At 61.2% G+C, this 57236-nt stretch carries 54 protein-coding genes and 5 pseudogenes (1 of these 59 running past the window's edge); 13 read left to right on the forward strand and 46 right to left on the reverse strand.

From position 1 onward, the window contains the following. Positions 1-161: 161 nt before the first annotated feature. On the reverse strand, positions 162-656 hold the full coding sequence (locus tag GSQ92_RS02955; RefSeq protein ID WP_254066544.1) for a flavin reductase family protein: 495 nt from the start codon (positions 654-656) through the stop codon (positions 162-164). 357 nt (positions 657-1013) lie between these two features. On the opposite strand from GSQ92_RS02955, the pseudogene GSQ92_RS02965 reads away from it, so the two are divergent. After that, positions 1014-1898, forward strand: a pseudogene (locus tag GSQ92_RS02965) (threonine/serine dehydratase). Positions 1899-1904: 6 nt separating this feature from the next. Here GSQ92_RS02965 and GSQ92_RS29955 read toward each other — a convergent pair. Both GSQ92_RS29955 and GSQ92_RS02975 read right to left on the reverse strand, forming a co-directional pair. Further along, positions 1905-2390: pseudogene (locus GSQ92_RS29955) on the reverse strand (DUF2938 domain-containing protein). An 80-nt stretch (positions 2391-2470) separates the two neighbouring features. Then, the gene (locus tag GSQ92_RS02975) at positions 2471-3667 is read right to left on the reverse strand and encodes an MFS transporter (protein WP_158803456.1); all 1197 of its coding nucleotides are present in this window, start codon (positions 3665-3667) and stop codon (positions 2471-2473) included. Between the two features lie 163 nt (positions 3668-3830). Here GSQ92_RS02975 and GSQ92_RS02980 point away from each other — a divergent pair, with 163 nt between their 5' ends. Both GSQ92_RS02980 and GSQ92_RS31375 read left to right on the forward strand, forming a co-directional pair. After that, a complete protein-coding gene (locus GSQ92_RS02980) occupies positions 3831-4748 on the forward strand; it encodes a cupin domain-containing protein (RefSeq protein WP_254066555.1) in 918 nt (305 codons plus the stop codon). 12 nt (positions 4749-4760) lie between these two features. Continuing rightward, positions 4761-4889: a hypothetical protein gene (locus GSQ92_RS31375; RefSeq protein WP_256367069.1), complete on the forward strand. Its 129-nt coding sequence runs from the start codon at positions 4761-4763 to the stop codon at positions 4887-4889. A 38-nt stretch (positions 4890-4927) separates the two neighbouring features. On the opposite strand, the pseudogene GSQ92_RS31530 reads toward GSQ92_RS31375, so the two are convergent. The 5 genes and pseudogenes from GSQ92_RS31530 to GSQ92_RS29995 all read right to left on the reverse strand — a co-directional run bounded on the left by GSQ92_RS31530 (position 4928) and on the right by GSQ92_RS29995 (position 8621). Beyond that, positions 4928-5727, reverse strand: a pseudogene (locus GSQ92_RS31530) (aldo/keto reductase). A 246-nt stretch (positions 5728-5973) separates the two neighbouring features. Next, positions 5974-6846, reverse strand: coding sequence for a hypothetical protein (locus GSQ92_RS29980; protein WP_216856734.1), 873 nt, complete (start codon positions 6844-6846; stop codon positions 5974-5976). Further along, positions 6843-7484: an MFS transporter gene (locus GSQ92_RS29985; protein ID WP_216856735.1), complete on the reverse strand. Its 642-nt coding sequence runs from the start codon at positions 7482-7484 to the stop codon at positions 6843-6845. Before GSQ92_RS29985 ends, GSQ92_RS29980 begins: the two co-directional genes overlap by 4 nt. Continuing rightward, positions 7481-8029, reverse strand: coding sequence for an HlyD family secretion protein (locus GSQ92_RS29990; RefSeq protein ID WP_216856736.1), 549 nt, complete (start codon positions 8027-8029; stop codon positions 7481-7483). The genes GSQ92_RS29985 and GSQ92_RS29990 overlap by 4 nt, the downstream gene beginning before the upstream one ends. Further along, positions 8001-8621: an HlyD family secretion protein gene (locus GSQ92_RS29995; protein WP_216856737.1), complete on the reverse strand. Its 621-nt coding sequence runs from the start codon at positions 8619-8621 to the stop codon at positions 8001-8003. The genes GSQ92_RS29990 and GSQ92_RS29995 overlap by 29 nt, the downstream gene beginning before the upstream one ends. A gap of 173 nt (positions 8622-8794) precedes the next feature. Between GSQ92_RS29995 and GSQ92_RS03000 the strand changes: the two genes are divergently transcribed. Continuing rightward, positions 8795-9418 carry a TetR/AcrR family transcriptional regulator gene (locus GSQ92_RS03000; RefSeq protein WP_159012991.1) on the forward strand — a complete coding sequence of 208 codons (624 nt, stop codon included), beginning with the start codon at positions 8795-8797 and terminating at the stop codon, positions 9416-9418. Positions 9419-9466: 48 nt separating this feature from the next. Here the strand turns inward: GSQ92_RS03000 and GSQ92_RS03005 are convergent, their stop codons facing one another. The 5 genes and pseudogenes from GSQ92_RS03005 to GSQ92_RS03025 all read right to left on the reverse strand — a co-directional run bounded on the left by GSQ92_RS03005 (position 9467) and on the right by GSQ92_RS03025 (position 12305). Continuing rightward, positions 9467-10051, reverse strand: coding sequence for a DNA-3-methyladenine glycosylase (locus GSQ92_RS03005; protein ID WP_216856738.1), 585 nt, complete (start codon positions 10049-10051; stop codon positions 9467-9469). Positions 10052-10079: 28 nt separating this feature from the next. Then, on the reverse strand, positions 10080-10460 hold the full coding sequence (locus tag GSQ92_RS03010; RefSeq protein WP_158803452.1) for a nuclear transport factor 2 family protein: 381 nt from the start codon (positions 10458-10460) through the stop codon (positions 10080-10082). Between the two features lie 310 nt (positions 10461-10770). Continuing rightward, on the reverse strand, positions 10771-11475 hold the full coding sequence (locus GSQ92_RS30735; protein WP_254066545.1) for an ABC transporter ATP-binding protein: 705 nt from the start codon (positions 11473-11475) through the stop codon (positions 10771-10773). A 16-nt stretch (positions 11476-11491) separates the two neighbouring features. Next, a pseudogene (locus GSQ92_RS31535) lies at positions 11492-11659 on the reverse strand (ATP-binding cassette domain-containing protein); the annotation flags it as partial. Positions 11660-11663: 4 nt separating this feature from the next. Next, on the reverse strand, positions 11664-12305 hold the full coding sequence (locus GSQ92_RS03025; RefSeq protein WP_159012995.1) for a carbohydrate ABC transporter permease: 642 nt from the start codon (positions 12303-12305) through the stop codon (positions 11664-11666). A gap of 13 nt (positions 12306-12318) precedes the next feature. Here GSQ92_RS03025 and GSQ92_RS03030 point away from each other — a divergent pair, with 13 nt between their 5' ends. Then, the gene (locus tag GSQ92_RS03030; protein WP_216856739.1) at positions 12319-13212 is read left to right on the forward strand and encodes an alpha/beta hydrolase; all 894 of its coding nucleotides are present in this window, start codon (positions 12319-12321) and stop codon (positions 13210-13212) included. A 124-nt stretch (positions 13213-13336) separates the two neighbouring features. Here GSQ92_RS03030 and GSQ92_RS03035 read toward each other — a convergent pair whose 3' ends face one another. Then, positions 13337-14092 carry a DeoR/GlpR family DNA-binding transcription regulator gene (locus GSQ92_RS03035; RefSeq protein ID WP_159012996.1) on the reverse strand — a complete coding sequence of 252 codons (756 nt, stop codon included), beginning with the start codon at positions 14090-14092 and terminating at the stop codon, positions 13337-13339. Between the two features lie 125 nt (positions 14093-14217). Between GSQ92_RS03035 and GSQ92_RS03040 the strand changes: the two genes are divergently transcribed. Beyond that, positions 14218-14796, forward strand: a complete 579-nt coding sequence (locus GSQ92_RS03040; RefSeq protein ID WP_371418016.1) for an NUDIX domain-containing protein — start codon at positions 14218-14220, stop codon at positions 14794-14796. 4 nt (positions 14797-14800) lie between these two features. Here the strand turns inward: GSQ92_RS03040 and GSQ92_RS03045 are convergent, their stop codons facing one another. The 3 genes from GSQ92_RS03045 to GSQ92_RS03055 form a co-directional block, all read right to left on the reverse strand. Further along, positions 14801-15154, reverse strand: coding sequence for an MGMT family protein (locus tag GSQ92_RS03045; protein ID WP_371418533.1), 354 nt, complete (start codon positions 15152-15154; stop codon positions 14801-14803). Between the two features lie 480 nt (positions 15155-15634). Beyond that, positions 15635-17977: an FdhF/YdeP family oxidoreductase gene (locus GSQ92_RS03050; protein WP_159012997.1), complete on the reverse strand. Its 2343-nt coding sequence runs from the start codon at positions 17975-17977 to the stop codon at positions 15635-15637. 352 nt (positions 17978-18329) lie between these two features. After that, positions 18330-18647, reverse strand: coding sequence for an NIPSNAP family protein (locus GSQ92_RS03055; protein WP_158803442.1), 318 nt, complete (start codon positions 18645-18647; stop codon positions 18330-18332). A gap of 130 nt (positions 18648-18777) precedes the next feature. On the opposite strand from GSQ92_RS03055, the gene GSQ92_RS03060 reads away from it, so the two are divergent. Further along, complete coding sequence (locus GSQ92_RS03060; protein WP_158803441.1) at positions 18778-19476, forward strand: helix-turn-helix transcriptional regulator; 699 nt, start codon at positions 18778-18780, stop codon at positions 19474-19476. Positions 19477-19529: 53 nt separating this feature from the next. On the opposite strand, the gene GSQ92_RS03065 is transcribed toward GSQ92_RS03060, so the two are convergent. The 6 genes from GSQ92_RS03065 to GSQ92_RS03090 form a co-directional block, all read right to left on the reverse strand. Beyond that, the gene (locus GSQ92_RS03065) at positions 19530-21227 is read right to left on the reverse strand and encodes a thiamine pyrophosphate-binding protein (RefSeq protein WP_159012999.1); all 1698 of its coding nucleotides are present in this window, start codon (positions 21225-21227) and stop codon (positions 19530-19532) included. A gap of 38 nt (positions 21228-21265) precedes the next feature. Then, positions 21266-21589: an NIPSNAP family protein gene (locus GSQ92_RS03070; protein WP_158803439.1), complete on the reverse strand. Its 324-nt coding sequence runs from the start codon at positions 21587-21589 to the stop codon at positions 21266-21268. A 16-nt stretch (positions 21590-21605) separates the two neighbouring features. Continuing rightward, positions 21606-22853, reverse strand: a complete 1248-nt coding sequence (locus GSQ92_RS03075) for an LVIVD repeat-containing protein (protein WP_158803519.1) — start codon at positions 22851-22853, stop codon at positions 21606-21608. Positions 22854-22924: 71 nt separating this feature from the next. Next, complete coding sequence (locus GSQ92_RS03080) at positions 22925-24043, reverse strand: substrate-binding domain-containing protein (RefSeq protein ID WP_174246663.1); 1119 nt, start codon at positions 24041-24043, stop codon at positions 22925-22927. A gap of 60 nt (positions 24044-24103) precedes the next feature. Continuing rightward, positions 24104-25147 (reverse strand): ABC transporter permease, encoded by a 1044-nt coding sequence (locus GSQ92_RS03085; protein ID WP_158803438.1) that lies wholly within the window; start codon positions 25145-25147, stop codon positions 24104-24106. 4 nt (positions 25148-25151) lie between these two features. After that, positions 25152-26696 (reverse strand): sugar ABC transporter ATP-binding protein, encoded by a 1545-nt coding sequence (locus GSQ92_RS03090; RefSeq protein ID WP_159013000.1) that lies wholly within the window; start codon positions 26694-26696, stop codon positions 25152-25154. A gap of 157 nt (positions 26697-26853) precedes the next feature. Between GSQ92_RS03090 and GSQ92_RS03095 the strand changes: the two genes are divergently transcribed. Beyond that, a complete protein-coding gene (locus GSQ92_RS03095) occupies positions 26854-27564 on the forward strand; it encodes a FadR/GntR family transcriptional regulator (RefSeq protein WP_158803436.1) in 711 nt (236 codons plus the stop codon). Positions 27565-27641: 77 nt separating this feature from the next. Next, positions 27642-29057, forward strand: a complete 1416-nt coding sequence (locus GSQ92_RS03100; protein ID WP_254065679.1) for an FAD-binding oxidoreductase — start codon at positions 27642-27644, stop codon at positions 29055-29057. 938 nt (positions 29058-29995) lie between these two features. Here the strand turns inward: GSQ92_RS03100 and GSQ92_RS31540 are convergent. From GSQ92_RS31540 to GSQ92_RS03125, 3 genes are all read right to left on the reverse strand, one after another. Then, positions 29996-30316 carry a DUF1127 domain-containing protein gene (locus tag GSQ92_RS31540; protein WP_158803435.1) on the reverse strand — a complete coding sequence of 107 codons (321 nt, stop codon included), beginning with the start codon at positions 30314-30316 and terminating at the stop codon, positions 29996-29998. 67 nt (positions 30317-30383) lie between these two features. After that, on the reverse strand, positions 30384-31214 hold the full coding sequence (locus GSQ92_RS31545) for a sigma-70 family RNA polymerase sigma factor (protein ID WP_371418535.1): 831 nt from the start codon (positions 31212-31214) through the stop codon (positions 30384-30386). A 257-nt stretch (positions 31215-31471) separates the two neighbouring features. Then, positions 31472-32458, reverse strand: a complete 987-nt coding sequence (locus GSQ92_RS03125) for an AraC family transcriptional regulator (RefSeq protein ID WP_216856740.1) — start codon at positions 32456-32458, stop codon at positions 31472-31474. A 456-nt stretch (positions 32459-32914) separates the two neighbouring features. Here GSQ92_RS03125 and yghU point away from each other — a divergent pair, with 456 nt between their 5' ends. Next, a complete protein-coding gene (yghU, locus tag GSQ92_RS03130) occupies positions 32915-33787 on the forward strand; it encodes a glutathione-dependent disulfide-bond oxidoreductase (RefSeq protein WP_159013003.1) in 873 nt (290 codons plus the stop codon). Positions 33788-33890: 103 nt separating this feature from the next. Here the strand turns inward: yghU and GSQ92_RS03135 are convergent, their stop codons facing one another. Continuing rightward, positions 33891-34448 carry a hypothetical protein gene (locus tag GSQ92_RS03135; protein WP_254066546.1) on the reverse strand — a complete coding sequence of 186 codons (558 nt, stop codon included), beginning with the start codon at positions 34446-34448 and terminating at the stop codon, positions 33891-33893. A gap of 38 nt (positions 34449-34486) precedes the next feature. Beyond that, positions 34487-34699, reverse strand: a pseudogene (locus tag GSQ92_RS31550) (MFS transporter); the annotation flags it as partial. 242 nt (positions 34700-34941) lie between these two features. Between GSQ92_RS31550 and GSQ92_RS03145 the strand changes: the two are divergent. From GSQ92_RS03145 to GSQ92_RS31555, 3 genes are all read left to right on the forward strand, one after another. Further along, positions 34942-35247: an amidase family protein gene (locus tag GSQ92_RS03145; RefSeq protein ID WP_158803430.1), complete on the forward strand. Its 306-nt coding sequence runs from the start codon at positions 34942-34944 to the stop codon at positions 35245-35247. A gap of 145 nt (positions 35248-35392) precedes the next feature. Continuing rightward, on the forward strand, positions 35393-35638 hold the full coding sequence (locus GSQ92_RS03150; RefSeq protein ID WP_158803429.1) for an alpha/beta hydrolase: 246 nt from the start codon (positions 35393-35395) through the stop codon (positions 35636-35638). A gap of 95 nt (positions 35639-35733) precedes the next feature. Next, the gene (locus tag GSQ92_RS31555) at positions 35734-35967 is read left to right on the forward strand and encodes an alpha/beta hydrolase fold domain-containing protein (RefSeq protein ID WP_158803428.1); all 234 of its coding nucleotides are present in this window, start codon (positions 35734-35736) and stop codon (positions 35965-35967) included. A gap of 86 nt (positions 35968-36053) precedes the next feature. Here GSQ92_RS31555 and GSQ92_RS03160 read toward each other — a convergent pair whose 3' ends face one another. From GSQ92_RS03160 to GSQ92_RS03240, 18 genes are all read right to left on the reverse strand, one after another. Beyond that, positions 36054-36470 (reverse strand): isochorismatase family protein, encoded by a 417-nt coding sequence (locus tag GSQ92_RS03160; RefSeq protein ID WP_254066547.1) that lies wholly within the window; start codon positions 36468-36470, stop codon positions 36054-36056. Then, positions 36412-37260 (reverse strand): ScpA family protein, encoded by an 849-nt coding sequence (locus tag GSQ92_RS30740; protein WP_254066548.1) that lies wholly within the window; start codon positions 37258-37260, stop codon positions 36412-36414. The genes GSQ92_RS03160 and GSQ92_RS30740 overlap by 59 nt, the downstream gene beginning before the upstream one ends. Continuing rightward, positions 37253-37891, reverse strand: coding sequence for a hypothetical protein (locus tag GSQ92_RS03165; RefSeq protein WP_159013005.1), 639 nt, complete (start codon positions 37889-37891; stop codon positions 37253-37255). Before GSQ92_RS03165 ends, GSQ92_RS30740 begins: the two co-directional genes overlap by 8 nt. Positions 37892-37893: 2 nt before the next feature. Further along, complete coding sequence (locus GSQ92_RS03170) at positions 37894-39036, reverse strand: site-specific integrase (protein WP_158803997.1); 1143 nt, start codon at positions 39034-39036, stop codon at positions 37894-37896. Between the two features lie 936 nt (positions 39037-39972). Then, positions 39973-40575, reverse strand: coding sequence for a YceI family protein (locus GSQ92_RS03175; protein ID WP_158803996.1), 603 nt, complete (start codon positions 40573-40575; stop codon positions 39973-39975). A 447-nt stretch (positions 40576-41022) separates the two neighbouring features. Then, positions 41023-42021 carry an ABC transporter permease gene (locus tag GSQ92_RS03180; RefSeq protein WP_158803995.1) on the reverse strand — a complete coding sequence of 333 codons (999 nt, stop codon included), beginning with the start codon at positions 42019-42021 and terminating at the stop codon, positions 41023-41025. Positions 42022-42030: 9 nt separating this feature from the next. Continuing rightward, a complete protein-coding gene (locus GSQ92_RS03185) occupies positions 42031-43518 on the reverse strand; it encodes a sugar ABC transporter ATP-binding protein (protein ID WP_159013006.1) in 1488 nt (495 codons plus the stop codon). Positions 43519-43602: 84 nt separating this feature from the next. Further along, complete coding sequence (locus tag GSQ92_RS03190) at positions 43603-44667, reverse strand: ABC transporter substrate-binding protein (protein WP_158803993.1); 1065 nt, start codon at positions 44665-44667, stop codon at positions 43603-43605. A gap of 95 nt (positions 44668-44762) precedes the next feature. After that, on the reverse strand, positions 44763-46307 hold the full coding sequence (gene aldA / locus GSQ92_RS03195) for an aldehyde dehydrogenase (RefSeq protein ID WP_216850251.1): 1545 nt from the start codon (positions 46305-46307) through the stop codon (positions 44763-44765). Positions 46308-46441: 134 nt separating this feature from the next. Beyond that, on the reverse strand, positions 46442-47206 hold the full coding sequence (locus GSQ92_RS03200) for a GAF domain-containing protein (RefSeq protein ID WP_254066549.1): 765 nt from the start codon (positions 47204-47206) through the stop codon (positions 46442-46444). A gap of 377 nt (positions 47207-47583) precedes the next feature. Beyond that, positions 47584-49842, reverse strand: a complete 2259-nt coding sequence (locus tag GSQ92_RS03205; RefSeq protein WP_159013008.1) for a penicillin acylase family protein — start codon at positions 49840-49842, stop codon at positions 47584-47586. Positions 49843-49844: 2 nt separating this feature from the next. Continuing rightward, positions 49845-51524, reverse strand: a complete 1680-nt coding sequence (locus tag GSQ92_RS03210) for a N,N-dimethylformamidase beta subunit family domain-containing protein (RefSeq protein ID WP_159013009.1) — start codon at positions 51522-51524, stop codon at positions 49845-49847. A 32-nt stretch (positions 51525-51556) separates the two neighbouring features. Continuing rightward, the gene (locus tag GSQ92_RS03215; RefSeq protein WP_159013010.1) at positions 51557-52405 is read right to left on the reverse strand and encodes an SMP-30/gluconolactonase/LRE family protein; all 849 of its coding nucleotides are present in this window, start codon (positions 52403-52405) and stop codon (positions 51557-51559) included. Beyond that, positions 52402-53478: an ABC transporter ATP-binding protein gene (locus tag GSQ92_RS03220; protein WP_159013011.1), complete on the reverse strand. Its 1077-nt coding sequence runs from the start codon at positions 53476-53478 to the stop codon at positions 52402-52404. Before GSQ92_RS03220 ends, GSQ92_RS03215 begins: the two co-directional genes overlap by 4 nt. Continuing rightward, positions 53475-54443: an ABC transporter ATP-binding protein gene (locus GSQ92_RS03225; RefSeq protein ID WP_159013038.1), complete on the reverse strand. Its 969-nt coding sequence runs from the start codon at positions 54441-54443 to the stop codon at positions 53475-53477. Before GSQ92_RS03225 ends, GSQ92_RS03220 begins: the two co-directional genes overlap by 4 nt. Further along, the gene (locus GSQ92_RS03230; RefSeq protein ID WP_159013012.1) at positions 54443-55237 is read right to left on the reverse strand and encodes an ABC transporter permease; all 795 of its coding nucleotides are present in this window, start codon (positions 55235-55237) and stop codon (positions 54443-54445) included. Before GSQ92_RS03230 ends, GSQ92_RS03225 begins: the two co-directional genes overlap by 1 nt. A 68-nt stretch (positions 55238-55305) precedes the next feature. Beyond that, positions 55306-56319 carry an ABC transporter permease gene (locus GSQ92_RS03235; RefSeq protein ID WP_158803986.1) on the reverse strand — a complete coding sequence of 338 codons (1014 nt, stop codon included), beginning with the start codon at positions 56317-56319 and terminating at the stop codon, positions 55306-55308. Between the two features lie 13 nt (positions 56320-56332). Beyond that, positions 56333-57236 carry the 3' portion of an ABC transporter substrate-binding protein gene (locus tag GSQ92_RS03240; RefSeq protein WP_216850249.1) on the reverse strand. The gene runs 638 nt beyond the window's last position, so 904 of the gene's 1542 nt are visible here — the last part of the coding sequence; its start codon lies beyond the right edge, outside the window; the stop codon is at positions 56333-56335.

Consider the following 57236-nt stretch of genomic DNA (forward strand, 5'->3'; position numbering starts at 1 on the left):
CCTGATGGTGCACTCCTTTCGCGTCAATGGAAGGGTGCGCTATGGCTCAAGTCTTCCATGGGAGCTGGACAACGATCATCCTTGCATAGGTGCTTGCAGCGGCACGGGGTCAGTCGCTGCCCTGAAGTCGAAGGCGACAAGCCGGTCAAGAAGAGACAAGCTCAATCCGCTCCATCACACCCCCGGGACCAGTTACCTAGGATTGCTCCAAGTAAGCGACCTCTGTTCGGCCCCCGCGCTATAGCATCTCCGGCCAAAACGGCGATCGGCGGGTGATGATTTTGCCGGAGACCATGAAATAAACCATTACCAGTATAGTGCAGGGTTTCTGGGTGTCCCGGTGACTTCGCAACGTCAGGAACTTGGCGATCTCGGAACCGCGTGTTGCCGTTGCCGACAACTGTGTCAGTGAGCGCCGTCGTCGGCAAATTTATCACACATTCGCCGCTCGCGCGGATAAGACCGAAACTGTGATTGCCGCCGGCGATCACGCACCCGATCAGCGACGGGGTGAACTCCATCACAGTATGCCACCCCATCGTCAAGATGTTGCGCTGATCGTTGTGTGCTGACGATACCAGTACGATCGGGCCTGGCTCCAGATAGCGCCGGATTTGCGACACGGGCAGATCAACCTTGACTGGTGATTTCGCCATCGCTTCTTTCTTCCCTTAGGCGATTCCATGGCTGCGCTATCGCGTTTCGCCATGGATACTCAGTGGGGGCGGCTAGCCATTGTGGCCCTAACTTCCATTTTGACATCAAGGTAGTCGGGCAGCAGCCAAGTCAGCCCACCGGACCTTGAATAAGGACGATTGTCATCGCTATCGGGAAGGCCACCAATATGGGAGCGACGCGATGAGATCTCGTGATTCGGTTCATGCCCTGCCGAGCGCGCAGGGAGTCCATGAGGCAGCGGAAAGACTGCGGCCTCACCTTGCTTCGACGCCCCTCATGCTGTCTGAAACCCTGTCGAAGGCCTACCAATGTGAAGTCTTTCTCAAGATGGAGATGTGATCAGCCCGATCGGCTCGTTCAAGCTGAGGGGAGCGCTGAACTGTATTCTGGCGCAGGATCACGCATCTGACCTGATTGTAGCATCTTCAACCGGCAATCATGGACAGGGCGTGGCATACGCGGCCAGGCTACTCGGACGCAGATGCAGAATATTCCTTCCATCTAATCCAAATCCCATGAAGCTTAGCAAAATAAGGTTGCTTGGCGCGGAGGTCTCTGTAGGTGGCTCCGATGGTGATGATGCAAAGGCACTTGCGAAGTAGTTCTGCACGGGTATCGATGCTCTGTTCGTTGACGATGGCGAAGACAAGTTCGTAATCGAAGGCGCCGCGACGGTTGGCCTGCAGATCGGGTCTGCGCTCGATAGAATTGACATGGTCTTCGTCCCTATGGGCGGTGGGGTGTTGGCAGCAGGAACTGCCCTGGGAGTGAAAATTGAGCACCCTGGGGCAAGGGTGATCGGTGTCCAGCCGTCGCAGGCGCCATCGATGTTTGAAAGCTTCATTGCGAAGAGTGCCGTAACGCGTCCGGTGCGAACCGAGATCGAGTCGCTCGCTCAGGGTGTGCCCGCTCGTCTTACGCTTGAGACCGTGCTGCGTCACATCGACGACATCGTCTTGGCGTCTGATGACGAACTTTTCAGCGGTGCGAAGACGCTCGCCCTGGCCGCCCACCTGCTTGTTGAGCCTGGGGCGGCGGCGGGCTTGATCGGGCTTTCCCGTCTCGGTTCCCGTCTGCCCAGGAATGCCCGCGTCGTTCTCGTCTTGAGCGGCGCAAACCTGGACAGCCGGAATTTCGACCGGCTTGCGGCGAGCACCGTGCTTGAGACCGCCGCTGACGTGGGCCGAGAAATCGACGGGATGGCTGGTGGGCTTGGCTGAGCGTGCTTACCCCTGTCGCAGCAGCAAGGCGGTGCCGTAGAGGCCGAGCCCGAAGAAGGTATGGGCGACGAGGCCGAGGAACCGCGCCATGTTCGGCCTCGGGGTTTTCGAAGCGGCCCAGCCAATGCCAAGGCCGGGTTGGAGCAGGAACCATCCGGCGGCGATGGTGATGATGCCGAAGATCCAGGCCGGCAGGAAAGTGGGCGCTGCAAGCCAGCCGCGACCGACGACGATCACGAAGATGATGCCGTAGAGAATGCCCACCGCGTAGTGGCCGATCCAGCCCAGCGCCAACTAGTTCTCGTAGGCCGCGACGGTGGCGAAATCGGGCTTGAACACCCGCCCGCGGCGCAGATGCCAGAACCAGCGGCCGACCGGCGCCCAGTTGGGCCGCGATTGGCCGGGGGCCTGGGACAGCAGGATCGCCCAGAGATCCATGACAATCGTGGCGCCGATACCGATGGCCGCGCCGCGCCATAAAATGTCCAACACGAGAGATCCGCCTAATCCGATGAGGGTCCGTTGCTGTCAGCAGGTGCCTCAAGCTCGAACGATCGGCAAGCCTTTCTCGGTTAGGCGTTGACCGGCGCCGCAGGCCGTACCACCGCCAGAACAATCGCCACCGCCGCCAGCGAAACCACACCGCCGAGGATGAAGACGCTCGTCACGCCGGTCCTGTCGAAGACCGCCCCACCGAGGGCAGCCCCGGCGGCGATGGCGAATTGAATGGTCGCGACCAGCAGCCCGCCGCCGCTTTCCGCCTCGTCGGGCACCGTGCGTGTCATCCATGTGGACCAGGCGACTGGCATGGCGCCGAAAGCCAGGCCCCAAAGCGCCACCAGCGCCGTGGCGGCAACGGGCGCGTGGCCGAAGATGGCGAGGCCCAGGCCCACCACGGCCATGAGCAAGGGCAGTACCACCATCGTTAACCGCATCTTGTGTTCCAGCATCACGCCGCCCAGCATTGTGCCGAAGAAATTCGCGATGCCGAAGGCGAGGAAGATGCCGGCCATTCCGGCCGCGGCCACGCCCGTGATGGTTTCGAGAAACGGCCGCATATAGGTGAAGAAGGCGAAATGCGCTGAGAAGACAAGCAGGATCGCGAGGATGCCAAGCCCCATGCGGGGCCGTCGAACCAGGGCGAGCAAGGTTCGCAATGGAGTGGCGCCTTCGGGCACCATGCGCGGCAAGGTCAGAAACTGGACCATGAGTGCCAATCCACCAAGGACCGCCGCCATCAGGAACACATCCCGCCAACCGGCCATGCTGCCGACGTAGCTGCCGAAGGGTGCCGCGAAGATCGTGGCCGCCGAGACGCCGCTGAAGAGGATGGAGAGCGCTCGCGGGATCAGCGCCATCGGCACAAGCCGCATCGTGACCGCCACCGACATCGTCCAGAAACCGCCAAGGGCCACGCCCAGCAACATGCGCGCCAGCAGCAGCATCCCGAGGCTCGGGGCACTCGCGACAAGAAGGTTCGAGGCGATCAGCAGCACGGAAAACGACATCAGCACGAGGCGCCGATCCAGGCTGCGGATCACCGAGGTCACCAGCAGGCTCGTCACCAGCGCCAGCACCGCAGTGGTCGTCACGGCCTGACCGGCCAAGCCCTCCGTCACGCCGAGGTCGTGTGCCATGGGGCTGAGCAGGCTCGCGGGCAGGAACTCGGCTGTCACCAGACCGAAGACGCCCAGCATCATCGAGACGACCGCGCCCCAGGCTGGGGTGGTCTCCTGAGGCAGGGTCATGGTGGAGGAGTAGTCGCTCATGCGGACGTCCCATTCGTAAGCTCGGTTGCAGTGCAGCATGATAGGCTCGACAGAGCGGACGATCCATGCCAGTTTCTCCAGAATGTTTGACCATTCGTCCAGACACGGCAGGCACCAAGGCGATAGCTCCGTCTTTGACCCGGTGAGCGAACTGCTGTTGGGGATGCGTCTCCATGGCATCGAGTATCGCCGGCTACAGCTGGCACCACCCTTTGGCATTGAGTTCGGCACCTCGCCTGGGCGGGCGCTGTTCCATTTTGTCGCAGCCGGCAGCCTTTACCTGCGGGATCAGGCGGGGGTAACGCATGTACTGCGGGAGGGCGATGCGGTGCTGCTGCCGAATGGCGGCCGGCATGATCTGCTATCCGCGCCGGATATGCCGAGCCGTGACGTGAAGAGTTTCGAATCGACGCAGCTTTGCGAAAGCGTCTGCTTTGTCGCCGTCTGCGCGAACGGCACGGAGACGTCCCGAACGGCGGACTGTCTCGTTTTCAGCGGCTGCATGGAATTCGATCTTGGCGCCATGCATGCACTGATCGCGCTCATGCCTGAGATGATGCAGGTGAGTACGCTGCTGGACCGTCAGCCCGAGATCGCGCCAATGCTGGCGGCGATGGAGCGTGAAGTGTGCACGCCGCGCGCCGGTTCGGCGGGTATCCTCTCGCAACTCGCGAATGTGGTCTCGGCCTCGATTGTGCGCGGCTGGGTGGAGTCTGGCTGCGGCGACGCCACCGGCTGGGTCGAGGCTTTGCGCGACCCGCGTTTGAGTCGTGCGATCGGCGCCGTGCATCGCGATCCCGGACGCAACTGGACCGTGGCGGCGCTGGCGGCGGAAACCGGCAGCTCGCGCTCCCTCTTTGCCGAGCGCTTCCAGGCCATCACCGGCCAGACGCCGCTGCGCTATGTCGCCGAGTTGCGTATGCGCCTCGCGATGGAGTGGATCGGTCGCGGCCGGATGCCGATCGATGCGGTGGCGGAGCGCCTGGGCTACGGCTCCCAGGCCGCCTTCAGCCGGGCCTTCAAGCGCGTGACGGGCCAGCCGCCCGGCGCGATGCGTGCTAGCTCCAACATGATTGTCTAACGGCGGCATTTGATGGAGCGGATTGAGGATGAGTCTGCTGGCCTCGGATGTCCTGCTCTTGCGCACGCGAAAGACCAGCTCGGCGTCGCTTTGCTCGATGCGTATCTGACGAACGATGCGGCGATTGCTTCCGGTGTTTGACGGCATCGAGCTAGCGCGATTGGGACACCCCTTTCGTATCAAACTGGAAGGACAAAATTCTTAGAAACTTTGACGAGGTGGCGGCATGCGACACCGCTAGGTGGGTCGAGGAAAAATCCGGATAGACCAGCCCCTACGACCTGGTTGAAGCGGACTTTCGTGGTGAGGTTGTCCTGAATCTCCCGCATGGCGTCTTCCGGCAGCGTTGCAATATCGAAGTTCTCCCGAATGCGCTGAGATTTGCTCGAGGTCGTCAGGAAAGCGGCGCCACGCTGTGCGGCCCATGCCAAGGCAACCTGTACAGGGGTCTTGTGGACGCGCCTGGCAATTGCCGTGATAGCCGAATCTTCCGTCACTTTCGGTTCAAGCCCATGTCCGGCGGGGCGAATGGGAGCAGCACAATGCCGTGCTGCTGACAGAAGTCGAGCAGTTCCCATTCGGGCAGGTAAGGATGGGATTCGACCTGCACGACCGCAGGCTTGATCCGCGCGGACGCAACGATCTCACGAAGCTTCTCCAAAGTAATATCGGATAGGCCGATCGCCCTGCACTTGCCGTCATCCACGAGGCGTTCGAGCGCCCGTCAGGTCTCGACGAGTGTGACCCCGGAATCATAGATGACCTGACCGTGCTCGTCTCTTGGTCCTGCTCGTCGCCGGGGTTGAAAGGCAAAAGGGGTGGGGATCAGGTAAGAGTCGATATCGTCGACACGCAACCGTCGGCGACCCGCGTCGAAGGCAGGTTTGACCCGGACAGGACGATGGTTGTTATTCCATAGCTTCGTCGTAACGAAGAGTTCGTCCCGCCGAAGCGTGCCGGCACTGATGGAATCCTTCATCGCCTCGCCGACCGCTTATTCATTTCGGTATCGTTCCGCACAATCAAGATGGCGAAATCTCACTTCGAGCGCGGTCTTGGTCGCCTCTTTGGTTGCGAGAAGATCGGGAATTAGCGTGCCGAAACCGACAGCTGAATCGAAAATCCATCGGCGAGATGGATTCTCGAATAGCGAAGTGTGTCGGGGGTTGTCATGCTCACGCTCCTTTGTACTCAGGGCCAGCCGCGCACAAACAACGGACAGCCTTCACCCGTTCGGGCCGCTGGCCGCACGGGGCTTTCGAAGGAACAGGACAAAGGGGCTCACGACCAGCATGGCGATCATGAGGACCTTGAACTGGTCGATGACGGCGATGACAGCCGCCTGACCGGTGATCACCTCGTTGAGCATGGCGAGCCCCCGCAAGGAGGCCGATGCCGCCGTGGCATGGGTGGCGGCATGGTAGGGCACGAGATTCTTGGCGAGTGCCAGGTGCATCGCCTGCGTGTTGTCGTAAAAGAAGACTTGGACCACTGCGACACCGATCGTGCTGCCATAGAGGCGTGACAGGTTGAAGAGTGCGGTGCCCTCCGGACGGAACTTCGGATCGAGCGTGCTGAACGCCGCCTTGGTGAGCGCCGGCATCAGGATGCCTAGGCCAAGGCCCTGTAGCGCCCCCGCGATGGCGACCGGCCGCCAATCCATGACGGGTGAATAGTCGAGCATTCGCCAGTTGGCATACACCACGAGCGCCATCCCGCCGACCACGAACAGCCGATTGTCGATCCGGGCCGGAACGAAACTCATCAGGATCAGCCCACCCAGGAGCGTGACGCCGCGCGGGATAGTCATATAGCCGGTGGTATCGACAGGGTAGTTGAGCAGTTGCTCCAGCATCGGCGACGTCAAGGCCAGTGTCGGGAGCAGGATGAAGCCAAACGCGAAAAACATGATGGTCGAGAGGATGAAGTTGCGGTCCTTGAACAGCGCCTCGTTGAGGAAGTGCGTCTTCGCCGTCAGGACATGAACGATGTAGAGATAAAAGCCGAGCGCCGAGGCTATGGCTTCCCCCCAGATTTCGGCGGAGGCGAACCATTCCACTCGTTCGCCGCGGTCGAGCAGCATCTGCAACCCGGTCATGCCGAGCAGGAAGCTCGCAAAGCCGAAGAAGTCAAAGGGCTGAGTCTGCGAGGCCTTTTTTCCGGAAGCGATAGCGCCATCACCAGGAAGATGAAGCCCGACATCGGCAGGCCAATATAAAAGATCGAGCGCCAGCCGTTATATTCGCTTAGCCGGCCACCGATGCTAGCGCCGCTTACGATGCCCAGCATCAGGCAGAGGGTCCAAACCAAACTAATTCGGGCGTGATACTTTGGCGGCAGCAGATCGAGCAGAATCGCCATCGACAGTGGCGCTAGCGTGCCGCTCGCGGCGCCTTGGACGATCCGGGCAATAACAAACTGGATCGGCGTCGTGGCACATATGTCCAGCACCAGGCCGAGGGCGAAGCCGGCGATCGAAAGCTGATAGACCAACTTGCGGCCGTAGCGGCTCGCCAGCCAGCCCGTGATCGGCATGATGATGACGCTTGCCGCGATATACGAGGTGAAAACCCAACCGAGCTCGTCCTCGGCCATCGACAACGAGCCCTGTATGTCCGCCACGGCGGCATTTGGAAGGGTGATGTTGACCGCCTGCATGTAGGTCGCCATCAGAGCCGCGGCGGTGATTGCGCGATGGCCTTTGGGCGTTGCACGCGACGCGGAGGAGGCCGTCATCTTGGGATCTCCACCGCCGACGCCGCGTGGAGCAGACCCATCAACGAGTTGCGATGGTTGGTATCGACGCTCGCCGTGACGCTGATTCCTGAGAACAAGGGCTGGTTCGGATCCACCGCATCCAGCTCGAGGCGTATCGGCAGGCGCTGGACCACCTTGACCCAATTGCCAGTTGCATTTTCCGGCGGCAGGACCGCGAACTCGGATCCCGTGCCCGGACTCATGCTGACGACATGTGCCTTGAAGCTGCGATCCGGATACGCGTCGACTGCGATCGTCGCTGTTTCGCCGGGGCGCATATGAGTGAGGTCGGTCTCGCGGAAATTGGCCTCGATCCAAATCCTCCGGCTCGATAGCAACGAGAAGACTGCGGAGCCCGTGCTGACGTAGTCGCCAACTTGCATCTCGTCGACATTAGTCACAACGCCGTCGTCAGGCGCTACGACGGCCGCGTAGGACAGATCGAGCAGCGCGCGATCGAGTTCCGCCTGGGCTTGGCGAACTGTTGGGTGACGATCAATCTCGATATTCGGGTCGCCGTCCAAGGCGACCACAGTGTTGGGCGATCTGCTGCTCAATCGATGCGATGTGCTGGCGGGCAACTTTGAGATCTGTCTGGGCCCGCTCGTAGACCGCGCGGGGGGTCCAATTATCGGCGACGAGCGTGCTCTTGCGGGCATACTCACGCTCGTCGAACTCCGCCGAATCTCTGGCCGATTGAAGCTCCACCAGTTGCTGGCGGTACGTCGCTTTGAGCTCGCCGATCTGGAGCCGCGCACTGCCGAGCCGCGCCTCGGCCTCAGCAACTGCAATCTGGTAGGGCCGCGGATCAATGCGGAACAGGAGTTGGCCCATCCGGACGCGCTGATTGTCCTTGACCGCTATTTCGACGACTTGCCCAGAAACCCGGGCGTTGATGGATTCCTTTGCGACGCGAACGAAAGCGTCGTCCGTCGAGACATAGGGCTCTTCGGCGACATAGTAGGCGCCGCCGGCCACCGCAAGCAGCAGGGGGAAACCGAGCAACAGGAAGGGGCGGAGGCGTTCCCGCAGTGTCTTTCGTGGCCTTGTAGGGAACCGGCCTGTTACGGAGCGATCAAGGCTCGCGGCAACCGTCTCATCGAATTGCGTATCCATTGGATGATCTCCCAGACCTCAGCAGGTCACTGCCGTCGGTGCGCACGCCTGGCCTGAGGAAGCCATCGAACAGGCCAGCAGAGAGAAACAGAACCTCATGACGCACCATTGAATTTCGTACCGAATCGCATAAATATGGCTCGGCGAGGTTGTCGTCAAGGATTTTATGCGGTATGGTACAAAATAAGGATGTAGAGCCAAGGCCCCGAGGGCGGCCTCGCGCCTATGATCCGCGGGCGGCGCTCCGGCAGGCAATCGATGCCTTCTGGAAGACCGGCTATTCCGGCACGTCGCTTGACGAGATTTCCGACGCAACGGGTATGAACCGGCCAAGCCTCTATGCGGCATTTGGCGACAAGCACACACTCTATCTCAAGGCCCTCGAGCAGTATTGGCAACTAAGCCTTGTGTCGATGCGCGAGGCGCTCGCGGACCCTGACGAGAGCTTAAACGCGGCGCTGATGCGCCTCTACGATGGGCAGCTCTCGATCTATTTCTCGGGCGACGGCCGTCCCCGCGGATGCTTCGCAATCGGAACCGCGACAACCGAAGCTGTCGAAGACCCCGAGATCCGCAAGGCTCTTGCGGAGGGCGTCCACATGCTGGACTCCGACCTAGAAGCGCGGCTGCAAATGGCACAAGACAAGGGCGAACTGAAAGACGGCGCAGATCCCGCAGCACTCGCAATGCTCGCATCCGCCATGCTGCATACGATCGCCATCCGCGCCCGCGCCGGGATACCCCGCTCTGAACTGAGAGAGATTGCGCGCAAGGCGGTGAGCGTGATCTGCGGATGACCGGGGAACAGGGGCTGACCGGCTTCCTCGCCCATAACGTTTCTTATCTCATCTATTGAGTACCCGTGGACCGCTGACGAAGGAACTGCCCAGAACGTAGAATCGCAGCGGACTATCGGCTGCACGCGTGATGCCGATCCGTTTGCTTTGCCCGATCTCACCGGACGCCTGACCGTCCCATCCGAGCCACAATGGGCCGGCCTGACAGAGGTCGATCCCGTCCAGACGGCGATGAATTTCCAAGGCTGCGCATAGCCGCCCCGGGCCCCGCGCCAGGTCCCTCACCCGCTCGATGCCGCGATTTCGCGCCATGATGCCGATGCCATCGGTTGGCTCGATCGCCCTGATCAAGACGCCCGCACCGACGCCGGGAGCCTCACTCGAGACGTTCAGCATGAGCGAGATGCCATAGGCGAGGTAGACGTAGGCGTGCCCACGCTCAAGGAAAAGCGCCCGGTTTCGGTGTGTCATGCCGCGATAGGCGTGACCCGCGGCGTCGCCGATGTTGTAGGCCTCGGTCTCAACGACGCGGCCGCCCACTACACCTTCGGCCAGCATCCGCACGAGCATTTTGCCAATGAGAAAACGCGCGAGTTCCACTGTATCGACGGGCAGCTCCGCACGGCGGAGCACGCGCGGGAAGCCTAATGTCGCGCCGGATTCATTCGATCCGCTCAACCCACTGTGCGCGCGACGGTCCGGGCTCGAACGGGTCGGCGAAGTATTGGGTCTCGCGGGCAACCTTGCCATCCAGGAACTCCATCACGCTCACCGTGTAAGAGGGCCGGCCGTCATAGGCGAGGGTGAATTCCGTGACCCAAAGGTCGCCGGTGCCGACGATCCGGCGCACCGTGAAGCGCTTGCGGTTTGGCTGCGCGACGCGAGAGGCCTGGATATTGTGCCGGCCCCTGATGCGCTCCCCCGACTGGGGATATTCGAGCACGGCATCCTCTCGGTATATGTCGTGCTCGATGTCGAATTCATTTGCGTCCGAGGCGGCCCAGTGGCGATTGAGCGCCTCTCGAATCTCATTCTCACCCATCCGGCTACTCCCCTCCCCTTTTCTCGAAGTCCAGTGCCGGCCGCATCGCGGTCCGCGACGACCCACGAGACCATACGCTGACTCGAATTGGCTAGCGGGCCGTCACTAGACGGTTGATGGTGGCGCGAGCGGCATCGAATCCCTCCCTGACGAGGATCTCGTATAGCGCAATCTGACCGAGCTGAGACCAGACGTAGGTCTAACCTCAGCGAGTGTTCGCTGCGCCGGAAGGTCTAGATCCTGGGAGAAATGAGTATAGGTGAACGGGCCCGGCAAAGCTGACGCATTTCTACACGCTTGGCACATAGGCTTAGCTCCTCTGGTAAAGCGCGGCGCTGCCGTCTTGACGAAACAGGTGAATCTTGCCCGGCATGAAGCCTATCCATAGCATTGCGTCTTCCGTGTCTGGACCAGAAAAAGTCGGTGGCACTACGACGCTGATATAGGCATCCCCGAGAATCAACTCGAGAATGCCATGATCACCAAGATATTGACGGCGCACAAGCCTTGCGCCAAAGGGCGTCAAGTTTGAATGGGACAATGCCACACGGCAATCCTCGGGTCGAAGACCCACGGACAGGTCTAGGTCCTCACCGTCGAAGGAAAACTCCCCGCCCAAGGGGATGGAGAAGCCGTGCCCGCTGACCATGGCTCCACTATTCCCGCAGGTGAGGCGACCGGTCAGAAAATTCATCGGCGGGGTGCCCACGAAGCTGGCGGCGAACTGGCTCGCCGGCCGCTCATAGAGGGAACGAGGCGCCCCCGCTTGGTGCAGCCGCCCGCCATCGGTCAGGGCGATACGGTCGGAGAGGCTCAGCGCCTCTACCTGATCGTGCGTCACGTAGAGAATCGTCTGTCCAAGCGCGCGGTGGAGCCGGCGAAACTCCGTGCGGAGATCCAGGCGAATACGCGCGTCCAAATTCGTTAGAGGCTCGTCGAGGAGAAGAACATCGGCGGCATGAGCAATCGCGCGGCCAATGGCGACTCTCTGCCACGATTGACCGGCTGTCCACAAGGATTTCCCCGTGATCGGGAGCCTCAAAGCCGGCAAGCATATTGAGTGTCGTCGATTTCCCGCAACCCGAAGGACCAAGGAGCGCCAAGAACTCGCCGGTACGAACTTCGAACGACAGATCCCGCACCGCCGGTTTCTGGTCGTACGCCTTCGAGATATTGCGGAGGACCAGCTTCATCGTCATTTAGTCATCGCTTGACCGCACCAAAGGTGAGACCACGCACCATATGTCGTTGGATGAGATAGCCGAAAACGATCACAGGAATCGTCGAGATCGTGCCCATCGCCGCCTGCACGCCGTAAAGCTTCCCAGAACTCGCCGAGACGCAATTGGCGACCTGGAGCGTCACCGTGACAATGCCGCCGGAGGTAAGCGTCAGAGCGCGGAGAAATTCCGACCAGTTGAGAATAAAGACAAACAACGCGGTCGCCAACAATCCACCACGGATGAGCGGCAAGACAATGTGGACGAAAGCTCCGAACTGGCTCATCCCGTAGATCCGGGCGACACCTTCCAGCTCGGTTGGCACCTCCTCGATGCTTCGGATCATCCAGGTGCTGAAGGGCAAGGTGAAGGCCGCATAGGCGAGGATTAATCCGAGATGCGTGTCGGCTAGCTTCAACGCGGAGAAAAGGATGACCAGCGGCACCACGACGGCGATAGGGGGAAACATCCTCACAGAAAGCAGCTGCAGAGCGAAGCCGTCGTGTTTTTTCGGAAAACGCAGCATACCATAGGCGGCAAGAGTGCCCACCGCGACCGAGATGGCAGTCGCGATCGTTGAGATGATGGCGGAATTGGCAAAGGCGCGCCACGCAATCTCCGACACTTTATAGTCGAGCGTGCCGGGCAAAAACCCTGACCTGCCGATCGAAGACGTTCGCCGGCTCTTCGAGCATTGGGGCGACGTCACGGCTGAGCCGCGCGGCGTCGATTATTCCGAAGTCGATGCTGGCGGTGTGTCAGCGCTCTGGGCGATACCCAAAGGCGGCGCGTCCGATCGCGTCCTGCAGGCTACACATGGCGGCGGCTATGTCGTTGGGTCGCCCTATAATCACCGCAAACTCTTTGGGCATATCGCAAAAGTGGTCGGCGTACCGGTTTTGATCATCGACTATCGCCGCGCGCCGGAACATCTGCATCCGGCGCCCGTTGAAGATGCAGTGCGCAGCTATCAGTGGCTTCTCGCCGAGGGGTTCCAGCCGGAAAAGATCGGGCTGATCGGCGACTCCGCGGGCGGCGCGCTGGCGGTGACCACCTTGCTCCTGCTGCGCGAACGGGGCCTGCCGCTGCCGGCCGCGAGCGTGCCGCTATCGCCATGGACTGATCTTCTGGTGACGGGGCCATCCGTCGTCTCGAATCACGAGAAGGATCATTTCGTGAAGCGGCACGTCATCGACCACTTGTCTTCCGTCTATCTTGGAGATGACGGCACGTCAGTCGCGCGACGCGATCCGCTCGCGAGTCCGCTTTATGCTGATCTTGCTGGGCTTCCGCCGCTCTATGTGCAGGTCGGCGGCGACGAAACCCTGCTGGACGATGCCGCGAGGCTGGTCGATGCCGCGCGCGCCGCGGGCGTCGAGGTTAAATACGACGTCTATCCCGAGCAGCAGCACGTCTTCCACTTCCTGGCGGGCTCCGCTCCCGAAGCCAACCAGGCTGTGCAAGACATTGCGCAATGGCTGCGCCCTCGTCTCGGCCTCAGCTGGGAAGAACATCGCATCGCTGCAGAGTAGTGTTGTCGTGATTTAGAGGGTGGGACACGCTATCGATCTGCGTTCAGCGCGTTCCGCCCGGGTCACGAGATTTCGGTTTGCCGCCAAGCTCGCTTCCGTCCTCGCCCAACGAAGTAGCGCCAGTCTATCCCTCGATAATCGCCAGACCCGCCGCCCGATAGGCCGTTAGAAGTTCCCCCGGCGCACCGGGCTCGATAACCAAACTATCGGCCTCGCCAAGACCCATAACCAAGAACGGGGAAACTGCTCCGAGCTTCTCGCGCGACGCGAGAACAATCGTCTCGGCCGCCTGGCGGCTGAGAGCGCGCTTGATGGTGGCTTCCTCGCCATCTCCAGTGGTGAGTCCCATCTCGGGATGGACGCCCGTCACGCCCATGTAGAACGCGTCGGCGCGGATACGCGCGATCATCTCCATGGCGGTGGCGCCGACAGTAACGACGGAGTGTTTGAACAGCCGTCCGCCGATCAGCTCGACACTGATCCCCTCATGCGCGCCCAGCTCGACGGCCACGCTCGGGCTGTGGGTGACCACGGTCGCGCGAAGGTTGGATGGCAGATACCGCGCCATCCGGACGGCAGTCGTTCCACCGTCGAGAATGACGACCTGGCCCGGAAGTACCATCTTCGCCGCTGCCCGCGCGACGGCGTCCTTCGAATCGGGCGCGACACGCCAGCGTTCGCGCATGTCGGCCATTGCCAGCGAGGTCGGTAGCGCGCCGCCATGAACGCGCTGCAGCAGGCCCTCGGCCGCCAGGTCGCGCAGATCGCGCCGGATCGTGTCTTCCGACAGCCCGAGCTCTTGGCTGAGCGCCTTCGCGATCACTCGCCCGTCGCGCCGCAGCAGGCTCAGGATCAAAGCTTTCCGCTCGCTCGTAAGCACCTGTCACCGTGGATTGCATGAGTCTGCTTGACTCTGCATGAGATTGCACGTTTAGTCCAGCCCGCCGGGGTTGCGGCAACGGGTGACGAAAGCGAAGCGCAATGAGTGTTGCCGATCGAGTCCGAGTGCATGAAATCCAAACCCTCTCCGAGGATTGGTATGTCCTGAAGAAGACCCGCTTCAGTTTTCGCCGCACGGACGGGGCGTGGCAGGAGCAGTGGCGGGAGACCTACGACCGGGGCAATGGGGCCACGATCCTCCTCTACGATCCCGATCGCCGGACGGTGATCCTAACCCGGCAGTTCCGCTATCCGGCCTTCGTTAACGGCCACGACGATCTTCTGATCGAGGCACCTGCTGGTCTGCTCGACAATGCCCAGCCGGAGGAGCGGATCTGTGCGGAGGCCGCGGAAGAGACCGGCTTTCAGGTCGGCGCGGTCCGACAAGTATTCGACGCCTTCATGAGCCCCGGTTCCGTCACCGAGAGGCTCTACTTCTTCGTCGCTCCCTACGACTCCGCGAGCCGTGTCGGCAACGGCGGTGGCAACGCCCAGGAAGGCGAGGATATCGGCGTCATCGAGATTGCGATCGAGGAGGCTCTTGGAATGATCGAGCGCGGAGAGATCCGCGACGGCAAGACGATCATCCTGCTCCAATACGCCGCCCTGCACTTATTCGACAGACTCTGGGGCGAGGCAGACTGACCGGTTACTCAAACCAGCGGAAGCGCTCCAAGTCAAAGCGGTTCTTGTCGCCGAACTCGATGCCTTCCTTTTCGAGTAAGCGCTGCTGCAACCTGTCTCCTCCATTGCGGGAAAGGCTGTAAGAAACCTCGCCCTTGGCGCTGACAACGCGGTGCCACGGAATGTCGGTTTTTTCGCCAAGGTTTTGGAGCACATGGCCGACAAGACGGGCCCGCCTCGGTAGCCCAGCCATCGCGGCGACTTGGCCGTACGTTGCAACCCAGCCCTTTGGGATCCGACGGATGACGGCGCAGATTGCTGCGGCGGCTTCATCGCCTTGGGGTGGGGCCATCTTGAGGAGCTCACGCTTCGGAGGCATCGGCAGCTTTCGTAAATTTACTCGCAGTCTTTGGGGGCAAAGAAGTCACATCGCACCTATAAGAGGATGATTGCGGTGCATCTTGTCCGACTAGAGACTGCAGCGTAAAGATTGGAACGCTCATCCTGGCGGCGACCGGCTTGGGAACCGCATACCTTTTCTACACTACATGTTCATGGAACACGGAGCGACGCACAAGGCCTCACGACCTCGCCGTTGATGCGCAAGTTTTGAGGAGGCCTGAGGCTTCCGCCCGAAGGGCAGCCGAACGGAGACGGCAATCTCCGAACTTCAAACTCTCTTTCGCTTTCTCGACTGCCCTTTGAGGAGCCGTGACGTTACCGCGTCCCGTGACCCCGAAATCGCCGCCATTCAGTCGATTGTGATTCCTGAAAAAGCTCTCGATCTCGGCTGGCAGATTTTCGCGAAGGTCGTCCAGCGCACGCGGCAAAGACCTGGCACGGGCCGCCCATCTTTGGCCTAGCCCGCCATAAGCTGAGCAATTACGGGAATGGATTTGGCCGAGGGTGTCTTGCTCTTGGGGTCGTGGTGGCTCAGCGGCATCAACCCGTTGGTTTCAGGGTAGTAAGCGGCAATCGAGCCGCGCGGGATGTTGTAGGGGTGAGCCTTGAAGCCGCTCACCGTTCTGCGGACCTGCGGGTCCACAAGTGAGACTAACTCCACGGGCGTATTCGGTTCGATCCGGCGATCCGCCATGTCTTCCGCATTCATGAAAACCACCATCCTGCCCTCGAACACGCCGCGGTAGCGGTCGTTGAGCGTGTAGATTGTCGTGTTGTATTGGTCGTGGCTTCGGATCGTAGTGAGCCGAAGGGCAGCGGAGTTCTGTGCCGCGGGATCTTCAGCCAGCCCATCGCAGATGAGAAAATTGGCGCGGCCCGTCTGCGTCTTCCAAACAAGTTCCCGAGGACCATTGTAGAGGTGAAATCCGCCCGGAACGCGGATACGGGCATTGAACTCAGTGAAGAGGTGAGGAAACACCTCCTCGATTTTGTCGCGGATCAGGTTGTAGTCGTCCTCGAAGGTCCGCCAGTCGATGCCACTGTCCGGCAAAGTGGCACGCGCCATGCCGCAGATGATTGCAACTTCTGACTTCAGTGAAGCGCTCGGAGGTTCGACCAAGCCGGCTGACGCGTGCACCATCGACATACTGTCCTCGACCGTGATGCTCTGCCGACCGGTGGCCTGCGTGTCGATATCACTTCTGGCGAGGCACGGCAGGATCAGAGCCTCGCGGCCATGAACCATATGGCCTCGGTTCAGCTTAGTGTTGATGCCGACGGTCAGGGAAAGACGCCGCATTGCTGCCTGCACGATCTCGGTATCGGGTGTCGCCGCGGCAAAATTGCCCCCGAGACCCACGAATACCTTCGAGCGGCCGTCGATCATCGCTTGCAGCGAATCAACGACAGAATGACCATGATGCTGGGGTGGCCGGAAGCCGAAGGCCTTCTCGATTTGGCCAAGAAACTCAGCGCTCGGTTTTTCGTCAATGCCGACCGTCCTGTCGCCCTGCACATTCGAATGACCGCGCACCGGACAGATCCCTGCGCCGGGGCGACCGAAATTGCCACGCATCAATAGGAGATTGGCGACCTGCTGCACGGCTTCGGTGCCGCGTCTATGCTGGGTCAGGCCCATGCCGAAGCAGATGATGACCGACTTGGCCTGAATGTATATCCGCGCCATGCGCTCGATCTGACCACGCGAGACCCCCGATACGCGCAGAATGTCGTCCCAAGAAGTGTTCTGGATGTCTTTGACGAGTTCCCCGAAACCGAGCGTGTGTTTTTGGATGAAGGGCAGATCCAGTACTGGCGGGTCGCCGGCAGCCAACGCCTCATCATGCGCATTGAGGACAAACTTCATGATGCCCTTGAGCACCGCCACGTCGCCGCCGACGCTCACCTGGCAGTATTCGCTCGCGATCCGGGTCGCGCTAAAAGTGACCATTTCGATCGGGGCTTGCGGTGCCGCAAAACGCTCCAGGGCTCGCTCGCGCAGCGGATTGATGGCGACAATCGGCGCACCCCGCCGCGAGGCGTTGCGGAGCTCGGTCATCATCCGCGGGCTATTCGTTCCGGGATTTTGTCCAATGACGAAGATGGCGTCCGTCGCCTCGAAGTCCTCAAGAAGGACGGTCCCCTTGCCGATCCCGATGCTCTCGGGAAGCCCGACGCTTGTCGCCTCGTGGCACATGTTTGAGCAGTCGGGAAAATTATTCGTGCCAAAGCGGCGCACGAAGAGCTGGTACAGGAAGGCCGATTCATTTGACGCACGGCCAGAGGTATAGAAATCGGCTTGGTCGGGACTCTCCAGCGCATGGAGATGCCTGGCCACCGTTTCGAAAGCCTGCTGCCAGCTGACAGGAACGTAGTGGTCGGTTGCTTCGTCATATCGCATGGGCTCAGTCAGCCGCCCTTGTTCTTCAAGCCAATAGTCGGAATGTTTGGCGAGTTCAGTGACCGTGTAAGCCGCGAAGAACTCCCGGGTGACATGGCGTTTGGTCAATTCGAAGGACACAGCCTTCGCGCCATTTTCACAGAACTCGAAGGAACTCGTGTGTTTGGGGTCCGGCCAGGCGCATCCGGGGCAGTCGAAACCCTCCGGCTGGTTCATGGACAGAAGTGCCTTCGAGCCCTTGAGCACGATGCTTTGTTCTCGCAGCGCATTGGCGGTTGCGTGTAGAGCACCCCACCCGCCTGCCGGGCTTTCATAGGGTTCGAAAACCGCCCCAGCCGGGGGTTCGGAGACAGGGACGCGGGGCTTGTCGTCGGAGGCGGATTTTGTGTCGTCGGCCATGGTTCTCTGCACCGGTAGGTCGCGGCGCCGTGCCCGGCTCTGCGGAGGACTGCCAAGCTACCTCATTGACAGTCCAGTCTTGCGCCGGCCGATCGTCTTTCTGAATAGCACGAATTTCGGCCCGTCGTGTCCCCTAGCCCAAGTTTTATTTCGCTTGAGACACCGACAAATCGCACATGGCAGGAGGCAGCGACTGATTCTCGTGGCGGTCGTCAGAGCCTCCGCGCAAACCACTTCCGCCATGCCGGTTCCTCTACACGAGTAGCATCCTGTTTTACCTCATGCCTGCCACATCACAATCCATTCTACGAATACTGCCAGGCGTGTTCCCCGGCGGACCACACGCCCTATGTTAATGACCATCGCCGTATCGACGGATGAACGATCGCTCCATGCTCAACACGGCGCCGCTCGCGGCTAGCGCGGTCGCGCTGCGCGCATGGTTCGGATCCTCGGCAAGCGCCTCGCGATACCGCTCGTACTCGGCCATCGTTTCAATCTCGATCAGCCCGTAGCCGATGTTGGTCGGCCCGGCAAAATCCGTCGGCAGGTAGTAGGCGACGTTGCGCCCGCCGGCCTCGCGGATGACGGGTAACTCATTCTCGACATAGGTGCGGAACCCGCCAATCCGGTTCGGGTCAAGCGTGTAGCGGATACAGAGCGTATACATTGTTCCCTCTTTGCTGCTGATATCCCGGTATCTGGTAGCGGCCTCCACTGCCCTGTCACGCCCTGATGCTTCGGTCCTGGCCGAAGCATCAGGGCGTGCGGTCTGGCGCAGGTCGGCGTAGGATGCCCGAATGTCAGCCGGACTTCCCATCTCCGAAATCGGCGCGCTGGTAGGCGACCCTGGCCGCGCCAATATGCTGTCAGCGCTATTCGACGGCCGTGCGCTCACGGCAAGCGAACTCGCCTGGTCGGGCGGCGTCGCCGCCTCTACCGCGAGCGAGCATCTCGCCAAGCTCGTCGCAGGCGGCCTGATTAGCGTCGCAAAGCAAGGGCGCCACCGGTACTTCCGGCTCGCCTCCCCGGAGATCGCGCGCATGCTGGAAAGCATGATGGTTGTGGCCAACAATGCCGATCCGGCCGAGCCGCGTCGCCGCGCGACACCCAGGATCGCTCCGAACCTGCGTCGCGCGCGGACGTGTTACGACCATTTGGCCGGGCAACTCGGCGTCGGAATCGCCGACCGCCTAGTCGCCCAAGACATTGTCGTGCTCGGGGACGAAGCGGGTGAACTCACCCAGAGCGGCCTGGCTTGGCTTGAGCGGTTTGGCATTGCGGCCGAGCCCTCTGGGCGCACGCGCCGCCTGTTGTGCCGTCCGTGCCTCGATTGGAGCGAGCGCCGACCGCATTTGGCGGGCAGATTAGGCGCCGCGCTCTGCCGGCGGTGCGGCGAACTCGGTTGGATCGAGCGCGAGCGCGACAGCCGCGCCGTGCTGGTCACCCCGAGCGGGCTGCGAGGATTCGCGGAGGTATTCGGACTATCGCTGGCGTGAACAGCCACCTTCTCAATCGAGTGGCTAGCCGTATTCCCAGGGAAACAAGTGGATCAGCCCGAGGCGAGCGCCTGATCCCGCAGTGCTTTCTCTCGGATCGCGGAAAGGCTCGCGCCCGGCGTGAGGGCCTCGGGATCGACGATCAGGTGAATGATCGACGGCAGCCCAGAGGCAAAGGCCCGTTCGAAAGCCGCCTCGAAATCCTCGGTCCTCTCGACTTTTTCGCCGTGCCCGCCAAAGGCACGCGCATAACCCGCGAAGTCCGGATTGCGGAGGTCGGTGCCCGAGACGCGGCCGGGATAGTGGCGTTCCTGATGCATGCGGATCGTTCCGTACATGCCATTATCGACGACAATGACAATGATAGGCAGATCGTATTGCACGGCCGTCGCGAATTCCTGGCCGTTCATGAGGAAACACCCATCGCCCGCGAAGCACACGACCATGCGCCCAGGCTGGATGCGTTTGGCCCCAACGGCCGCCGGCAGACCATAGCCCATGGAACCGGAGATCGGTGCAAGCTGCGAACCAAAGGATCGGAAACGCAGAAAGCGCTGAACCCAGATTGTGTAATTGCCGGCGCCGTTGGTCACGATCGCGTCCGGCGGCAGCCGATCGCGCAGCCAGACCATGACCTCGCCATATTGCACCGACCCCGGCAATTTGGGTGCGATGCTGGTCCAGGCGAGGAAATCCGCACGCGCCTGCTGGGTCTCCTTGCGCCACGGAATGTCCCGCACAGGCGAAAGTAAGGTTAGGCCCTCGGCAAGCCCAACCGCCGTCGCCTGAATTGCGAGGGCCGGATGATAGACCCGGCCGAGTTCCGCCGCATCGGCATGGACGTGAACCATTTTCTGCCGCGGCGTGGGGATGTCGAACAGGGTGTAGCCCTGTGACGGAATCTCGGCCATGCGGGTGCCGAACATCAGCACAAGATCGGCGGCCTCGATCCGCGCTCTCAGCTTCGGGTTAGGACCGATGCCAAGCTCGCCGCCGTAATTCGGGTGGTCGCCGCTCAGAAGTGTCGCGCGGCGGAAAGTCGTGAAGACCGGCAGGTCGTAGCGCTCGATGAAGCCACGCAACCGCGCGATGCTGTCGACCGTCCATCCCGCGCCACCCAAAAGCAGCACGGGTTTCTTAGCCTGCTCCAACAGATAATGCAGCGCGGAGAGCTGAGACGCGCTCGGCGCCGTCTCCACCGGTTCAACCCTGGCCCCCGGAAAGGCCAGCGCGACATCCGTCAGCATATCCTCGGGCAAGGAAATGACGACGGGTCCCGGCCGCCCCTGCATGGCGACGTGGAAGGCGCGGGATAGGATTTCCGGAATGCGGGCGGCGTCCTCGATCTCGACCACCCATTTGGCCATGGTTCCGAAGACCGCGTTGAAATCCATCTCCTGAAAGGCGCCCCGCCCCTTCATGTCACGCGCGATCTGGCCGACGAACAAGATCAGGGGCACAGAATCGTGCCTGGCAATGTGGACGCCGGGGGAAGCGTTCGTCGCCCCCGGACCGCGCGTCACCATTGCGATGCCGGGACGGCCCGTCAGCCGCCCCACGGCGTCCGCCATCATGGTGGCGCCCCCTTCCTGGCGGCAGACGGTCAAGGCGATCGGCGTGCCGTGCAGGGCATCGAGAACTGCCAGGAAACTCTCCCCGGGCACGCAGAAAACGTGCTCCACCCCCTGCGCGAGCAAGCAATCGACGACGAGCTGGCCTCCGGTACGCGGGGCTGCATTCGGCACGGTCATTCGCAATTCTTCATGCTGTGTATCCTCGGCGTCCTACGCTATCGTGGCAGCGGCGCGAAGGCCGCCGGCACCATCAGCCTGTTCTCTTGCGCGATAAGGTTGCCCGCCTCGGCACTTTCGGCGAGATAGGCGATCCAATCCGGATCCGCCTGAAGGGTGGACCTTATTTGCGCCCGATGCGCCGCATCCTCATACCGCCAAAGGTGAACGTAGGAATTGAGCGGCCCCGTTTCCGTCACAAGAAAAGCCAGCGGGTCCCCAGCGAGCCGGCGCTGCACTGGAAAACCGCGTTCGGCGTAAAGCTTAAGCTGCTTCTGCAAGGTGCCGGGACGGGTGGTATAGGTTCGAAGATCGATCAGCATGAAGATTGCTTTCGGTTCAGCCAGTGTATTCCATGACGTAGAGGCCGGCATTGAAGTCCGTTGCGTAGATCAGCCCATTCGCATCGACGAAAACGTCGGCGGAATGCAGAACCTTGACCCGGTTTGGCCGGGGATCGACCATTCGAGCGGGCGGAGGCGGCACCAGCGCACCCACTTCCTTGGGCTGGAATTTGTTCCTGATGTCGTAAACGCGCACACCGGCATTCTGATACGTCGCAAAGATTAGGTCTTCGCTAACGAAGCTACCGGGGCGGTTCTCGTGGATATTGTGCGGTCCGAAATGGCCGCCGACCGCGAGATAATCCGTATCATCCGGCTCCGGCAGGGTAGAAATGCTGATCGGATTGGACTTGACCCGATTGTCGAAGAGCCAGATCGGCTTCTCGCCGTCCTCTCGGTTATCCAGCACGGTCTCATCGACTACGACGAGCAGCTCGCGCTTAGGCAGGGGGAGCGCATTGTGCGTGCCGCCGCCGAGCGGGGGTGCCCAGCTCTTGTGGGTGATCAGCTTGGGCTTGGTCCGGTCGGCCACATCCACCACAACGAGACAAGCGTCCCGCCAGCTGCAATAGGCCGTATCGCCACTAACGATGGGGTGGTGCAGCCCGTAGCGGCCGAATTCCGCCGGCCAATTCGCCTTCTCGCCGGCCGCGACATTCATGCCCGGCAGCCAAAAACGTCCAGCCTCGACGGGATTCTTCGGGTCGCTCATGTCGATGGTGATCAGGATGTAATCGCTGAAACCGTCGAGCAGGGCGGAGGCATAGGCCCAGCGTCCACCAGTATACCAGCAACGATGCAGCCCGCCGCCCTTGACTGACATGAAGCCAATCTGACGGGGATTGGCCGGGCTCGAAATATCATAGACCGCGAGACCCGCCGACCAGTTCTGTTCCGCCACCGCCTCCTTGGCGTGGAAATCAGCCTTGCCCTTGTAGTAATTTTTCTCGTCCTCCAATTCGGGCTGCGCGAACATATCCTTCGCATGAACGACGAGGAGAAGATCCTCATGCGTCTGCAAATGCAGGTTCCAGGTATTGAAGGGTGACGCGATGTAGTTCACCGGCTTGATATTCTTCGGATCCGAGACATCGAGAACGCTGAAGCCCTTTGAGAAAATATGCCCGATATAGGCGAAGCCGCGGTGAATCATGATCTGCACGCCGTCTTCGCGTCCGCCTTGGTCACTGTGACCGATGAGGCGCATATTGCGGGCATGAGTCGGCGTGGGTAGAGTCGTCATCATCATCTCCTGTGAGTGAAGCGCGGCGTCCGCAATCCGGAGGGGCGCAACGGCCCCTCCCAGACTCGGTTTTACTTGCCCCAGATCTTTTTGTAGGCGTCGCGGTAGCCGTTCGCGGGCTCGAATAAGCCATTCTTGCCGCCATCATCATCGATATTGGCAGCGGTAAAAAGATGGACCGGATTGACGAATCCGCTCGGCGGCTGTCCCGCGAAGGCGCGGTTCATCTCATCGATGGATTGCCATCCCTGAAGCGTAAGCGGATCTGCAACCGTGCCGATCTGATATTGCTTATCCCGGATCCGCTCGAAAGCTGATTTCGATCCGTCGCCGGCCGAGATATTGCGCGGATAGCCGTCACCCGCGATACCGGCCGCCTGCAAGGACGGCGCGATGAAGTCGTAGTAGAGGTCGTTGACGCCGATCGAATAGGTCCATTTCGTGCCAAACTTCGACAGCAACGACGTCGTCAGCTGCGGCATGCGGTTGGAGACGTCGCCCAGCGGCGTGTCCTCAATCGCCAGGATGGAGCACCCGGCACAGCCCTTGAGAACCGCGGCCTCGGCGTTGGTCTTAGCTGTCGCGATGGAATAAATGCTGTCTGTGAACAGCACGACATTGGCCTTGCCACCCGAGTCGACCACCGCATAGAGCGCGGAGGCCTTGGCGACATCCAGCGGATCTGTCGTGATATTGGTGAAGATCGGAGAGTTATCCAGCTTGCCCGGCTTGGGTCCGGAGTGCCAAGCGACAATCTTGACGCCTTGCTGGACTGCCTGCTCGATCAACGGTGCCTGTTCAGCGGCATCGACCGAGCCCAGGATGATTCCGTCTGGCTTGAGGGCGATCGCCTGGCTCATGGCTGTTGCACGGCCGGAAACCGAGCCCTGCCCGTCCAGTGTTCGATAGGTCCAACCCATGACCTTCGCGGCTTCCGCCGCGCCATCGCTGACGCCTTTCACACCGCCGTTGCGTTCGTCCGTGGCGACATAAACGACGAGCTTATGTCCAACATCCTTCGGGCCGGTGGTGGGTCCGCTCCAGGGTGGCGCGGAGGCGGTAACCTTCGCGATATAGTCTTTGGCTGATGTCATATACGCATCATCCGCCATCGCGAAGGATGCCGTCATGGTAATGAACGCGGCAGAGGCGAGGAGAAGCCCAGTCAGTCGGCAGTGATTCAGAGACATGTATTCCTCCGTCTTTCATTGAAAGGCCGTCATTATCGATTGGGCGCGGCCATTGAGAGTTTACGTTGCCGGATTGGAATCCCTCCGGCGGGTCACCGAGCGCCGGCGTTGCGCGTATCCGGCGATGCCGATCGCGACGACAAGCGTGGCTCCGTTGAACAGTGGCTCAACAAAGAAAGCCCCGCCAAACTGCTGAATACCCGAGATGCCCACGGCCAGGATCAGCACGCCAACCAGCGTCCCCCAGACATTGACACGGCCCGGCTTGATCGTCGTCGATCCGAGGAAAGCCCCGACGAGAGCCGGCAAGAGATATTCGAGCCCGACGCTCGCCTGTCCGATTCTCAACTTGCTGGCAAGCACGATGCCGGCGAAAGCGGTCAATGTGCTGGATGCGACGAACACGCCGATCACATAGCCGCGGACCGGAATGCCGTTCAAAGCGGCGGCTCGCGGATTGGCGCCGATCGCATAGATGAACCGGCCCATCGGCAGCCGCTCGGTAACGATCCAGAGCAGAACAGCAAGCGCCAGGACGTAGAAGGCGGTGATGGGCAGGCCGACAAACCAGGTTCCGTTGATTTCGAGAAAGCCGCGCGGAAGATGGCCCATCACCTGCTGGCCGCCGGTATGCCACAAAGCGAGCGCGTAAATAATTGTGCCAGTACCCAAAGTCGCTATGAAGCTGTCGATCTTTGCGATCTCGACGAGGAGTCCATTGATCAGCCCACAAAACGCCCCGGCCAGAAGAACCAGCACGACCGCGACTTCCCAGCTCAAGCCGTACTGGGTTTGCAAGCTGATCGCCAGGATATGCCAGAGCACGATGCCGTAGCCGACCGTGAGATCGATACGCCCCGCCATCATAGGCAGCATCGCGGCCAGCGATAGCAAAGCGATGATCGCTTTATCGCTCAGGATGGACCGCACATTGAGCATGGTCGGAAATGTGTCGGGCAAGAGAATGGAAAAGACGACGATCAGAATGACCGTCAGAACCGGCAAACCGTAAACGGGCAAGAGCCGGCGGATGACCTCGATCCGCGAAAGGCCCTTGAGTTCGGATCGGGTCGGCTCGAGCGCATTGGATTCCAGGGATTGCATGGCCTCACCCGTGACTGGAAGAGAGCGTTTCGACAGGGCCCACGCGCGCCGAGGCAGCAGCGAGAAGGGAGCCTACGGAGAGGTCGTCGCTATGCAATTCAGCAACGACCTTGCCTCTGTCGAAGACGAGCGCACGGTGGCAGACATTCGCCACTTCCTCGAAATCCGTTGAGACCACTATGATACAGGCGCCCTGTTCAACGACCTCATTGAACAGCCGATAAATCTCGGCCTTGGCGCCGACATCGACTCCCGCCGTCGGGTCTTCAAAGATGTAGACCTTGCCGCGCAGATGCAGCCAACGTCCGACGACGACCTTCTGCTGATTGCCGCCCGACAGGGCCTCGATCGCCATGGTCGGTGCATTGGGCCGAAGATGGACGCTCCCGCCGAGCTTTATCGCGGCGGATGTCTCTTTCGAGGGCGAGAGATATTTGAAAAGTCCGTGTCCGGCCGCGGGCGGGTTGAGAAACAAATTCTCGCGCACGGACAGCGTCGGCACTATCGAACCGGATGTGCGGTCGCCCCAAACCAGCACGATGCCAGCCGCCATTGCCTGGCGTGGGGAAACCGCCGCGAATGGGGTGCCGTCGAGCTTGGAAACACCCGCCGTCATCGGCAACAGGCCGAATAAGCTGCGGCCCACGGCCTCGTGCCCCGCACCGCGGAGCCCGACCAATCCCACGACCTCACCCGCGCGGAACTCCGCGTCGATGGGACCGACGTCATCGATGCAGACGCCCTCTAACGCTAGCCGTGGCTGCCCGAGTTTTTCAACCGGACGCCTGAAGATCTGCGAGGGCTCGCGCCCAACGATCATCAGAATCGCATCATGCGGCGTCACCTCGGCAACGGCACGGTCTCCGACCGTTTGGCCGTCGCGCAGAACGACCATGCGGTCCGCAATCTCGAAGACCTCATCGAGGCGATGGGAGACATAGATCATTCCGACGCCACGCTCCCGCAAGCGCCGCAGGACGGTGAATAGCCGGGCAACCTCGTCAGCCGGCAGACTGGCCGTCGGTTCGTCCAGAACCAGAAGCTCCGCCTCCGTCACCAGAGCGCGGCAAATAGCGACCAGCGATTTTTCCGTGCGATTGAGATTCTGCACCCGGTCGTCCGGGTCGATGTCAACGCCTAGATGATTCAGCGCCTCGGCCGCGCGCTTGCGGGAATCGGACCAGTTGAGCAGGCCGTAGCGTTTGGGATAGCCAAGCGACAGGCAAATATTTTCGGAGACCGTCATCCATTCGATCAGGCCAAGATCCTGATGGATGAACGAAATCGGCATTTGCCGCGCGGAGGTGGTGTAGTCGCGGCCCGCATAGGCAATGCTGCCGGAATCAAGTGCCACGACCCCCGCCATGATTTTGATGAGCGTGGATTTGCCTGCGCCGTTCTCTCCGAGCAGAGCCACGATTTCGCCGCGGCAAGCCGTGAGCGACACGTCCCTGAGGGCCTGTGTCCCGCCGAATCGTTTGGAAATGCCGGCCATTTCCAGCAGGCGCGAAGTCTCAGTTCGGGAACGTGCTTCTTGCACGACCTCCATCTTGGATATCCCTCCTTCACGCCATGTTTTTCTGGCGTATGACCAGGATAGGGTTGTTCAGAAGCTGTAACTGTGTCAAGCAAATAACCGCTGGATTGCGGCAGAGCCGACTTTTTCGGACGAGTTGTCTGTCAAGTTGATGGCTTGGGGAGAGGTTGTGGCAGTCATTCGGCCATCGCGGCGCCTTGGTGACGAGCTGTACGACGCGCTTGTCGGCCTGATCGACCGTGGGGAGCTCACAGATGGGAGCCGGCTGCCCGCGGAGACGGAAATCGCGCAGCAATTCGGGGTTTCGCGCCCGGTCGTGCGCGAAACCCTGTCCCGCCTCCGCGACGAGGGCTTGATCATCTCGCGGCGCGGGTCTGGCAGCTACGTCAAGAAAACCCCGGCCAATCTAGAACTCGCCGCGCGTATCGCCTTCGGTCCGATCAGCAGTCTGGAACAGATCGCGAAATGCTATGCCTTCCGCATCGCGATTGAGGGGGAGGCGGCCTGTCATGCCGCCGGCAACCGCACGCCGGAAGATCTTTCCATCATCCGCGAAAGCCTCATCGGACTTGGCACCATGATCGAAGCCAAAATGGTTGGTGGGGACGTGGACTTTCGCTTTCATATGGCGGTAACCCGCGCCTCCGCCAATGAGTGGTTCGTGTCGGCGATGATGGCGATGCGCCAGCAAATCGAATTCACCATCGATCTCGCGCGCACATTGTCGATGTCACGAACGGCCGAACACATCCAGGGTGTGCAGACCGAGCATGTGATGATCTACAATGCGATTGAGGCGGGCGACCAGGAAGTCGCCAAGGCCGCGATGCGTCAACACCTTAGCAATGCCTGCGACCGTATCTTCAAAGGCCCGAGCTGAAGTTTCTATTTTGCGCTAACCGGTCGGCCGAAGACCGCGGTCGTCGGCCTCAGATTTAGGACTGCGAACGTCTCGTCATGACAATGCCACCTGACGATCTTCTTGCCCAGTTTTCCGCGATTGTCGGAGGCCGATATGCGATACGCGAGCGTTCAGACCAGCAGCCCTTCGTCGAGGAGCCGCGTGACCGATATCACGGTAGGGCCGCCCTCGTGCTGCGGCCAGGTTCCACAGCGGAAGTGCAACAGATTCTGGCCCTCGCGAACACGACACGTACCGCGATCGTCCCTCAAGGCGGCAATACCGGCCTCGTCGGCGGACAAGTACCAGATGGATCCGGCCACCAGATCGTCCTGTCACTGGCCCGCCTGAACGCTATCCGTGCCATCGATCCAATCGGCAACACCATCGATGTTGAGGCCGGCGTTACGCTACAACGGGTCCGCGAAGCGGCGGAATCCGCCAATCGGCTGTTTCCGCTGTCGCTCCCATCGGAAGGGAGTTGCACGATCGGCGGCAATATCGGCACCAACGCTGGCGGCACAGGCGTCATTGCCTACGGCAATATGCGAGACCTTGTGCTTGGTCTGGAGGTTGTACTCGCGGACGGACGCCTCTGGCGCAACATGCGGCATTTGAGGAAAGACAATACGGGCTACGATTTTCGCGGCCTGTTCGTCGGTTCCGAGGGTACTTTGGGCGTGGTCACGGCCGCCGTCCTGAAGCTCTTCCCGCGCCCTCGCTCAGTCGCGACCGCCTTCGTCGCGGTGCCCGACCCGGAGGCGGCACTCGCCCTGCTGCAAATCGCGCAGGCGCAGAACAGCGCCACTCTTACCGCTTTCGAACTCATGCCACGGTTCGGCATCGAACTTGCGATTAAGCATGATCTGGGCTCGCGCGATCCGCTCGCGACCGCCTATGCCTGGTATGTCCTGATCGAGATTTCTTCCGGCACCGACAGCGGGATCGATACCGTCCTGGAGACGCTGTTGAGCGATGCCATGGAGCAAGGCCTCGTGCTCGACGCGGTACTGGCCGCCTCGATCGAACAAGCCAAGGCCCTGTGGCGACCGCGTGAGAGCATGTCGGAAGTGCAGGGCCGTGAAGGAGGTTCGATCAAGCATGACGTCTCCGTCCCCGTCTCGGATGTCGCGCGTTTCCTGGCCGAAGCCATTCCGGCCGTCGAGCGCTTCGTGCCAGGAGCGCGCGTTCTTCCCTTCGGTCACGTTGGCGACGGCAATATCCACTTCAACGTCAGCCAGCCTTTAGGCGGCGACAAGGAAGCCTTTCTGGCGCGATGGGAGGAGGTGAATGTCGTGGTCCATGAAATCGTCGCTCGATACAATGGGTCGATCTCGGCCGAACATGGAATAGGACAGTCGAAACGTGTGCTTCTCCCCGGCGTAAAGCACGCGGTGGAAATGGAAGTGATGCGTTCCGCAAAGACGATGTTCGATCCCAACGGCATTCTCAACCCGGGCAAAGTCCTCTGATCCTGCCGCGGAAGGGAAAAACTCATTCTTTTGGAGTTGTGCTCTATCCTGGACCCTCCACGCTCATTTCTTATCTAAGGCGCCTCCTGCTGGCGAAACGGTAGGGTGTCGCCGAAGAAAAGTGATGGATGCATAGGCTCCAACCCAAGACCCCAAGGCCGCAAAAAACACATAGACCCAATTTCCCGTATAGCTGATCACAGCGTAGGAGGACAACAGATACCAGAAGCTGCTCCAGCTCGCAGCAGCGACCCGCCGTCGTGCCAAGACAGCCGACGTAAACATAACGTAAACTGCGTCTGTGGCCGCCGTGGCTACCACAACCGCCGCAGCCGTAAATGGGTCAAGCGAGCCTATGGAAATGACGATCTTCCCGCTAAATCTGTCCGCCACTATAGAGCGCCAATCTCACGCCTGACTATCCGGATTGATACAAGACCTTCAACAACCTCGAGGCCGAACGTTGCGGCCTGCACGGAAAATTCGGCGCGGCGCGGAACGCGGAGGCTGGCCGTGAAGCTCCTAGTTCTGACCAGATCACGTTACCCGAAGATATCGAGCGGTATGTCGTCTTTTCATTTACCTTTATCTCGCGGCTCGCTTCGGCCTGTCCCCGCCAAAACCTCGCCGAGCTTAGCCAGGAACTGTTGCCACCCGTATTTTGCTCCCTGGTACGCCTGCTCCTGATCCGTACGGAACCCGGCATGCTCCATTCGCAGATGCGTGCCTGTGCCCGAAGCGGAAGCGTCCACGTGACAACGCTCCCGAGAGCCATGGCGGCCCAGGTCTAGGACAAGGTTCTATTTAGCTCGACTTCTAGAACACGGCAATTTATCATGCCCCAGTCCGCGCTAAAATCAAATCAGTGACCCTCGAACCAGCGGTTCGCGTCGGAGGTAGGAGCAGGACTGCACCAACGCCACGGGACGTGCTACTTTTCATCGGGTCTCCTCCCGACCTTGCGCTTGGCTTCGACTGCGCGAGGGCGAGTCATCGCAGCTAAGGGAGGTCTGGGTCTTCGAGGCCGGTATGTCCCAAAAGGATCGAGAGCCCTCCATCTGCGCATCGCCAGGCGAAAGGCCGATGTCAGCGAGCATGCGGGCGCTCATCTCTAAAAGCTGCCCCCGCTCACGGGATATCCGCCTCGCCCGCATAACGGCACCCCATAGACTTTCAAAATGACCTGTCTCGCGGCGCCTTCGTCTTATGAAAGTCGATACATCGAAAAACGCAGCGTAAACTTTCCGTACGAACGGCATGCTCTCTTATTCCCTTCAGCCGAATTGTGCGTTCGCTTCGCACTCGATCTTGTCCGTCGTTCAAAGATCACAAAAGCGCTGTCACCGTCGATAAGTCGGGCCGACTCCATGACGCCATCAATAGGCGACGCGCTCGATACAGACGCGACATCACAGTGCCAATCGAGACATCCGTGATCCAAGCTATTTCTTTATACGTAAGCTCCCTCATCTCACGAAGTATGAGGCATTCGCGCAGATCGATCGGAAGCTCCGACATCACCGCCCTCAGCTGTGCGAATTCCTGGGCGCTCGAGAGAGTGGCCTCCGGTCCTGGATTAGGGTCTGCAAGGTCTAAGCCGATGTCCCCGTCGTTAAATTCACTTCCGAAATTCCCGTACGCGACCTCTGCGACCGTGTTGCGAGACCTCAGTCGAACATAGGCTGTATTACGGACAATCTTCAGCAGCCAAGCTCTCCCACTTTCACCGCGGAATGAGCAGAAATATCGTAGAGCCCTAACGCAGGCATCCTGAACAGTGTCTTCTGCCTCGACCGAGTCACGTGTTAGCCAAAGCGCTAGGTCATAAGCGGCATTGAGATGTGGCAAGATTGTAGTCTCGAACGCCGGAGCCGTTGCCGTTGCCGTTGCCGTTGCCGATACTGCGATTGAATCGTGCTGTAATACGGGACCCGGCGCTAGAGGATTTGCAAACGAACTCGGGACAACGGATTGCACCAGTGTACGCGATATGGTTTGGTCTGGCCGATCTCCTGCGCCGGTGTTGGCCCTGGGCATTACGGGCTCGATCACCGACACGCCAGGCCTTGCCAATCCTCCGCCACGATTAGCAAAGGTGAGGTCATCTCTCACGCGGGCGCGCGCGTTGACACGAGCACCGGCATGGCATGTTGCCATGATTGACAAGTTCTCTCTCCCTCAATCGCCCGGGCAAGAAAGCTGCTGGAGCTGCACGCAATACACAATGTCTTCCGACTGGCGTCTTGGATTTGGCGGACAATCGTATTGCTCAGCAGGACACGTCTTTACTCCCGATGCGATCGGTGAGTTCGCCCGCTGGAGGTTGAGTGCGCACTGCGTAGCACTGCGCGGCAGCCTGAGTAGCTGGCCTATCGAGGCTCGGGACCGTCGTCCATTCCGAACCAGAATGGTTGTTACTGTGCCGGCTGGGCATTACGCCATTCGGAGGGTGTCATGCCGAACCTGCTGCGAAAACTCCGATTGAAGTAGGACAAGTCGCCGAATCCGACGTCGTATGCGATGGCGCTTATCTTATCTCCACGGGCGCCTGCGGCGGAAAGCTGGCGGTGCGCCGATAGCAGACGTTGTTCGAGTAAGAACTCCGAGAAGGTAAAATTGGTTGCGCCGAATAACCGTTGTATTTGCTTTGGGCTTAGCCCGACTAGCCGAGCTAGCGAATGGATGGTCAGATTGCCGTCGCTAAGGCGTTTGAGCATCTGAGTTTGAATAAGCTGCAGGCGTGCCGCGGCGTAGCCGTCCTGCAATGCCGGCATCGCCTCGTTGACATCCGTTCTCAGCAGCAACCCCACAAGTTCAGTCATGTGCCGTGCCATCGTGTGCTGGCCGAGAGCGTCAAGCGAAGCGGCTTTCGCTGCACAGAGCGCGAAATAATCAGCAACGATCTCGCGTATGCGGAGGCTCCCCGCCAGCGGCTTGGAAAGCTTGTCCTCCGCCTCCCCACAAATGCCGACTAGCTCGCGCCTCGGGATGCGAAGGGCGGTAAATCGGGCTCCCTGGCTAAGACCGCACTCGGCTACATCGTCCAAGGACATCAGGCACGCTTGCGTCGGCCGAAGCTCGACAGTGCGTCCTCGTTGGACGGTAAGGATATCACCCGTTACCGCAGTGACCAGCACAAGGTCATCACAGCCGTCGGAGAGAAGGTCCGGGGTACGCAAGAAGCTGCCGGATGTGCCCTGGGCTGCTCCAAATGACAGCGAGCCAATCTTGGTCACCTCAACTGTGCATTCGATTCGCTCGGCCGTGCCCGGCTCGACATCGAGCTGGCAGAAGCGCCGGCAAAATTCCTCGCGCCATGCCTCGTACTTTTGCCCTTTGGGGACGCCAGCGTACGAGAATGTTGGAAATCCCGCGCGGGCTTCGCTATTTTTGGATGTCACTTCTCCGGCTCTCTGAATTCTTTGCCGACCGACTCGCTGAAGGATTTGTCCCGGGGCACAACATTGGCCTTTAACTACGTCTGCTTGGAGGGCGCATCCCAAACTCCTCGAGCAGAGCCGTTTCATATTTTTGACAGATCTTACCATATAAGAAATACTCTGTTTGCTACTATTAAGCAATAACCCGGGCTTCACCCACGACTTCCGGCGCAAAAGCGTCTATGCCAAGCAGTACTGGTTCGGTAGCAACGCAAGAAAAGCGCTGAGTTCGCCGATCGCGCTCATTTAGACGACAGGACATAGCCACTATGCCTTTTGTTCGCATCAAACTTCCACGCGGAGAGTTGGCCGAATGCGGAGTGGCGCAGCGCTTCGGGTGGAGGCAGTCCCGGATGCTCGACCGTGCTCGTCATGTTCAACGCACGACTGCCGCTGTTCAACGCCTGGAGGTTTAATATGGCTGATTCAGAGTATGCGCCGCCGAAAGTCTGGACCTGGAACAAGGCGAACGGTGGCCGGTTCGCGAATATCAATCGCCCGATCGCGGGACCGACGCATGGCAAGGACTTGCCGGTTGGTCGCCATCCCCTTCAGCTCCACTCACTGGCAACGCCGAATGGGGTGAAGGTCACGGTGCTGCTCGAGGAATTGCTGGCTCTTGGCCATCACGGCGCGGAATACGACGCCTGGCTGATTAGAATCGGCGACGGCGATCAGTTCGGAAGCGGTTTCGTCGCGGCCAATCCAAACTCAAAAATACCAGCGTTGATCGATCGTGGTGGTCCGACGCCGGTCCGGGTATTCGAGTCGGGTGCGATCTTGCTTTATCTGGCGGAAAAGTTTGGCGCCTTCCTGCCACCCGGCGGCCCGGGGCGGGCCGAATGCCTATCATGGCTGTTTTGGCAAATGGGCAGTGCACCTTATCTAGGGGGAGGATTCGGCCATTTCTATGCCTATGCGCCGTCGAAGTTCGAATACCCCATCGATCGATTCGCTATGGAGGTGAAACGCCAACTCGACGTGCTCGACCGCCGCCTCGCTGAAACCGAGTATTTGGCGGGAAGCGATTACACCATCGCGGATATAGCGGTTTGGCCGTGGTATGGTGGTCTGGTGAATGGCTGGCTTTATGAAGCTGCCGAGTTTCTGTCAGTTCAGGATTACGGGAATCTGCGGCGCTGGGCGGACACAATTGGCGAACGGCCGGCGGTCCGTCGCGGTCGTATGGTCAACCGCATCTTTGGAGAACCTTCGTCCCAGTTGCATGAACGTCATGACGCCACTGACTTTGAGACGAAGACACAGGACAAATTGGCGCTGCCGACCTGACGACCCTCGCGGACGAAGGCGGTCGAGCGTCTGCACATCGCGAGTTCAGCGGTTCTTACGCCAAGGACCGTCTCGCCCTGCCACTGCCAGCCTGATGATCAGGTCAGCATCGGTTCCAGGTCTGGGTTGCCTTTTGCCATCGCGCCCAGTTCTCCGCTGCCACGGTGTCGGCTACGTCAAGCGCACGGCCAATGGACCCAGGACCATCTCGTTCCAACCCACAGCGCAAGCGCCGAGAACGCAAAGGACGGCGATCTCCGCTCCGACGACCAAGCTGCCGCTCCACAAAATCAGGATGCAGAAGGCCGCTCGCCACGCCCAGGCCGGAGAGAACCAGGAAGCCGGCACCCAGCACGTCGGCGACAATCCCCCAGGAGATACGGCCCACCGCACCGCACACCTGCACAACCGCGGCAACGCCGCCCGCCCGGATCGGAGTCCAGCCGAGATCGGTGACCAGCATCGCAACGGTGAAAGCCGAAACACTCAACTGGATTTCTGAGTAGAAGAAGCCGAGCAGGGAAATCGCGCGAAGGCTCGGCCGGGACCAGATAAGGACCTGACCCGCCCAGATTGCGCGGCCCCCAACCCGGGTTTCCGGCTTCCGGTCGCCATCCCACCAATCTCGCAGGATTCCAACAACATGCCCAGCAACAGGCAAGGGATGGCGCTCAGCGCCAGCGCGATATGGAAGCCGAAAGCTTCCGTGAGAGGTGGGATCGCAAGCGCGGCCAATACTCCTCCCGCTGGAACCCCTGCTTGCTTGATCGAAAAGATGATGTTGCGCAGGCGGGCTGGTGTCTGCCCATGCAGCATATGCGATGAGCAGGGATTGTTAAACGCGTATCCAATACCGATGAGCAGCGAACCCGCGATCATGACCGGGAGGGATCCGGTAGCCAGGCCCAGCATCCCGACGGAAGCGCAAAGCAACGCAATTTGGTTGAGCCTCGCTACCCCCCACGCTTCACCAGGCGTCCGGCGACGGAAGACGCGAAGATGCCGGAGAAGTAGATCAGGCCGACCTGATAGCCGATCCAATAGGTGTGGATTGAAAGCTTGGTCGCCAAGGTAGGCGGGATTGTCGTAAGTCAAAGAACCGATGAGGTCGCGAGAATTTGGGATGCCGTGCAGATCGAGAGTGTGGCCAAGATTTGCTCGCCGCCTACGATCTCGCGGCCCGTTGCTGCACGGAATTCGATGAGATCGCTTCCGGCTTTGATGTGATCGTCACGCCCAGCGCTCCCGGCGAGGCACCGAGCGGTGTGGGTGCCGACAGTCCGGTCATGAACCAGATTTGGACGCTGCTCCATGCTCCCTGTGTCAACTTGCCCGCGATGCGCAGCCCGGCTGGCATGCCACTGGGACTGACCCTCACCGGCCCGCGCTTTTCCGACCGTCGCTTGCTGGCCCGCGCCATTCTTCTCGATCAGGCTTTTGTCGCCGCGGCTGAAGCGTGAACCAGCAGGAGCTTGAGGCAATACTCAACCGTCTCCAGGCCGGTGCGGGCCTGCCCCGACTTTCTCCGTCGAGAGCGCTCGGGCAGGCTGGTATAGCCACGCGGATGACTTCGCAATTCCAGACACGCTGCATCAGGCGACCACCTTGACCGGCGCGATGAAGGCCGAATGGCTGCAAAGTGCGGAGCTGACACCTCAGCGCGCCGTCCTTTATCTTCACGGCGGCGGCTATGTCTGCGGATCCATCGAAAGCCATCGGCCATTGGCCCCCGCCTTTGCCGAGAGTTTTGACTGTACCGTGCTCAGCATCGACTTCCGTATGGCGCCCGAGCATCCTTTCCCTGCCGCCGTCGAAGACGCCGTCGCAGCCTACCGGTATCTGCTGGATTAAGGATTTCCACCCGAGGCAATCGGCATTGCCGGTGATTCCGCAGGCGGCGGTCTGGTCGTTGGAATGCGATTGACAGCAACGCCGATACGGACCCGATGGTATTTGCATCGACGCTGGGCGGGTCACGCGACATCTGTCTCGCGGGGGCTGCGATCGAGCATCCATATGCCCATTCGAACGCTGGCAATTTCTCAAAGTTTCCTCCGCTTTTGATTCGGGTTTCGGCGAAGGAAATCCTGCTCGACGACGCTTTCCGTCTCGCGAAACTGGCGGCGTTGGAAGGCGTTCCCGCTTCTCTCGAGATTCGGCCTGGCATGATGCATGTTTGACACCTCTTCTCGCGCGACCTCCAAGAAGCAAGGGATGCTCTCGCACAGGCGGCGGTTTGGCTTAACGCGCGACTCTCACCGACCAGTTAGCTTAGGCTTTTGTAGAACGCCAACACCTCGGCGACTCGAAGCACATCCGGATATTTCTTGTGCATGTCGTGCAGACTAGCGAAGTGGGGGCTTGCATGTACATCGGCGACGCATGCTTCGGGCACGATCATCCGATAGCCGCGCCATAGCCCATCCACCACGGTCGCGCACGCGCAGCCTGATGTGGAGCCTCCCGTCACCACCACAGTATCGCAACCATGCCAGACTAAGAGAGACTGCAAGTTGGTCTCGTGAAGGGCGGATGGCATAAGCTTGTTGACGACGTAATCCCGTTCGTTATCGACATGGAGGCGGCTGTCGAATGCACCGCGGCGCGACCCGCGCTTGATGTCTTCAGAGAGTCTGGTGTGTCGTCCCGGAAGCCGAAGACGCCACAGTCCACGCCATCGCAAGCTGCAGTGTTTTGAACGGAACCTGCTGCGCCAAGGTTAGGGTGCCTTCGCGCGCGAGCTCCAGGCCCGCCAGAAAGGTGCTCGCCACCGCCGCCCGTGCGCGAAGCGGGCGGTCCGTAGCCTCCTCGGCGACAGGCGGCAAAAAGGCCGCGAGGTCGCCGCCCGCCGGGTGCTCGACGAGCAGCAACTGGATCCGCACCAAGGCGTCCACCACGCGCCAGAGATCCGGAATGGCCGGCCGGTAAAGCGGCGCCTCTTCCGGCCGCCCTTCCGTGCCGCGCAGCACCACCAGGCAGGCTTCCATCAGCGCGACATAGCCGCCCTCACGCGGCACGGTCGGTGGCCGCCGGACAAAGACATCCAGGCCAAGCTGCGGCCGCTGCTGCAGCCAGGCCCCAGCCGCTCGCATCGCCACCATATCTTTGAGGCGACGCAGCTCGGCCGCCGCATCCTGTTCCGCTGTCGCCGCGGCCTCCGGACTGTCGGGGAAGAGCAAGCGCGAGCGCAGCAGCACCAGCCGTGTCGCCACAACCAGCCAGTCGGCCCGCTGCTCGAGCGTCACCCGATCGGCGAGCCGCGCCATGGCCGCGACGAATTGCTCGGCGAGGTCCAGGATCGACATGCGGCCAAAATCGATCCGCTGCCGCTCGGCGAGGTCGAGCAGCATGTCCATCGGTCCGTCGAACCCATCAAGATGCAGCACCGGGCTGCTCGGCCGCCGCGGCGGCGCCTCCCAATCATCCCAGAGCGGATCGCTGGCCGCGCCGGTCGTCGGCTCGACGTCAGCCATCGCGATAATCGGGGCGGAGGTCGAAGACCAAAGCCGGCCAACGCTGGCCGAGGCTCGCAAACGCCGCCCAGGGCGTCCAATCCGCCGACCAGAAATCATATTGCAGACGCGCCGAGTGCCGCCGCCGGCGATCGGGCGGATCCTCACGCCGGCGGACATGGCGCAGCGGCTGGATCGTACCCCAGTGCCGCCGGAGCCAGGCGATGCTCGCGGGGTCGTCGGGTCCCTGCCGGAGGTGCGCATAGGGCACGGGCAGCAGCGCATACAGGTCGAACGGGCAGGTGCTACTGCGGCCAGCCGCCGCGATCACCCGCTGCTGATGATCCTCGACGGCCGTGCGCAATTGCCGCGCCAGCACCCGGGCAGCGGCGATCCGCAAGCCGGGCGAACCATCCGGCGGCTTGACCAAGGCGAGCACGCGATCCTCCTCAGCGAGATCGAGGTCCGGCAAATGCCAGGGAGTGGCTCCCGCCCCTTCCGCCGCCCGCCGCAGGCCCGCGACATCCTCGGGCGGTCCGGTGACCACGAGATCGTGCCGCAGCCAGTCGGTTTGCGGCGGTGCCAGCGCGTCCCCGCCCCGCACGAAACCTCCGCGGCCCTGCGTGCGAGCCTCGGCGGGCGTCTCGGTCACCGTCAGAGGTCCAGCAGCTTGGTGGGGCTGGCGGCGACGGTTTTCGCGCGTTTGCGGTAGCGGCGCGTCGTGTTGACGTCCTTTTGCCGGGCATGCGCCATCACCTGCTCGTCGAGCGCGCCGTTCAGATAGGCCTCGGTGATGAAGCCGGCGCGCATGCCATGCGGCGAGAGGCGCTCGCCGTCATCGACCACCATTTCGACTTGCGCCGCCAGACGGCGGAGGATCTTCCACACGCCATTGCCGGTCAACCGCCCTTCATTGGTGCCCGCCGCGGTCAGCCGCGGGAAGATCGCGCCATAGGTGATGCCGGCACGGCGCAGCCAGATCTCCATGGCCCGCACCGGACAGGTATGCGGCCGGCTGCCACGGGCGATCCCGACATCGGCCCCCTCGCCTTCCTGGTCGCCTTTGGAATGGCGGATGCGCAGCACCAGCCCCTCCGGCGTGAAGCGGACATCCTCGCGGTCGAGCCCCACGAGTTCCGAGCGCCGCAGACCGCCGGCGAAGCAGGTCAGCAGCAGTGCCCGATCGCGCAGGCCCGGCAGTCCGGCGGCCCCTCCAGGATCGTCGCCGCAGCCGCTCAGCAGCAGGCGGATTTCCGTCGAGGTGATGGCGGCGGCCGGCCGCACGGGGCGCTTCTGCTCGCGCAGGATGCCGCGCATGACGGTCGCGATGACGGGATCGCCGGACGACCAGAGATGGCCGGCGCGGCGGTGATGGAAGGCGATGGCGGCGAGCACCAGGCGCAATCCGCTGCGCCCGAGTGTCGCCGCGCGTCCCGCGAGATAGGCGGCGACGATCGCGGGGGGTGCCGGCAGATAGGGTGCTCGATGATCGAGGCACCAGTCGCGAAAGGCGTTCCAATCGTCGGCGTAGATTTTCTCGGTGGTCGGCGACACGGACCGCTGAGAGTAGTTGACAGCCTTCGCCAGGGCATCGCCGAGTGCCCCGGTCGCGAGATGGGCCAGTTCGGGCGGCAGCGCCTCGCCGGCGATCCGCATCACGCGCCGCGCCGCCGGCGAAGTCTGGTCCACGTCCGGCGGCAGAACCGCGATGCTCACCTCAGCCGCCATGCTGCCCCAAAACCCTCCGCCACACTTGCCCGCGAGGCTGCGCACAGTCTGAGTCCTGCCGGCAACCATGGCAACTGGTTCTTCTCACCTAAAATCAGACGCCCGGCTCAAGTCACCATCACTCAATGAGAGGAAGTACCGTCCAAGCTGCGCAAGCTTGCTACAAGGTATCCACGAAGCGACGGAACTCAGCGGTGTGTTTGCCCTTGCTCCGCGGCGATGTCAGTCAAGTCGACGTCAATAAAATGTCAGGAGCCTTCGAATGAAGCCGCCTAAAAGCGGCATTGTGACAAGTCGTGCGGAGACGATAAACCTTGCGCAGCTTGAGGAATGATGGACGCAGTCGCTCGGCAGCCTACGCAAAACATAAAGACTTGCGGACTAACCCTGAGTGCCTCGTGGATAACGTCGTGCGGCTATGCCGCGCTAGATAATGAGAGCGCGGGTTGCAAAACTGGTTCGAAACAATGCTTCGTGTGCTTGCGCGTCCGGATCATAACAGCAATCGCGCAGGATATGGATGTGATAGTCGGCATCGCTGGACCAGCCCATACTAGATAGCAGCACGCCACTGCTCGCTACCCCGGCCGCATCAAGTCCAGTTACGGGCGTCGGCTCGCGAAATAATCCCGTCTTCTTGATATTTACTGTGAGAAAATTGTTTTCATAGACCGATTCGTGGTTAGAACCGAGAGTGAAAATTGGCGAAAACTATTGGACGCCCGGTGTCGCGCCACGCTCCGATGAGCGCTTTTGCACGATCAAGCAAGTCAGTCGGAACGCTATCCGAAAACTGCAGTAAGTTACGTCCGCTTGAAAGAGCAGTATCAATCGTGCCGCACGGTGAACGTCAATAGTGTCCAGATCGTCATGGTATCTACCCAGTAGATGTCAGAAGCGCGCCTGTCCTGCTGATCAGACCCGTCGCTTTGAAGCCCCGGGTTGCAACGGCCGCCACCTCACCCTCCCTCTCCCCACTCTCGATTATCGTCCACGTCCGGAGGGTCAATTCGTGCGGGCAAATTCAGCATCGATGACCAGCTGCACGGTGGGACCAAGAACGGCTGGAAGGCCAAAGTCGGCCGTCTTGAGACTTCCCACCGCTTCGGCGCCGAGCCGAGGATGTCCCATAATGCCCTTGCCCGCACCGATGAGTTCAACGTTCAACGTCAGAGGAGCGGTTTTCCCGAACAGGGTAAACTCTCCTTCAACCCGCGCGTGCGTGGGGTCGATCTTTGCGAAGCGTGTCGAGATAAAGCGCGCCTGCGGAAAGCTTTCGCTGTTCAGGAACTCCGGCCCAGCCAGCTGCGCCGAAAATCCCGGCACGGGGGTGGAGATCGACGCCGTTTCAACTGCCGCGTCAAGGGCGTCGGCCGCGCCGCTTGGGTCCCAGTGTAGCGTTCCTTCGACCCGATCGAAGCGGAAGACGCTCAGGGAGTAGCCAATGTGCGAGACCTTGGCGAGCACCGCCGTGTGAGCGGTGTCAAGGGCGTAATCTCCTGGGGGCGCCAAGGTTGCGTCAGGTTCACCCGCGAATACACCTGGGGGCAGCTGGGCGCGCGCTCCGGAAGCCGGGTAGATGGCGGCGCCGATCGCCAGGGCAGTCAAAAGTCGCTTCCACATGTGGTCCTCCAATACAAGTGACCTCGGGACGGCTGAAGCCGTGGGAGCCGACATGATGGTCGCATCTTTCTTCTCGGTTGTCTGGCGATGCCGCGCCGTCCAGCGCGTGATGATCGCACGGAATGCGCTCCATGGTCTCCGGCAGGCCTGGGCAGCCAGCTCGCTTCAGAGCCTTGTGTCTAAGAGCGCAAGGCGACCATCCACAAACTGATAGCGCTCAGCACCCAGCTCGGCCTCGCCCAAACCTCAGCCCCTATTTTGCTCGAGGCGAATCGGCTCGTGGCAGGGCGGCAAGCCGTTCCCGACCGACCGACCAACCGACCGAGCCCAGCAGTGCTCAGTTCGGCCGTGACTTCCGCTATCTCGCAACTCCAAGGAGAGGGCAAGCGCGCAACAGAGAATGAGGCGCTTGCCCATAACCCGAGCTCGCCATTACTTGATGATTCCTATCTTCTTGCGGTCGATCGTCACGAAGACCGCGCAGATCAGCACAGCGCCCTTGATGATATTCTGGAGGTAAGGATCGACGCCTGCCATGTTCATGCCACTCGACAGCAAGGTGATGATCAGCACACCCAACATAGTGTTGACGATGCTGCCCAAACCGCCAGTCAAAGGCGTGCCTCCGACCACGACCGCCGCGATGACGTCGAGTTCAAGGCCCAGGCCAAGCTGCGATGTCGCCGCCATGGTGCGCGCGCCTTGCAGCAGCCCGGCCATACCGCTCAGCGCTCCCAACAATACGAACATCAAGATTTTGACGCGAGTGACGGAAATGCCGGTGAGGATCGAGACACGCTCGCCGCCGCCGATCGCCCGAACCTCGCGACCGAAGACGGTGTAGTTGATGATGCCCCAGGCCAGGAGCGCCAAAGCGAGACCGATCATCACGGAATGCGGGATGCCCCAGGAATAGTCCGAATAGGTTCCGAGGAAGCTGTCGTCATCGATCGAAACCGGTGCGCCGCGGGTGAAATACAGCACGAGACCGCGGTAGACGACCATGGTGCCCATCGTCGCGATGAAGGACGGCACCTTGCCCACCGCCAAAAGCAGGCCGTTGATGCAGCCGCATAGCGCCCCGGCCGCGATGGCGGGGATGATCGCCCAGGCACCGAGCGTATCCGCGGTCAGGGCCGCCACCAGCGCCGAGACTGCCACGATCGCGCCAACCGAGATATCGATCGACCCGGCCATGATGATGAAGGTCATCCCCAGCGCCGCGACGAGCAGCACAGTACCTTGTTCGAGCACCGTCGAGAGGTTGTCCAGCGACAGAAAGCGCGGCGACATGATGGTGAAGACGGTGATCAGGATAACGAGGAAGATCAGCGGGAACCCACGCCGCAGCAGGTCGATCCGCGGAACTTTCCAGCCGCCAACTGGAATGACGGTATCGTCTCCGGCGTTCACACCGCTTACTTCGTTCATCACCCTGCCTCAGGTCATATACTGGACGACGTCATGCTCTTGGACGCCTTCTGCCGAGGGAAATTCGCGAGCAATCACACCCTGGCGGAGAACAACGAGACGGTCCGACATGCCGATGAGTTCCGGCATATCCTCCGACGACAGGATGATGGCAAGGCCCTCGGCCGCCTTCTGGCGGATGAGCCCATAGATCTCAACGCGTGCACCCACATCCACACCGCGCGTCGGATTGTTGAGGAGGAGCAGCTCCGGACCCACCGCGAGGCATTTGCCCAGCACGACCTTCTGCATATTCCCGCCCGAGAGGGAGCGGCAGGGCGCATCCGCGCCCGAGGTCCGGATGCCGATGAGCTTGATGAGCTCCTTGGACATCGCGCGGGCGCGCGACCTGTCGAAAAATGGCCCTCGCCTCGGCGGCCGCGCCATGACCAGATTGTCGAGCACGCTGAATCCCGCGATCAGCCCTTCATTGCCGCGATCGCCCGGAAGATGGGCGATCCCATGCTTCCAGGCGGCGCGCGGGTTGCTCGGATGATAATTCTTGCCCGCCAGCTGCATAAATCCGTGGCGCAGAGGCTCGTCACCGACGATGCCGGCGAACAGCGCCTCCGCCCCGGCACCCTTCAGACCGGCGAGGCCGAGGATCTCGCCGCGCCGTACCTCGATGGTGATCTCGTTCAGCTCCCGGCCGACTGCGACCTTCTCCGCGCGAAGAATCGCCGGAGCGGATAGAGCGGGCGGCGATGCCCGTGGCGGATAGGTGCCGTGCGTAAGATCGCGTCCGACCATGAGGCGATGGATCTCGCCCTCCTCGACCTCCGTCGCGCGAAAGGAGCCGACGAATTGTCCGTCCTTGAGAATCGTTAGATCATCGGCGGCGGCCAGCACTTCGCTAAGATGATGCGAGACGAAGCCAATCGTCATGCCCTGAGACTTCAGCTCTCGCATGACACGGAGCACGGCATCCACTTCCCGATGATCGAGATAGGCCGTCGATTCATCGAGCAGGAGGGTGTTCGGATTGGAGGAGATCGCCCGGGCAATCTCAATGCACTTCAACTCACCGAGATTGAGGCGGTCGATGCTGGTGGAGACGGAAATATCGACGCCGATGCGATCGAGGGCCGCCTGCGCCACCGTCGCCATCTGCTTCCGCTTCATGATCCCGAGCGGTCGTGCGTAGCTCCGCAGGTTGCCGATGAAGATATTCTCGGCGATGTTCAGCGAGCGGTTGATGGTGATTTCCTGATGCACCAGCGCCACGCCGCGCAATGTCGCATCGACGATGGACTGCGGAGCATAAGGTGCGTCGCGCAGCGTCATCTCTCCGCTGTCGGGGCGCATGGCGCCGCCCAGCATGCGAAGCGTGGTGGACTTGCCGGCACCGTTCTCACCGACGATGGCGTGAACCGTTCCCGTCCGCAGCGTGATCGACACGTCGCTGGCTGCTCGCGTCGGTCCGAACTGCTTGTAGAGATGCGCGGCAACCAGCGTCATGAATCGGATCGTGCCTGAAATAGCCGGTTCGCCAGACCACGCCGCATGCGGCGGGCCTGGCGAATAACCGGGCGTGTCGGAGTCTTAGTTGGAGTAGTGCAACTCATAGGCAGGGGAAGGCGCATTCGCGGTGTAGGTCTTGGAATGGGCCTTGAAGTCATAAGCAGGCTGTCCGCCCGGATAGTCCTTCACATACTGGTCGACCTGCGCCTTCGTCATCGGCAGCAGCTTGAGCTTGATGGTGGCGTCGTCCGCGGCGATCTTGTGGCCGTGCAGGTAGTCATACATGACGACCAGCGCGATGCCGCCCTGTACCCAGTGGCCGCCGATATCATAGAGCTGCTCGCCGCTCTTTACCTCGTCCACATTCTCGGGGTTGAGGTCCATGGCGGAAATCAGAACATCCTTGCCGGGAACCTTGCCCTTACTCTTCAGCGCCGCGATGACGCCCATAGCCTCGGCGTCATTGCCCGCCCAGACGCCAGTGATTTCAGGATGCCCTTCATACAGCGCCTCGAAGGCGGACTGAGATTGGTCGCGCACAAAGTTGCCGTCGACTTCGCCGGCGATCTTGACGTTGCCGTCTTCGGTGATCGCCTGGGCGAGGCCTTTGCGGCGATCGATGGCGACCGAAGTGCCGGCCGTTCCGTTGACGATGCCGATCACCTTTTTGCCGTCCGCGCCGGGCTTCACTTCAGCGAGAAGCGCCTTGCCCATCCGATAGCCGGCGTCGAAATCGCTCGGTCCGACGAAGGCGATGTAATTCGTGTATTTGCCGGTCTGGGGCGAGAACTTCGGATAGCTATCCGTCAGGATGACCGGAATGCCCTTGCGCTTGGCGAAGAGAATGGTGGGAGCGCCTGTCGACCAATAGCCCACGGAGATGATGCCGTCGACCTTCCGGGCAACGAGATCCTGGATCGACTGGATCATCTGGTCGGGCTTGTTGTCGGCGTTCAGAACTATCAGGTTCACGCCGAGCTGCGCGGCCCCCGTCTTCAGGAAGCTTATATCCTTGTTCCAGAACTGCGCATCGAGGGTCGGCACGACGACGCCGATGGTCGGCTTGTCCGCAGCCATCGCTGCGGAAGAAAAGCCCAATACCGCCGCCGCGGCTATGGCCGCTTTGATAGTAGACAGTCGAGACATGTTTCGTTTCCTCTTTAAGTCTTGTTTGGCGATGCCCAGTCCACCGGCGGCTCGACTTTCGATGCCGGCTCGTGCTCTTCCCTTCGTAAGCCTCTCTACTGGCCTTGAATATAGACCACATGCGTCTCCGTGAACTCGTAGAGCCCATGCTTGCCGTCCGCGCCACCTATGCCGGAACGCCGGCGCCCGGCGTGGAAGCCTTGCATGGCTTCGAAGCTCTCCCGATTGACGTAGGTCTCGCCAAATTTGAGCTCACGACTGGCTTTGAGGGCCGCATTGATATTGTTCGTGAAGATCGCCGAGGTCAGTCCGTATTCCGAGTTGTTGGCGAGTGTTATCGCCTCGTCCAGGCTACCGATTGCCTGAATCGGCAGGACCGGGCCGAAGATCTCGTCGCGCATTATCCCCATATCTGCTCGGCCACCCGTGATGATGGTCGGTTCGTAGTGATACCCGCTCGGCCGATCCGCTATTTTACCACCGCAGACGATGGTTGCCCCGTCTTTCCTGGCCTGCTCGACCGCAGCGCTGACCTTGTCCAGGCCGGTTTGGTTGACCAAAGGCCCCATATGAAGATCGTCCTCGGCCGAAGGATCTCCATACCGGGTCGCTTCGAAGAGGGTTTTGAGCTTCTCCACCAGCGCGTCGTGCACGGCATGCTCGACGTAAACACGCTCCGTGCAGTTGCAGACCTGGCCGGTATTGATGACGCGGGAGTCGTAGATGGCCTTGGCGGCGAGATCCAGATCAGCGTCGGCGAGGACAATCGCGGGCGCTTTGCCGCCCAGTTCCAGGTTGACGCGGGTCAGGTTCTTGCCGGCAAGCTGCATGATGTGCGAGCCCGTTTTAACGCTGCCGGTAAATGTGATGAGATCGACGCCCGGATGGCTGACCAGGGCCTCCCCGCAGGTCGCGCCCCGTCCACCGACGACGTTGAATACGCCAGCGGGAAGATCGGTCTCGGCCACAATTTCGGCGAAAGCGAACGCGTTGAGCGGCGTTTCCTCACTTGGCTTGATGACGATGGTATTGCCCGTCACCAAGGCTGGCGCCATCTTGCGGGCGATTAAGAAGAATGGGAAGTTCCACGGCAGGATACCGGCGACAACGCCTATGGGCTTGCGTAACAGCAATATGGTCTCGTTCGGCCGGTCACTTGTCAGAACCTCGCCCTCAAGCCGGCGCGCCCATTCGGCCATGTAATCGATATAGTCGGCCGTAAAATCCACCTCGATTTGCGCGAGGCTCCGTATCTTGCCTTGCTCGCGGAGAATGAGGTCGGCGAGCTCGAGTCTGCGTTCACGCAGCTTCGCCGCGATGGTGCGCAAATATCCCGCACGCCGGACTGCGGGGGTCTTTTCCCAACCGTCTTGGGCCTTGCGAGCAGCCTTGACCGCTGCATCGACATCGGTGGCGCTGCTGTCTGGTATCCGCCCGATCAAAGCGCCGGTCGCAGGATTCTTGACATCGATCAAACTGGAGCCGGTTCGCACGAACTTGCCGCCCACAAAATTGCGATAATCGTGATCGACGTTGGTGTAGTGCTGGAAATGGTGATCAGATGCAGCCTTCGCACTCATGGTTTCGTCTCCCGTATCGGCCGGATCGAGCAAGTCCGTCTTATGCCTTGGGACGACCATGCTCTGTTCGATACCGGCCGTCACTCGCCTACGGTGATTTGCATCGGCCTAAGTGGCTCAAGGATGAGCCACTTAGGCCGATGTTCCTGGCCTGAAATAGTTAGTCCTATCCATTGACGGGACTACTTGCCGGGTCAATGCTCTCGGCGAAGATTGTGTTGCTTGACCTTGCGCTTCATTGTCGCTCGACTGATGTCGAGGACTTTTGCCGAGGCTGAAATATTGCCGCCAGATCGCGCAAGCGCCCGCCTGACTGTTCCGCGCTCGGCATTGGCAATCGTATCGTCATGATCGATTGCCCCCCTCTGGAGGTCTGATGCAGGGATGCCGCTGCGCAAGGCGCCATCGGTGACGCCTAGCATCAAACGAGCCGCTCGCGTCGCTCCCAGCACGATGTCGTCTTCATCGACTGCGAGCAAGCCCATGCAGGCGCGTGTGCCATCGGGTATGGAAATGAGCCGGGCGCTGCCGAAGGCACTGCGGAAGTTGGCCGCTTCGATCTGCCAGGCGGCTTCCCGGACGGCAAAGGTCAATAAACCGATCAAGCCGTCGGAAGGTGCATTTCCGTAATAGGCAATGTCGAGAGCCGCGGCCAACTCACCTTGGTGATCGAAGATAGGTGCGACGGCGCAGCTCATCTCGACGTCACGTGCGTGGAAGTGGTCCTCTCGATGGATAGTCAGTTCACGTTTCTCGACAAGGCATGTGCCGACACCGTTGGTTCCCTCGTTCCGCTCACTCCAATCGACCCCAGGCCAAAGGCCAAGGCGGCGTAGACCCTCGATATCCGCGTCGCGACCGCGCCAGTGGACGGGAACACCGTCGTGACCCGCCAAAAGAATGCAGCAGCCCATGCCAAGGACCACGGCCTGCAACCGATCCAGGGTCGGGCGTGCCACTGAGATCAATGGCTCGAGACGCTGGTGGGACTCCCTCAACTCGGCACCGGAAAGCAGCCGACGGGGGACCTTGCCAGCGGGGTCGAGACCATAATTGAGTGTGCAGCGTCGCCAAGACGCGACAATTGCCGATCGAGCAGCCTCATCCGAGGCGACTGCGGTTCTTACGCGTTGGACATGCTTGCTTATCACTTGTGTCATGCGTTTTCCGCAGCGGTGTGGCCCGGGAGGCTCCGCGGCACCGCGAGAACCGTCGCGGACGCTTAGACCTTTTGAGCCTGGCGATCACACTTAGGCGCCTTCTGGCTGTCAAGCCGATAAACGACGAGCGTTCGCTAAATGTTCGCCGCGCGCATAGATCTTTATATCGGCGGCCCTTATTCATCCGGATAAACGCGCCCGTCGCTGAATCGCCGTCGACGCTGGGCCGTCGCCCCAGCCGCGACCTGATTCCAGTCGTACAGCATGGGCACCATATCGCCAGTCGCCCATCGCGCATTTTGATTGAGATACCAGGAACTGTCGGGATCGCCAGAGGCCCCGTGGAACACGATCCAGCGGCAATTGTCCCAAGCGCCGACATCGAACACGTAGCGGCACAGTGAACCAGATACGGCGCGGGTACCGACGCTCGCCAAACAACCCGTCGCGAAGACGGTGTCGTTGTCGCCACCGACCTCCGCCGAGAAACGATCGAGCGCCGCCGCTTGCTTAGGAAACGCCGCCGAAAGAGCATGTTTGAAACGGGGCAGATGTAGGCGCCCCCAGGTTTCGAGCTTGGTGTTGGCCGCGTCCCGCAGCGCCATTCGCAGAACGTCATCCCAGGACGCTCCTGACAGCAGCGACGTGTCATCGGCGCGCAGCAAGCTGGGAACGATCCACCAGAGCTGGTTTTCTGGAATGACCCCGGGCGCCGCCTGGGCATAGGGGGCGTCGCCCGCCGCGCACAGGCCCGAGCGCAAGGCAACCAACCGAGTCAAGGCGAGGCGCACGGCGATATAGGCGCTTGCTCCCTCCGAATCCCGATCCATGCGCCCATCCCACTCCATGATCAGGCGATGCAATGCGATCGCCACGGATTCAATCCCGGCCAAACGGCGCAGGCGGTCCCGCAATTCCTGGCCGGGAATGGTTTCTACATCGCGGTGGATCGCGGCCATGTCATCGACATTCGCTTTAGCGAGCATCGCCAGACGCCGCCAGATGCGTCGCGCCCGATGCGGCGGCATGGCATCGGTCGATAGGTATTCATCGTCATCATCGCGCGTCACGCGATTGTTCGCGGTCACGATGACGCCACCCGGCGGATTGATGGCGGACGGCATGCTTTCCCACGGCACCATGCCGTCCCATTCATGGGCACCGGTCCAGCCCGGCACAGGCAACCAGCCGTTCGATCGTGGACGGCGCGGTACCTTGGCGCGCACGCGATAGCCCACATTACCGGCAACGTCACCAGCCACGAGATTGTGGTCCATCATACCCCAGTCCCGCGTTGCCTCGTACAGCGCGGCGACGTTTTCGGCCCGCATCATCGGGATCATGCAGTTGAACGAAAGGTCGGTCTCCGCGAATTGCATCGAGCGCAACGCGAGCGCTGAGCCGCTTGCCGGGTCACCCGCGATGACCGGTCCGTGCCTGGTCTCCACCACTTCGACCGCGACATCCGCACCGCCCCGTACCCCGATCGTCTCGCGCCGGCGTCGCACCGGTTCCCATGTATCGCGAAAAAGCACGGTGGCGCCGCCATCGCCGAAGCATTCGACATAAAGGTCGTGGATATCCACAAAAGCATGCGTGACCGACCATGCGACCGACTCGCTATGGCCGAAATGTGGAAAGCCCGGAACGCCAGGCACGGTAAGCCCGATGACATCAAACTCGTCGCAGGCGAGATGCACCTGCGCATACATGTTCGGCATTTCCAGCACGCGATGCGGATCGCCAGCCAGCAAAGGCCGACCGGTCTCGGTGCGATCCGGCGCGAGAATCCAGTTGTTGCTGCCGCCATCGCTGACATCCGGAGCGGCGGTTCCGAGCAGGGCTTCGATGCCGGGCTTCAACTCTCGCAGTTCGGCCGTAAACGCACCCGTCTCCACTCCGGGCGGCAGGCACAGCAATTCGTTGCCGCCATCATCGAAACGCAGCTTGGCCACGTTCGCCACGCCGACGATCGGCAGCGCGACCGCTCGCCACAACTTCCACCACACCGACCCCATCAGAAAGCCGATCTGCCGCATCACTGCGATCGAATGCCATGGCTGCCAAGCGTCAGGCTCGGCGTTCAGGATGCCGTATTCAACGGGGCGATGACCGGTCCCGATGAAGGCGTTGACGCCTGCGGCATAAGCCTCAAGCATCGCGCGCGTTTCGCTGTTAAGAGCAGCATAGTCACGCTGCGACGCGCCCGCGGTGTCGAGCCGGCGCGCCACAACGTCACCCCCCAAGGCAGCCTGCCCGAGCCATTCCGCGTATCGGCCGGTTCCACGGCGCAGCAGCGCCTCCATTTGCCAGAGGCGATCCTCCGCATGCGCATAGCCGAGAGCGGTGAACGCATCCTGCCTGCCACGCGCCTTGATATGGGGAATACCCCACTCGTCACGCAACATCTCCACAATCGCGCCGGGCTTTGACATAATCAGACGCCAGACTCTTCCGTTCGCAGGAAGTTGTCGAGAACATTGCGTGTAATTTGTTGCGTATAGAAGCAGCCACGTTTTAGACCCATGACCCATTCGCAGGTAGCGGCCGTCACCACCTCCCCCCGCCCGCGCTTCATGGCGATGAGCATGCCCGCGCCATATTTCGATTTAGCCAGCACCTCAGGCGTCTGGGCGCCATGGACCATATCCGCCTTGCTGTATTGGTCGTGGCTGCCGATGTAATGCCTGTAGCCAAAGCCGTTATACTCTCCCTCGGCAAGGACGGCTGGAGACATCGCCAAGATCTCGACCTCCGCTGGCGTGCCATCCGCCCCTGTCGGATATGGCAGTCCGTCACAGAAAGTGTAATCCACGCCATCGACCTCATAGGCGAAAATCCGGGCTTCGGCACCGAACACGTCCCCATAGGTCAGGTCGGTATCCGCAAAGACCCAGTGCTCCGGCCGATAGAGTGTAAACCCCCGCGACCCGCGCGGAACAAAACCGCCCCAGGAGGCATAAACGCCGCCCAGCCCATTGACCCCAACGGTGGACGATCCTGGCCAGGCGACGCGATGATCCTCCCAGGCAGTGCTGAGGAGATGCGCGTCGGGCGTGTCGCGAACGGGATCTTCGGCAGGCGCGCGATGCTTGTAGCAGACCTGCTTGCGGCCCTGCTCCTCAAGCCGAATTTGCCAGGTGAAATTCGCCCCGAACCGTGCCAGCTTGCCGCCCTTTTCGACGTAGTTCTCTATCGCAACTCGCATATCCCGTGACCAATATTCGTCGTGACCGACGATTACCACGCAGTCATAGCCATCGAGAATTTCGGGATGGTAATGCATGTCGGTCTGCGTAATCGTGTCGAAGCCATATCCTTCGGCTTCTGCCCAAATGGCGAAGTGCCGGTCATACTGTGCCCAGCCGGAGGCCGCGTAGAAAAAGCCGAAGCCATTTGCGTAAGCCCATTCCTTCACTTCGTAACGCGGCGGCGCTTTGGGTTCCTGGCTGCTGGTGCAGAGCCGGGGAGCGCCATCCGGCAGCCAGACGATGCCGCGCGTCCAGGGGCGCTCAAGGCTTAGTTCGGGCGAAGCAAGATTGGCATCCGGACCGCTGACGCCGAGGTAGCTATTGGCGCCGCCCCAGTCGTTATAGGCCATCCATGTGGAGGTCGGCAGGACATGCAGCAGCCGTCCTTTCGTCGTCCGCTCCGTCGGGCGCACGACGAAGAAGTGATGCTGGACGAAAACGCCTTCGTCCCGCCGGGCACAGGTCGATTCCACACGGTAGAAGCCGGAAGGCGCATCTTCCGGGATGCGCCAGCGATGCGCCGCCGGCCAGCCGCAGCCGTGGCTGTACGCGTCCTTTGGCGCGGCTGTGAAATGACCGGGCAAGTTCGCGGCGAGATGCACACGGACAGGATGCAACCCGTCCCGCACGATCGCGAGGGTCCAGACGGATGCCGTGGTGCTGCTGTGAAAGACGACTTCCTCGCCCGGCAGGTACGAGATGGCGTTTGTATAGGTGTGAACTTCCGGCCAGGCCGGATCCTCACGCGGACCATCATACCAGCGAACCTCGTTCCAGCTGTGATCCGCGTGCCTCGGGCCAAGATAGCTGGGGCCGACATTCATGCGGTTGAATGACAGGCGGGCCGCGTCGTTTTTGTAGAGCATGACAGTAATCCTAGAGCGATCGCGAGAGGTGCCTAGATATCGATCGAAACGAGTCGGCCAGGAAGACCCAGCGTCACCCATAATCTTCGGTCGTGGACGCAGCAATTCGTCGGGTCGCTGCCAATCCCGGTGTCGATGACGCTCACTACCCGCGCGGCAGGATCAAGTACGGCGACGCGATCTCCGGTGCTGCCGGTGACATAGAAGCGATCATCGTGAAACACCATGCCGTCGGGCGCGAAGCGGTCGTCAAAGCTGTACCACTCCTCCGCCGGGCCAACCGCATCTCCGCGCCAGGGGAACCGCAGGATGCGACTTTCGGTCGAAAGCCCGACGAGGAGGGAGCCGTCGGGGTGAAAGACAAGACCGTTGGGAAATCCCGTCAGCTTCGCCAAACGCGACACCGTGCCGTCCGGCTTCGCGAGCAACAGCTGCCCGCCATAATAGCGCTCTGCACCCTGCGCCTCGTGCAGCACATCCCAATTCTGCGGATCGGTGAAGACAACGATTCCATTCGCGGCAAAAACGAGGTCGTTGGGGCGGTTGGGCCGCTCGCCCGGCAGATCGGTGGCGAAGTCGGACCAGCGTCCGTCTAGGGTTACCTTCTGCAGGCGGCCGTTAATCTGCGGATCCGCAAAGCCCAGCAAGCCTTTTGCAATCGGCCCAATACCGCCGTTGTTGCAGACCGTCAAAACGTCGTCAGGCCCAAGGCGCATTCCATTAGGTGCGCCTGGAACCGAACAGAGTTCCCGGCAAACGCCGTCACGATATGCCAGTATCTTGGAATGAACGAGATCCACGAAAGCGATCGACCCATCCGGCAGCGCGACCGGGCCTTCGGGAAAGCCTAGACCCTCGACATGGACTTGCAGCGTCGTCATATCCGGTCCCCCGATGCGAGAACCCCATGCTGTCCCGGCGAGATCGTCGGCGGGGGATCGCCATCGTGCCCGAGTCTCGCCGCGGCGATCGCCCTGCCTTGCGTCTGAGTCTCCTCGGGTGCGTAGTGGCAAGCCACCTGCGTGCCATCGGGGCCAACCGCCCGCAATACAGGGACGGTCGTTCGGCAGTCGGGCTGTACAATGGGGCAGCGAGGATGGAAGCGGCAGCCAGCGGGCACATGCGCGGGGCTAGGGGGATCGCCTGGCAGCAGAACGCGCTTCCACTGCTGGTTACGGCGTGCACGCGGCGTAGGTGCCGCGGATAGGAGCGCCTGGGTATAGGGATGCAGCGGACCGGCCATCAATGCCGGTCCCGGGCCGGTTTCCACCACCACGCCCAAATACATGATCGCAAGCCGGTCCGCGATATGCCCAAGTACGTCGAGGTCATGAGAGATGATGAGAAAAGCGACATTCCGATCGCGCTGGATCGAAAGCAGAACATTGATGATTTGCGCCTGGATCGAGGGATCCAGCGCAGAGGTCGGCTCGTCGCCGATCATCAGCTCCGGCTCTACCGCAAGAGCCCGCGCGATTGCGATACGCTGAAGTTGACCGCCGGAGAATTCGTCCGGGCGTTTGTCCAAGTCCGTCGCCGAGAGACCAACCGAGGTCAGCAGCTCCTCTATCTTCGCGTCGATACCGCCGGATGGGCTGAGACTGTGAACGTTGAAGGGCTCGCGCATGATCCGGCGCACGGTTTCACGCGCGTTGAAGGAGGCGAGCGGATCTTGAAAGACAGCTTGCATCCGGCGGCGCACCGGCAGCAAGCCCCGCGACGAGAGATGCGTTACATCCTGGCCGTCAAACCGAACCACACCGTCGGTCGCGTCCATGAGACGCAGCGCGAGACGGGCGAGGGTCGATTTCCCGCAGCCGCTCTCCCCGGCGACGCCCAGCGTTTCACCGCGACCGACACGCAGGGTCACGCCATCGACGGCCCGAACCGTCGCGCCGGCTCTGCGACCACCAAACACCTTGGTGACGTCTTCAAGCTCGAGCAGCGGCGTCACGCAACCAGCTCCGAGTGCCGAAACCCAACCAGCGGGTGATGACAAGCGGCCAGGCTGCCTGCAATTGGACGCAGCGACGGCATCGTTGCCCGACAATCATCTTGGGCATAGGCGCAGCGCGGGTTGAAGCGACAGCCGAGAGGTCGCGCATCCAGGGTCGGCGCCGAGCCAGGAATGACTTGCAACACGCTCTTAAATGGCGCGTCCGACATCGCGCCGCTCAGCATCAACGCCTTTGTATAGGGATGCGCCGGCTGGTTCATGATGGTCTCCACCGGACCAACCTCGGCAACCTTGCCGGCATACATGACCAGCACGCGGTCCGCGAGTTGCGTGACCACGCCCATGTCATGGGTGATCAGGATGATGGTGAGCGAACGCTCGCGCCTGAGTTCCGCGAATAATTCGAGGATCTGCGCTTTGATCGTCACATCCAGCGCCGTCGTCGGCTCGTCCGCTATCAACAGGCTCGGTCCGCAAGCGAGCGCCATGGCAATCATTGCGCGCTGCCGCATTCCACCACTGATCTCGTGCGGAAATGCCTGCGCGACGCGGGCCGGATCGGGGATATGCACGCGTTCCAACAGTTCGATGGCGCGGGTCGCGGCCGTGCGGCCGCTTCCCTTGCCGTGAACGATGATCGATTCCGCGATTTGATCACCCACGCGGATGACCGGGTTCATCGCGCTCAAGGGATTTTGGTAGACGATACCGATCTGGTCGCCACGCAAGTGGCGCAATTCCCGCTCCGGCAGCTCGAGCATCTCGCGTCCCTTGAAGCGAATGGAGCCGGTGCGGGTGGAACCACTGGGATTGAGTCCAAGGATCGCCCCTCCGGTCAGCGATTTTCCGGACCCGGACTCGCCGATCACCAGGAAGAACTCGCCCTCCTCCACGTCGAAAGACACGCCATCGACCGCGCGCCGTCGGCCGAAACTTACGGAAAGATCGCGGATTTGCAGCATCACGGCGCGACACCGCTTTCCCGATGAGACGCAAGTGAGTCACCAATAATCGAGCAGGCGGCGGTCGTTGCCATGATCATCACGCCGGGGAAGACCAGATACCACCAAGCGGAACCGAAATAATCCTGTGAATCACGGATAAGCAATCCCCATTCGGGTGTCGGGGACTGCGCCCCGAGCCCGAGGAAGGACAAGGCCGTGACGGCGACGAGCGCGTAGCCGATATCGGTTGTCACGCGCACATTCACTTCCTGCATCACGAAAGGCAGGATATGCCGCCAGATCAGTAACGTGGGCGATACGCCGATAGCCCGTGCCGCTTCGACATGCGGTCTTTCTCGAATACGCTGCACCTCACCCCGCACCAGCCGCGCGATGCCCGGCCACCAGATGAGGGACAGCGCCACGGCCACGCTGGTCAATCCCCGCCCGAGAGCGGCGGCAACCGCCAGGGCGAGCACCAGCGCGGGAAAACCAAAGAATATGTCGACGATGCGCATTAGGATTTCGTCGAGCCAGCGCGGTCCCACGCCTGAGAGCGCGCCATAGACAACGCCGAAGACGGCAGCACTCAGAACGATGGCGGCCGAGATGCCAAGCGAATACCGCGTACCATATACCACGCGGGAGAAGACATCACGCCCGCCCTCATCCGTGCCGAAGAGATGGGCGAAGCTGGGCGGTTGCAGGCGATGGAGGATGTCGAGTGCGACAGGGTTGCGCGGCGCAATGAGGCTCGGCGCAACAGCGAAGCAGACCAGCATCAGGACGAAAAGCCACGACAAGACAACCATCACACGCTCCGCCGAGACGCCGTGCGGGCGCCCGGGAGTGCTCGACTCACTCGGGGGTGCGGCCGCGCTCACGCGCGAAGGCTCCGCATGCGGGGATCTATGATGGGATAGAGGATGTCCAGGAGCACGTTGATGATGGAAAAGACGGCGGTCGACACCAATGCGAGCGCCACGACGGGTGCGTAGTCGAAGACTTGGAAGGACTGATAGGCGTAAAGTCCGATGCCCGGCCAGTCGAAAATCACTTCAACCAGGATCACCCAGCTTATCATATAGCCGAACTGGATGCTGGTGGACGCCAGAATCGGCGTCATCGCATTGCGTAACACGTGCCGGTACAGGATGCGCCGAGGTCCAACGCCCTTGCCCCTCGCCGTCCGCACATATTGCTTACCGGATTCCGAGATCAGCGCGGCCCGCGACATCCTGGTCCCCACGGCCAACAGGTTCAGGACGATTGCTGCCGACGGCAGGATAAGGCAGCTGAGCGCGCTAAGAAAGGCGCCCGGTTGGCCAGCAAGCAAAGTGTCCACCAAGAGGAAGCCGGTGACCGTTGGTGGGGCGATCGCCCGGAGAGGAAATCGGCCTCCGAGGGGAAGCAGTCCCAGCTTGTAGAAAAATAGAAATTGTAGGGCCATGCCTAACCAGAAGACCGGCATGCCGCTGCCCAGCATGGTAAAAAGGCGGATCCCGGAATCGAGCCTGCCGCCTGGCCGCTTCGCCGCGATGATTGCTAGAAACAAGCTGGTCGCAACGTAGATCGCGAAGCTGAAAAACAGGAGTTCGAGCGTCGCTGGCAGAAAGCTCGCCAGATCCTCGGAGACCGGTCGCCCGGTCCGCAAGGAGATGCCAAAATCTCCGTGCAACAGACCTCTCAGGTAGCTCAGATATTGTATCAGCAATGGCTGGTCGAGCCCGTATTCGGCGCGAATGCGCGCGACTGTATCGGCAGTCGCATTCTGGCCCGCCAGGAAGGCTGCCGGATCCGCCGGCACGACGTGGCTCAACACGAAGGTCAGTGTCGCCACGACAAACAGAACAAGGATCGCCCAGCCAACCCGCCTGAGCAGGAAAACCGTCATGCTTCGACCTGCCCTATTTCTTGTACAGCTCCCACAGTCTTACGTTGATGTATTCCGCCGGATCGATACGGTATCCACCGACGCCGTCCGGAACAGGCACAATCGTCGTCGGCCGTGCGGCCCAGATAATGGTATGCGAATTCACCACCATCTCGGATGCCTGCTTGAGCATCTCATAGCGCTTCTGAGGATCCGTGACCGTCGGGATTTCCTGGACGAGCGCATCGAGCTGCGGGTTTGAGTAATTGGCGGAATTGTAGAAGCCGCCCGTCAGATAGTGTGCCGCAAAAAACCGGGTCGGATCCGTCGGGCTTAGATTTGCATTGCCCAGCACGAAACAATTGCTTTTGTTGGACTTGATGGCTTCGATGGCCTGGACAAAGGGCAGCTGTTCGATCTGGACATTGATGCCGATCTGCGCCGCCGACGCCTGAAGAACTGTAGCGGCGAAGGCGAATTCGGAAAAACCCGATGGGATGGAGCATTTCATCGTCGGGTTGGAAAGACCCGATGCCTTGAGATCGGCCTTGGCGGCATTGAGATCCGTCTTGATGACCGCAAGGTCCTTTTCGGGACTGCCGGGGACCCAGGCAGGCACCGGCCCGCGAGGCGTGACAGAGGCGCCCAGAAAATACTGGTTCATCGCGTCGTAGGAAAAGGACTCCACCAGCGCCTTGCGGAACGATTCGTTGCTGGTCGGCGCGAGCTTCGTGTTGAGATAGATCGCCGGCCAGGCCCAGAGGTTGTTGCCTTCAACAAGGTAGAAGCCCTTGCTCTTGCCGATGCGCACCGCTTCGTCACGCGGGACGAAATTCGCGAGATCGTATTCACCGCCTTCAAGGCCGCGTGACCGGTCCGACGCCTGCGTGACGAACCTGTCGATCACATGGTCGAAGGGCTTTGCAGGAAACTGGCCC

Origin of the sequence: Acidisoma sp. S159, assembly GCF_009766125.1 — a bacterium.
Lineage (GTDB): Bacteria > Pseudomonadota > Alphaproteobacteria > Acetobacterales > Acetobacteraceae > Acidisoma.

Coding starts and splice junctions, on each gene's coding strand:
- GSQ92_RS31540 (WP_158803435.1), bottom strand. CDS start 30,316: ATGCCGTTCGTACGGAAAGTTTACGCTGCGTTTTTCGATGTATCGACT.
- GSQ92_RS03050 (WP_159012997.1), bottom strand. CDS start 17,977: ATGGCCGACGACACAAAATCCGCCTCCGACGACAAGCCCCGCGTCCCT.
- GSQ92_RS03070 (WP_158803439.1), bottom strand. CDS start 21,589: ATGCTGATCGATCTTCGAACCTATACCACCCGTCCCGGCACCTTGCAG.
- GSQ92_RS03210 (WP_159013009.1), bottom strand. CDS start 51,524: ATGCTCTACAAAAACGACGCGGCCCGCCTGTCATTCAACCGCATGAAT.
- aldA (WP_216850251.1), bottom strand. CDS start 46,307: ATGGTCGTCCCAAGGCATAAGACGGACTTGCTCGATCCGGCCGATACG.
- GSQ92_RS03225 (WP_159013038.1), bottom strand. CDS start 54,443: ATGCTGCAAATCCGCGATCTTTCCGTAAGTTTCGGCCGACGGCGCGCG.
- GSQ92_RS02955 (WP_254066544.1), bottom strand. CDS start 656: ATGGCGAAATCACCAGTCAAGGTTGATCTGCCCGTGTCGCAAATCCGG.
- GSQ92_RS03000 (WP_159012991.1), top strand. CDS start 8,795: ATGGTACAAAATAAGGATGTAGAGCCAAGGCCCCGAGGGCGGCCTCGC.
- GSQ92_RS02975 (WP_158803456.1), bottom strand. CDS start 3,667: ATGAGCGACTACTCCTCCACCATGACCCTGCCTCAGGAGACCACCCCA.
- GSQ92_RS31555 (WP_158803428.1), top strand. CDS start 35,734: ATGGTATTTGCATCGACGCTGGGCGGGTCACGCGACATCTGTCTCGCG.
- GSQ92_RS03065 (WP_159012999.1), bottom strand. CDS start 21,227: ATGACCGTGCCGAATGCAGCCCCGCGTACCGGAGGCCAGCTCGTCGTC.
- GSQ92_RS03060 (WP_158803441.1), top strand. CDS start 18,778: ATGTCAGCCGGACTTCCCATCTCCGAAATCGGCGCGCTGGTAGGCGAC.
- GSQ92_RS03235 (WP_158803986.1), bottom strand. CDS start 56,319: ATGACGGTTTTCCTGCTCAGGCGGGTTGGCTGGGCGATCCTTGTTCTG.
- GSQ92_RS03075 (WP_158803519.1), bottom strand. CDS start 22,853: ATGACGACTCTACCCACGCCGACTCATGCCCGCAATATGCGCCTCATC.
- yghU (WP_159013003.1), top strand. CDS start 32,915: ATGGCTGATTCAGAGTATGCGCCGCCGAAAGTCTGGACCTGGAACAAG.
- GSQ92_RS30740 (WP_254066548.1), bottom strand. CDS start 37,260: ATGGCTGACGTCGAGCCGACGACCGGCGCGGCCAGCGATCCGCTCTGG.
- GSQ92_RS03205 (WP_159013008.1), bottom strand. CDS start 49,842: ATGTCAAAGCCCGGCGCGATTGTGGAGATGTTGCGTGACGAGTGGGGT.
- GSQ92_RS31545 (WP_371418535.1), bottom strand. CDS start 31,214: ATGGCAACATGCCATGCCGGTGCTCGTGTCAACGCGCGCGCCCGCGTG.
- GSQ92_RS03180 (WP_158803995.1), bottom strand. CDS start 42,021: ATGAACGAAGTAAGCGGTGTGAACGCCGGAGACGATACCGTCATTCCA.
- GSQ92_RS03190 (WP_158803993.1), bottom strand. CDS start 44,667: ATGTCTCGACTGTCTACTATCAAAGCGGCCATAGCCGCGGCGGCGGTA.
- GSQ92_RS03080 (WP_174246663.1), bottom strand. CDS start 24,043: ATGTCTCTGAATCACTGCCGACTGACTGGGCTTCTCCTCGCCTCTGCC.
- GSQ92_RS03230 (WP_159013012.1), bottom strand. CDS start 55,237: ATGGTTGTCTTGTCGTGGCTTTTCGTCCTGATGCTGGTCTGCTTCGCT.
- GSQ92_RS29980 (WP_216856734.1), bottom strand. CDS start 6,846: ATGACCGGGTTGCAGATGCTGCTCGACCGCGGCGAACGAGTGGAATGG.
- GSQ92_RS29995 (WP_216856737.1), bottom strand. CDS start 8,621: ATGGATACGCAATTCGATGAGACGGTTGCCGCGAGCCTTGATCGCTCC.
- GSQ92_RS03185 (WP_159013006.1), bottom strand. CDS start 43,518: ATGACGCTGGTTGCCGCGCATCTCTACAAGCAGTTCGGACCGACGCGA.
- GSQ92_RS31375 (WP_256367069.1), top strand. CDS start 4,761: ATGGAGCGGATTGAGGATGAGTCTGCTGGCCTCGGATGTCCTGCTCTT.
- GSQ92_RS03215 (WP_159013010.1), bottom strand. CDS start 52,405: ATGACGACGCTGCAAGTCCATGTCGAGGGTCTAGGCTTTCCCGAAGGC.
- GSQ92_RS03010 (WP_158803452.1), bottom strand. CDS start 10,460: ATGGGTGAGAATGAGATTCGAGAGGCGCTCAATCGCCACTGGGCCGCC.
- GSQ92_RS03090 (WP_159013000.1), bottom strand. CDS start 26,696: ATGGAGGTCGTGCAAGAAGCACGTTCCCGAACTGAGACTTCGCGCCTG.
- GSQ92_RS02980 (WP_254066555.1), top strand. CDS start 3,831: ATGCGTCTCCATGGCATCGAGTATCGCCGGCTACAGCTGGCACCACCC.
- GSQ92_RS03170 (WP_158803997.1), bottom strand. CDS start 39,036: ATGGTTGCCGGCAGGACTCAGACTGTGCGCAGCCTCGCGGGCAAGTGT.
- GSQ92_RS03100 (WP_254065679.1), top strand. CDS start 27,642: ATGACAATGCCACCTGACGATCTTCTTGCCCAGTTTTCCGCGATTGTC.
- GSQ92_RS29985 (WP_216856735.1), bottom strand. CDS start 7,484: ATGACGGCCTCCTCCGCGTCGCGTGCAACGCCCAAAGGCCATCGCGCA.
- GSQ92_RS03055 (WP_158803442.1), bottom strand. CDS start 18,647: ATGTATACGCTCTGTATCCGCTACACGCTTGACCCGAACCGGATTGGC.
- GSQ92_RS03045 (WP_371418533.1), bottom strand. CDS start 15,154: ATGCCTCCGAAGCGTGAGCTCCTCAAGATGGCCCCACCCCAAGGCGAT.
- GSQ92_RS03085 (WP_158803438.1), bottom strand. CDS start 25,147: ATGCAATCCCTGGAATCCAATGCGCTCGAGCCGACCCGATCCGAACTC.